Source organism: Shimia abyssi (genome assembly GCF_003014475.1).
GTDB classification, from domain to species: Bacteria; Pseudomonadota; Alphaproteobacteria; order Rhodobacterales; family Rhodobacteraceae; genus Shimia; species Shimia abyssi.
The window spans coordinates 1-56213 of the sequence record NZ_PYGJ01000017.1 but is presented as its reverse complement, the minus strand read 5'-3'; the positions used below and the strand labels follow the sequence as shown (position 1 = coordinate 56213).

56 protein-coding genes, 2 tRNA genes and 1 pseudogene (1 of these 59 running past the window's edge) are annotated in these 56213 nt (G+C 53.6%); 27 read left to right on the top strand and 32 right to left on the bottom strand.

Annotation, left to right across the window (positions count from 1 at the left end):
• The 3 genes from CLV88_RS19065 to CLV88_RS19055 all read left to right on the top strand — a co-directional run.
• Positions 1-334: the 3' end of a glutamine synthetase family protein gene (locus CLV88_RS19065; protein ID WP_106610001.1), read on the top strand. 1028 nt of this gene lie to the left of the window's left edge; the window shows 334 of its 1362 coding nt (coding positions 1029-1362); its start codon lies off the left edge, out of view; its stop codon occupies positions 332-334.
• A 106-nt stretch (positions 335-440) separates the two neighbouring features.
• A complete protein-coding gene (locus CLV88_RS19060) occupies positions 441-1823 on the top strand; it encodes an aldehyde dehydrogenase family protein (protein ID WP_106610043.1) in 1383 nt (460 codons plus the stop codon).
• On the top strand, positions 1823-2968 hold the full coding sequence (locus tag CLV88_RS19055; RefSeq protein ID WP_106610000.1) for an iron-containing alcohol dehydrogenase: 1146 nt from the start codon (positions 1823-1825) through the stop codon (positions 2966-2968). Before CLV88_RS19060 ends, CLV88_RS19055 begins: the two co-directional genes overlap by 1 nt.
• 19 nt (positions 2969-2987) lie before the next feature.
• On the opposite strand, the gene CLV88_RS19050 is transcribed toward CLV88_RS19055, so the two are convergent.
• The 6 genes from CLV88_RS19050 to CLV88_RS19025 are packed head-to-tail and all read right to left on the bottom strand — an operon-like array spanning position 2988 to position 8006.
• On the bottom strand, positions 2988-3860 hold the full coding sequence (locus CLV88_RS19050) for a dioxygenase family protein (protein ID WP_106609999.1): 873 nt from the start codon (positions 3858-3860) through the stop codon (positions 2988-2990).
• Between the two features lie 9 nt (positions 3861-3869).
• A complete protein-coding gene (locus CLV88_RS19045; RefSeq protein ID WP_106609998.1) occupies positions 3870-5177 on the bottom strand; it encodes a TRAP transporter large permease in 1308 nt (435 codons plus the stop codon).
• Positions 5174-5719 (bottom strand): TRAP transporter small permease subunit, encoded by a 546-nt coding sequence (locus CLV88_RS19040; protein WP_106609997.1) that lies wholly within the window; start codon positions 5717-5719, stop codon positions 5174-5176. Before CLV88_RS19040 ends, CLV88_RS19045 begins: the two co-directional genes overlap by 4 nt.
• Positions 5720-5756: 37 nt before the next feature.
• Positions 5757-6839, bottom strand: a complete 1083-nt coding sequence (locus tag CLV88_RS19035) for a C4-dicarboxylate TRAP transporter substrate-binding protein (RefSeq protein WP_106609996.1) — start codon at positions 6837-6839, stop codon at positions 5757-5759.
• Between the two features lie 38 nt (positions 6840-6877).
• Positions 6878-7321, bottom strand: a complete 444-nt coding sequence (locus CLV88_RS19030) for an OsmC family protein (RefSeq protein WP_243403734.1) — start codon at positions 7319-7321, stop codon at positions 6878-6880.
• Between the two features lie 19 nt (positions 7322-7340).
• Positions 7341-8006, bottom strand: a complete 666-nt coding sequence (locus CLV88_RS19025; RefSeq protein ID WP_106609994.1) for a malonic semialdehyde reductase — start codon at positions 8004-8006, stop codon at positions 7341-7343.
• Between the two features lie 208 nt (positions 8007-8214).
• Between CLV88_RS19025 and CLV88_RS19020 the strand changes: the two genes are divergently transcribed.
• Positions 8215-8601, top strand: coding sequence for a YciI family protein (locus tag CLV88_RS19020; RefSeq protein WP_106609993.1), 387 nt, complete (start codon positions 8215-8217; stop codon positions 8599-8601).
• A 12-nt stretch (positions 8602-8613) separates the two neighbouring features.
• Positions 8614-9867 carry a malonyl-CoA decarboxylase gene (locus CLV88_RS19015; protein WP_106609992.1) on the top strand — a complete coding sequence of 418 codons (1254 nt, stop codon included), beginning with the start codon at positions 8614-8616 and terminating at the stop codon, positions 9865-9867.
• On the opposite strand, the gene CLV88_RS19010 is transcribed toward CLV88_RS19015, so the two are convergent.
• Both CLV88_RS19010 and CLV88_RS19005 read right to left on the bottom strand, forming a co-directional pair.
• Positions 9856-10674, bottom strand: a complete 819-nt coding sequence (locus CLV88_RS19010; RefSeq protein ID WP_106609991.1) for a glutathione S-transferase family protein — start codon at positions 10672-10674, stop codon at positions 9856-9858. The genes CLV88_RS19015 and CLV88_RS19010 overlap by 12 nt on opposite strands.
• Before the next feature lie 18 nt (positions 10675-10692).
• Complete coding sequence (locus CLV88_RS19005; protein ID WP_106609990.1) at positions 10693-11355, bottom strand: GntR family transcriptional regulator; 663 nt, start codon at positions 11353-11355, stop codon at positions 10693-10695.
• Positions 11356-11712: 357 nt separating this feature from the next.
• On the opposite strand from CLV88_RS19005, the gene CLV88_RS19000 reads away from it, so the two are divergent.
• Complete coding sequence (locus tag CLV88_RS19000) at positions 11713-12927, top strand: LeuA family protein (protein WP_106609989.1); 1215 nt, start codon at positions 11713-11715, stop codon at positions 12925-12927.
• A gap of 60 nt (positions 12928-12987) precedes the next feature.
• Here the strand turns inward: CLV88_RS19000 and CLV88_RS18995 are convergent, their stop codons facing one another.
• From CLV88_RS18995 to CLV88_RS18985, 3 genes are read right to left on the bottom strand one after another with little or no spacing between them, the layout of a single operon-like run.
• Complete coding sequence (locus tag CLV88_RS18995) at positions 12988-13803, bottom strand: hypothetical protein (RefSeq protein WP_133170011.1); 816 nt, start codon at positions 13801-13803, stop codon at positions 12988-12990.
• A gap of 14 nt (positions 13804-13817) precedes the next feature.
• Entirely contained in the window at positions 13818-15482 is a 1665-nt protein-coding gene (locus CLV88_RS18990) for a sulfatase-like hydrolase/transferase (protein ID WP_106609987.1), read from the bottom strand.
• Between the two features lie 47 nt (positions 15483-15529).
• Positions 15530-16780 (bottom strand): DUF3179 domain-containing (seleno)protein, encoded by a 1251-nt coding sequence (locus CLV88_RS18985; protein WP_106610042.1) that lies wholly within the window; start codon positions 16778-16780, stop codon positions 15530-15532.
• Between the two features lie 347 nt (positions 16781-17127).
• Here CLV88_RS18985 and CLV88_RS18980 point away from each other — a divergent pair, with 347 nt between their 5' ends.
• The gene (locus CLV88_RS18980; protein WP_106609986.1) at positions 17128-19920 is read left to right on the top strand and encodes a bifunctional aconitate hydratase 2/2-methylisocitrate dehydratase; all 2793 of its coding nucleotides are present in this window, start codon (positions 17128-17130) and stop codon (positions 19918-19920) included.
• A 76-nt stretch (positions 19921-19996) separates the two neighbouring features.
• Here the strand turns inward: CLV88_RS18980 and CLV88_RS18975 are convergent, their stop codons facing one another.
• The 6 genes from CLV88_RS18975 to CLV88_RS18950 form a co-directional block, all read right to left on the bottom strand.
• Positions 19997-21130 carry a Gfo/Idh/MocA family protein gene (locus tag CLV88_RS18975; RefSeq protein ID WP_106609985.1) on the bottom strand — a complete coding sequence of 378 codons (1134 nt, stop codon included), beginning with the start codon at positions 21128-21130 and terminating at the stop codon, positions 19997-19999.
• Positions 21131-21142: 12 nt separating this feature from the next.
• Positions 21143-21883 (bottom strand): sugar phosphate isomerase/epimerase family protein, encoded by a 741-nt coding sequence (locus tag CLV88_RS18970; protein WP_106609984.1) that lies wholly within the window; start codon positions 21881-21883, stop codon positions 21143-21145.
• 68 nt (positions 21884-21951) lie between these two features.
• Positions 21952-23031 carry an ABC transporter ATP-binding protein gene (locus CLV88_RS18965; protein ID WP_106609983.1) on the bottom strand — a complete coding sequence of 360 codons (1080 nt, stop codon included), beginning with the start codon at positions 23029-23031 and terminating at the stop codon, positions 21952-21954.
• Between the two features lie 6 nt (positions 23032-23037).
• Positions 23038-23943 carry a carbohydrate ABC transporter permease gene (locus CLV88_RS18960; RefSeq protein ID WP_106609982.1) on the bottom strand — a complete coding sequence of 302 codons (906 nt, stop codon included), beginning with the start codon at positions 23941-23943 and terminating at the stop codon, positions 23038-23040.
• Positions 23936-24829: a carbohydrate ABC transporter permease gene (locus CLV88_RS18955; protein WP_106609981.1), complete on the bottom strand. Its 894-nt coding sequence runs from the start codon at positions 24827-24829 to the stop codon at positions 23936-23938. Before CLV88_RS18955 ends, CLV88_RS18960 begins: the two co-directional genes overlap by 8 nt.
• 72 nt (positions 24830-24901) lie before the next feature.
• On the bottom strand, positions 24902-26128 hold the full coding sequence (locus CLV88_RS18950; protein ID WP_207797106.1) for an ABC transporter substrate-binding protein: 1227 nt from the start codon (positions 26126-26128) through the stop codon (positions 24902-24904).
• A gap of 184 nt (positions 26129-26312) precedes the next feature.
• Between CLV88_RS18950 and CLV88_RS18945 the strand changes: the two genes are divergently transcribed.
• Positions 26313-27371: a LacI family transcriptional regulator gene (locus tag CLV88_RS18945; protein ID WP_106609979.1), complete on the top strand. Its 1059-nt coding sequence runs from the start codon at positions 26313-26315 to the stop codon at positions 27369-27371.
• Positions 27372-27502: 131 nt separating this feature from the next.
• On the opposite strand, the gene tcuB is transcribed toward CLV88_RS18945, so the two are convergent.
• A complete protein-coding gene (tcuB, locus tag CLV88_RS18940; protein ID WP_106609978.1) occupies positions 27503-28570 on the bottom strand; it encodes a tricarballylate utilization 4Fe-4S protein TcuB in 1068 nt (355 codons plus the stop codon).
• Positions 28560-29942: an FAD-dependent tricarballylate dehydrogenase TcuA gene (tcuA, locus tag CLV88_RS18935; protein WP_106609977.1), complete on the bottom strand. Its 1383-nt coding sequence runs from the start codon at positions 29940-29942 to the stop codon at positions 28560-28562. The genes tcuB and tcuA overlap by 11 nt, the downstream gene beginning before the upstream one ends.
• A gap of 81 nt (positions 29943-30023) precedes the next feature.
• On the opposite strand from tcuA, the gene CLV88_RS18930 reads away from it, so the two are divergent.
• On the top strand, positions 30024-30917 hold the full coding sequence (locus CLV88_RS18930) for a LysR family transcriptional regulator (protein ID WP_106609976.1): 894 nt from the start codon (positions 30024-30026) through the stop codon (positions 30915-30917).
• A 267-nt stretch (positions 30918-31184) separates the two neighbouring features.
• On the opposite strand, the gene CLV88_RS23460 is transcribed toward CLV88_RS18930, so the two are convergent.
• The 3 genes from CLV88_RS23460 to CLV88_RS23625 form a co-directional block, all read right to left on the bottom strand.
• On the bottom strand, positions 31185-31385 hold the full coding sequence (locus CLV88_RS23460; protein WP_243403733.1) for a hypothetical protein: 201 nt from the start codon (positions 31383-31385) through the stop codon (positions 31185-31187).
• 36 nt (positions 31386-31421) lie between these two features.
• Positions 31422-32357: a sulfatase-like hydrolase/transferase gene (locus CLV88_RS18925; RefSeq protein ID WP_279338365.1), complete on the bottom strand. Its 936-nt coding sequence runs from the start codon at positions 32355-32357 to the stop codon at positions 31422-31424.
• A gap of 89 nt (positions 32358-32446) precedes the next feature.
• Positions 32447-32776, bottom strand: a complete 330-nt coding sequence (locus CLV88_RS23625) for a sulfatase-like hydrolase/transferase (RefSeq protein ID WP_279338364.1) — start codon at positions 32774-32776, stop codon at positions 32447-32449.
• A 409-nt stretch (positions 32777-33185) separates the two neighbouring features.
• Here CLV88_RS23625 and CLV88_RS23080 point away from each other — a divergent pair, with 409 nt between their 5' ends.
• Complete coding sequence (locus CLV88_RS23080) at positions 33186-33578, top strand: hypothetical protein (protein WP_165798947.1); 393 nt, start codon at positions 33186-33188, stop codon at positions 33576-33578.
• A complete protein-coding gene (locus CLV88_RS23810) occupies positions 33473-33889 on the top strand; it encodes a helix-turn-helix domain-containing protein (RefSeq protein ID WP_106609974.1) in 417 nt (138 codons plus the stop codon). The genes CLV88_RS23080 and CLV88_RS23810 overlap by 106 nt, the downstream gene beginning before the upstream one ends.
• A gap of 250 nt (positions 33890-34139) precedes the next feature.
• Here CLV88_RS23810 and CLV88_RS23455 read toward each other — a convergent pair whose 3' ends face one another.
• A complete protein-coding gene (locus CLV88_RS23455; protein ID WP_243403732.1) occupies positions 34140-34355 on the bottom strand; it encodes a transposase in 216 nt (71 codons plus the stop codon).
• A complete protein-coding gene (locus CLV88_RS18910; RefSeq protein WP_243403731.1) occupies positions 34352-34990 on the bottom strand; it encodes a transposase in 639 nt (212 codons plus the stop codon). Before CLV88_RS18910 ends, CLV88_RS23455 begins: the two co-directional genes overlap by 4 nt.
• Before the next feature lie 144 nt (positions 34991-35134).
• Here CLV88_RS18910 and CLV88_RS18905 point away from each other — a divergent pair, with 144 nt between their 5' ends.
• The 5 genes and pseudogenes from CLV88_RS18905 (at position 35135) to CLV88_RS23445 (ending at position 37227) form a co-directional block, all read left to right on the top strand.
• Positions 35135-35425: a hypothetical protein gene (locus tag CLV88_RS18905; protein ID WP_133170010.1), complete on the top strand. Its 291-nt coding sequence runs from the start codon at positions 35135-35137 to the stop codon at positions 35423-35425.
• Positions 35426-35463: 38 nt separating this feature from the next.
• Positions 35464-35718, top strand: a complete 255-nt coding sequence (locus tag CLV88_RS18900; protein ID WP_106609972.1) for a hypothetical protein — start codon at positions 35464-35466, stop codon at positions 35716-35718.
• Positions 35719-36040: 322 nt separating this feature from the next.
• A pseudogene (locus tag CLV88_RS23805) lies at positions 36041-36187 on the top strand (excisionase family DNA-binding protein); the annotation flags it as partial.
• Positions 36188-36201: 14 nt separating this feature from the next.
• Positions 36202-36501, top strand: a complete 300-nt coding sequence (locus tag CLV88_RS23450) for a hypothetical protein (RefSeq protein ID WP_243403730.1) — start codon at positions 36202-36204, stop codon at positions 36499-36501.
• Positions 36502-36633: 132 nt separating this feature from the next.
• Positions 36634-37227, top strand: coding sequence for a site-specific integrase (locus tag CLV88_RS23445; protein ID WP_243403729.1), 594 nt, complete (start codon positions 36634-36636; stop codon positions 37225-37227).
• 311 nt (positions 37228-37538) lie between these two features.
• Here CLV88_RS23445 and CLV88_RS18885 read toward each other — a convergent pair whose 3' ends face one another.
• Complete coding sequence (locus CLV88_RS18885) at positions 37539-38450, bottom strand: LysR family transcriptional regulator (protein WP_106609970.1); 912 nt, start codon at positions 38448-38450, stop codon at positions 37539-37541.
• Positions 38451-38539: 89 nt separating this feature from the next.
• Here CLV88_RS18885 and CLV88_RS18880 point away from each other — a divergent pair, with 89 nt between their 5' ends.
• The 3 genes from CLV88_RS18880 (at position 38540) to CLV88_RS18870 (ending at position 43101) form a co-directional block, all read left to right on the top strand.
• Positions 38540-39547, top strand: coding sequence for a TAXI family TRAP transporter solute-binding subunit (locus CLV88_RS18880; RefSeq protein ID WP_106609969.1), 1008 nt, complete (start codon positions 38540-38542; stop codon positions 39545-39547).
• Positions 39548-39616: 69 nt separating this feature from the next.
• Positions 39617-41533 (top strand): TRAP transporter permease, encoded by a 1917-nt coding sequence (locus tag CLV88_RS18875; RefSeq protein ID WP_106609968.1) that lies wholly within the window; start codon positions 39617-39619, stop codon positions 41531-41533.
• Entirely contained in the window at positions 41530-43101 is a 1572-nt protein-coding gene (locus CLV88_RS18870) for a sulfatase family protein (RefSeq protein WP_106609967.1), read from the top strand. Before CLV88_RS18875 ends, CLV88_RS18870 begins: the two co-directional genes overlap by 4 nt.
• A gap of 204 nt (positions 43102-43305) precedes the next feature.
• On the opposite strand, the gene CLV88_RS18865 is transcribed toward CLV88_RS18870, so the two are convergent.
• Together CLV88_RS18865 and CLV88_RS18860 are read right to left on the bottom strand one after the other, a co-directional pair.
• Complete coding sequence (locus tag CLV88_RS18865; RefSeq protein WP_106609966.1) at positions 43306-43794, bottom strand: hypothetical protein; 489 nt, start codon at positions 43792-43794, stop codon at positions 43306-43308.
• A 196-nt stretch (positions 43795-43990) separates the two neighbouring features.
• A tRNA-Arg gene (locus CLV88_RS18860) sits at positions 43991-44067 on the bottom strand.
• Positions 44068-44386: 319 nt separating this feature from the next.
• On the opposite strand from CLV88_RS18860, the gene CLV88_RS18855 reads away from it, so the two are divergent.
• The gene (locus CLV88_RS18855) at positions 44387-44989 is read left to right on the top strand and encodes a LysE family translocator (RefSeq protein ID WP_106609965.1); all 603 of its coding nucleotides are present in this window, start codon (positions 44387-44389) and stop codon (positions 44987-44989) included.
• Here the strand turns inward: CLV88_RS18855 and CLV88_RS18850 are convergent.
• Complete coding sequence (locus CLV88_RS18850; RefSeq protein WP_106610041.1) at positions 44959-45813, bottom strand: AraC family transcriptional regulator; 855 nt, start codon at positions 45811-45813, stop codon at positions 44959-44961. The genes CLV88_RS18855 and CLV88_RS18850 overlap by 31 nt on opposite strands.
• A 171-nt stretch (positions 45814-45984) precedes the next feature.
• Here CLV88_RS18850 and CLV88_RS18845 point away from each other — a divergent pair, with 171 nt between their 5' ends.
• Positions 45985-46947 (top strand): acetyl-CoA carboxylase carboxyltransferase subunit alpha, encoded by a 963-nt coding sequence (locus CLV88_RS18845; RefSeq protein ID WP_106609964.1) that lies wholly within the window; start codon positions 45985-45987, stop codon positions 46945-46947.
• A 40-nt stretch (positions 46948-46987) separates the two neighbouring features.
• Positions 46988-48310, top strand: coding sequence for an MFS transporter (locus CLV88_RS18840; protein WP_106609963.1), 1323 nt, complete (start codon positions 46988-46990; stop codon positions 48308-48310).
• 14 nt (positions 48311-48324) lie between these two features.
• Here the strand turns inward: CLV88_RS18840 and CLV88_RS18835 are convergent, their stop codons facing one another.
• Together CLV88_RS18835 and CLV88_RS18830 are read right to left on the bottom strand one after the other, a co-directional pair.
• Positions 48325-48978, bottom strand: a complete 654-nt coding sequence (locus CLV88_RS18835) for a GntR family transcriptional regulator (RefSeq protein WP_106609962.1) — start codon at positions 48976-48978, stop codon at positions 48325-48327.
• A 49-nt stretch (positions 48979-49027) separates the two neighbouring features.
• A complete protein-coding gene (locus CLV88_RS18830; protein ID WP_106609961.1) occupies positions 49028-49720 on the bottom strand; it encodes a M48 family metallopeptidase in 693 nt (230 codons plus the stop codon).
• 108 nt (positions 49721-49828) lie between these two features.
• Between CLV88_RS18830 and CLV88_RS18825 the strand changes: the two genes are divergently transcribed.
• The 5 genes from CLV88_RS18825 (at position 49829) to CLV88_RS18800 (ending at position 53057) form a co-directional block, all read left to right on the top strand.
• On the top strand, positions 49829-50155 hold the full coding sequence (locus CLV88_RS18825; protein WP_106609960.1) for a TIGR02300 family protein: 327 nt from the start codon (positions 49829-49831) through the stop codon (positions 50153-50155).
• A gap of 96 nt (positions 50156-50251) precedes the next feature.
• Positions 50252-50327 (top strand) — tRNA-Ala (locus CLV88_RS18820).
• Positions 50328-50812: 485 nt separating this feature from the next.
• Entirely contained in the window at positions 50813-51277 is a 465-nt protein-coding gene (locus tag CLV88_RS18815) for a hypothetical protein (protein WP_106609959.1), read from the top strand.
• Positions 51278-51969: 692 nt separating this feature from the next.
• Positions 51970-52563 (top strand): ankyrin repeat domain-containing protein, encoded by a 594-nt coding sequence (locus CLV88_RS18805; protein ID WP_106609957.1) that lies wholly within the window; start codon positions 51970-51972, stop codon positions 52561-52563.
• A 14-nt stretch (positions 52564-52577) separates the two neighbouring features.
• Positions 52578-53057, top strand: a complete 480-nt coding sequence (locus CLV88_RS18800) for a YHS domain-containing (seleno)protein (RefSeq protein WP_133170009.1) — start codon at positions 52578-52580, stop codon at positions 53055-53057.
• Between the two features lie 19 nt (positions 53058-53076).
• Here CLV88_RS18800 and CLV88_RS18795 read toward each other — a convergent pair whose 3' ends face one another.
• Positions 53077-55281, bottom strand: coding sequence for an adenylate/guanylate cyclase domain-containing protein (locus CLV88_RS18795; RefSeq protein WP_106609955.1), 2205 nt, complete (start codon positions 55279-55281; stop codon positions 53077-53079).
• Between the two features lie 573 nt (positions 55282-55854).
• Positions 55855-56213: integrase core domain-containing protein (locus tag CLV88_RS18790; protein WP_133170008.1), on the bottom strand; the 359-nt coding region annotated here is incomplete at its 5' end.

Genomic DNA, 56213 nt, shown 5'->3' with positions numbered 1-56213 from the left:
GTCCAAAGCCGTGCGTGTTGAATGCCGCATTCCCGGCAGTGATATGAACCCCTATCTGGCCATGGCTGCTATGTTGGCTGCTGGGATCGCGGGTATTGAAGAAGGTTTGGAGTTGCAAGCTCCCGCAACAGGCGATGTCTACCAGGGCGACTCCGGAATGATCCCAAATCGACTTGCTGACGCGCGTCATACCTTGCATGGATCTGCTATGTTGCGAGCCGCCATGGGCGATGATGTGGTCGATCACTATGTACGCGCAGCAGAAGTTGAGATTGAAGAATTCGAACGTGTTGTAACGGATTGGGAAGTAGCACGCGGTTTTGAACGGGCTTGAAGCCTAAACCTAAGCACCCGTTGATCCTGCGGGATTTGGGTATTTTTTGAACATTGAAAATCATAAGGGCATGCCCCTTTGGCTTGGTCGATTCGGAGTGGAAAAGATGGGACGAAAACTGACATGTGTATCACCGATTGACGGATCGGTTTTTGCTGAACGGGACACACAGGACAAGGACACCACATTGGTCAGAATTGCCGCCATGCGCGCGGCACAAAAGGCATGGGCCGACCGTCCTCTGCAAGAGCGTGTAGATCTTGTCATGGCGGGGGTCGCTGTGGTCGGTGCTATGAATGACCAAATCGTGCCAGAACTTGCCCAAATGATGGGCCGCCCCGTGCGCTATGGTGGTGAATTTGGCGGGTTCGAGGAACGCGCAGGGCATATGGCGCACATTGCACAAAACTCGCTTGCGGACATCCAAGTTGGTGAAGATGAAAAATTTAGACGCTATATCAAACGCGTACCGCATGGTGTTGTCTTTGTAGTGGCGCCTTGGAACTACCCCTACATGACCGCGATCAACACAGTTGCCCCAGCGTTGATCGCAGGAAACGCCGTTATGTTGAAACATGCAACACAGACCTTGCTGGTTGGCGAACGCATGACAGCTGCATTTCACAGCGCTGGAGTACCAGAGGAGGTGTTCCAAAACGCCTTTCTGGATCACGGCACAACAAGTGCGTTAATTTCCGAAAACGCGTTTGATTTCATCAATTTCACGGGCTCGGTCGGAGGCGGCGCTACCATGGAGCGTGCAGCGGCAGGCACATTTACCGGCGTGAGCACAGAGCTTGGCGGCAAGGATCCCGGATATGTCATGGAAGACGCCGATCTGGAAGCTGCCGTAGATACTCTCATTGATGGCGCCATGTTTAATTCCGGCCAGTGTTGCTGCGGAATTGAGCGTATTTACGTTCACGAGAGTCTGTACGACCAATTTGTCGCGAAAGCAGTTGAGATCGTGAAAGGTTACAAGTTGGGCAATCCACTTGACCCCGAAACCACCCTCGGCCCAATGGCCAATGTGCGCTTTGCTCAAGAAGTTCGCGCCCAAATCAGCGAAGCGGTTGAAGTCGGGGCAGTAGCCCATATCGAAGCATTTGCCAAAGACGACGGGGGCGCATACCTCACACCGCAGATTTTGACAAATGTCACACATGAAATGCGCGTGATGCGGGACGAGAGTTTTGGCCCCGTTGTCGGCATCATGAAAGTGTCTAGCGATGCAGAGGCCATTGCACTGATGAATGACAGCGAATTTGGTCTCACGGCAAGTCTATGGACCGCAGACATTGATCGCGCAGCCGCTGTAGGTGACCAGATCGAAACAGGCACCGTGTTCATGAACCGGGCGGATTATCTTGATCCCGGCCTCTGCTGGACCGGCTGTAAAAACACCGGTCGAGGTGGCGGGCTTTCTGTCATCGGCTATCACAACCTCACACGTCCCAAATCCTACCATCTCAAGAAGGTCACCAACTGATGTCACTTGTCGGAAACTGGTCTTATCCCACAACAATCAAATTCGGCGCAGGTCGAATTTCTGAATTGCCCGACGCTTGCGCGAACGCGGGTATCAAGCGCCCACTCTTGGTGACAGATCGCGGCCTTGCCGAACTGCCTGTCACTCAATCCACACTGAATGTTCTGGACGCCGCCGGACTGGGCCGCGCGCTTTTTTCTGAAGTTGACCCAAACCCCAACGAAGTGAATTTGGCCGCTGGTGTGGCCGCCTACAATGCAGGTGGTCATGATGGTGTGATTGCGTTCGGCGGCGGATCCGGTCTCGACTTGGGTAAGATGGTCGCGTTTATGGCCGGTCAAACTCGGGCCGTCTGGGATTTCGAGGATATTGGCGATTGGTGGACTCGTGCGGATGCAGATGCCATCGCGCCGATCATCGCCGTGCCAACAACAGCTGGGACGGGCTCTGAGGTGGGGCGCGCGAGTGTCATCACGAACTCGCAAACCCATGTTAAGAAGATCATCTTTCACCCCAAGGTGCTGCCAACCGTCGTGATTTGCGACCCTGAGCTGACTGTTGGTATGCCCAAGTTCATCACTTCCGGCACCGGGCTTGACGCCTTTGCGCATTGCGTTGAGGCCTATTCCAGCCCGCATTATCACCCAATGTCACAGGGTATCGCGCTCGAAGGGATGCGTTTGGTCAAGGATTACCTGCCCCGCGCCTATGCCGATGGCACCGACATTGAGGCACGCGCCCAGATGATGAGCGCAGCGGCCATGGGTGCCACCGCCTTTCAAAAAGGGCTTGGCGCGATCCACGCGATGAGCCACCCAGTTGGCGCGATGTTTAACACGCATCACGGCACAACAAACGCGGTGTGCATGCCTTCAGTGCTTGAATTCAATGCGTCTGAAATTGCGGATCGCTTTGGGCCGGTCGCGGCCTATTTGGGAATAGATGGTGGTTTTGACGGTTTCCGCGCCTTTGTGGATGACCTCAACGACAGCCTTGGCATTCCCAAACGACTTTCTGATCTAGGCGTGACCGCTGATGCCATTCCCGAACTGGTCGAAGGCGCGATAATTGACCCGTCCTGTGGTGGAAACCCAATCGAATTGACCCGCGAAAACCTCACGGGCCTTTTTAAAGCATGCATCTAAAACAACTGGCCGCTGTATCTCAGCCGGGGTCGGCGGCCAGTACCAAATCAAAGTCGACACGCAAATATGCGCCGTCCACTTTACCCGAAAGAGCAAACCCGTCTGGAAAGCTTCCGGCAGGTTGGCGCGTGTATGTCATCACCAAATCATCACGCACGCCGAAAACGGTGTCTTGGTCCAGATATGGGTCGTCATCGGGGAATACCTCGGTCACCAGATTTCGAAATCCTGGCGCAGAGACAATGTAGTGCAGATGCGAGGGGCGCCACGGGTGTCGCCCGGCAGCCCTAAGAATATCGCCCACAGGGCCATCATCTGGCACCGTGTATTCCACTGGCCTGACTGTAGTAAACGCGTAGCGTCCGTTTTCGTCTGCGGTCATTAACCCGTGGAACGAGTGTATGTCCTGATCAGGGTCCTGACTGGAATACATGCCGTTTGGCGCGGTTTGCCAAATGTCGATTTGCGCGCCGGGTATCGGGTTTCCTTCCAGATCCCTGACTGTGCCTTCTACAAGTAAAACATCACCGCCAAAGTCCCGTTTCATGTCACCGCCCACATCTAACGGGGGCGGATTGGACACATGGAACGGCCCAAGCACGGACGAGCTTGTGGCTTCAGGCACCGAGTGCAGCATATCAACCAGCGATGACATCCCCATGACATCAGACAGCAGAACAAACTCCTGCCGCTCGTCAGTGGTGATGTTTCCGGCCCGCGTCAGGAAATCAATGCCCACGCGCCATTCGTCATGCGTCAGGTTCACTTCTCTAGCAAAGTCATGCATGTGACGTGCTAATGCGCTCAGCACTTCCTTGACACGCGGGTCGGTGTCTTCCCCAAAATAAGCCGCGAACACATCGGTGATGTTATCTTTTGTGACTGTGCGCATCTGCGCCTCCTAGTTCAGAATTGCCAAGCTGAGCGCCGGATAGCGGATCAGCAGGATCAAGACGATCAGCATCACACCTGCAAAGGGCAACGCGCCCAGAAACACATCCTTGAGCGAGATGCGCGGATCATTCAGGGTGGCCTTGATCACAAAACAGCTGATACCAAGCGGCGGTGTCAGCAAACCGATTTCAGCCCCGACCACCGTAATGATGCCAAACCACACAAGGCTTAGCCCCATAGGCTCGACTAGTGGCAGGAACAAAGGCACAACGATCAGAATTATCGAAGCCGTGTCCAAAAGAGTGCCAAGGAAAAGCATTAACAGCACGTATAAGAACATGACTGTAAAGAAGCTCGCATTGCTGCCTGCCAGTAAATCCCCCAGTTCATTGGGCAGACCGGCCAAGCCGAGCATCCTGCTATAGATCGACGCCGCCGTAATCAGGAAAAGGATGGACGCGGTGATGTGTCCGGTCTCCAGCAACGCCTCCCAAAATCCCTTCAGAGTCATTCGCCGCCGTATCAATGCGATCAACAGCGCGACGAGCGAACCAGTTGCCCCGGCCTCAACCGGCGTTAGCCAGCCCGTATATATGCCGCCAAGCACAACGAGTATCAGGCTGACGGTGGGAAGTGTTTTGGACGCGATTTCACCCCATGGCATCAACTCGTAGTCTTCGGCTGGGCGCCCACCAACAAAGTTGGGAAAGAACCGCCCCATGAACCAAATCGCGCCAATATACGCCCCAGCCAGCATCAAACCCGGCACGACCCCAGCAAGGAACATTTCGCCCACCGATTGCTCGGCTACAAAGCTGTAAATGATCAACATCGCCGATGGCGGAATGATCATGCCCAATACGGATGAGCCTGCGACGACACCCACGGCAAAACGCGGATTATAGTCATAGCGCAGCATTTGCGGCACTGAAACTTTTGAAAAGACCGATGCGGACGCGATGGACGATCCGGTAACAGCAGCAAAAACAGCGTTCGCCCCAACCGTCGCCATACCGATACCACCTTTAACTCGACGGAATCCGGTACTCATAACGTCATAGACGTCACTGCCAAGGCCAGCCTTGGACACAACTAATCCCATGAAAGTAAATAATGGGACAGTCGCAAACGTGTATTCCATGACGCTGTCGCCAACTGCGATTTTCAGCAGGTTCATAGACAAGTCGAAATTGTCGCGCATCATCCAGATGGTGACAAAAGACACCACACCCAGCGCGATCGGAATGTACACCCCGAGATAAATCAGAATGACTATGGCACCGACCGAAATCATGCCAAGTTCGATAGGACTCATGTTTCGTCCTCATGTTCAGGAACGCGTATCAGTTCAGGTTTCTCTGCGGGGGCAAGCACTTTGAGTGCGAAAATGATCGTGCACAAGAGGGCGCTCAGAAAGATGGTCAGTTTGATTGGCCACCAAGGGGCTGTGAATACGCCTGGCACGCCAAAGTAATCTTTGGTTTCGAGCATATCGACAAACTCCGGCCAGATCGTAACTGCAATTAGTGCCATGAATACGGCTGACACGGTGTCGATCACATGGCGCAATCCAGCTGCAAAGCGCGGGTATTTACCGCCGATAACGACCAGAAACCCATCCGAACGCGTTAGCCGGTTGACCCGGACAACATCGGGCAATTGCAGAAAGACGATTAGTACCATCGAGAACTGCACAACCTCGACCGCACCAAGAAAAGGTGAATTGAACACCCCTCGGGCGACGACATCAAAGTTTACGATGGCCACCAATCCAAGCACAACGAGAGTGCCAACGGCATTCGCGCCGATGGCAATCCCGTTGCCGGTTTTGGAAAGGCCTGAAAGCAGTTTTTTCATGTCTCAAGAGTCCTGTCTTCGGGCCTTAACTGTGTTCTTATGATCCGGAACCAGCGGTCCAGTCGCGCGGCCCGCTAAAGCCAGCGGCGTTCAACTTGCCAAGGTAGCTTTCCAGCATTTCCGTGCCAGGCTCACCCTTGCCATTCAATGTGTCCGCCCATTCCGCAGCGATGTTGGGCATTGCTTCTGCCCAGGCTTGACGATCTGCCGCACTAGCCTCTGTGATTGTGCCGCCTGCTGCAGTGTACGCGTCACGGCTTGCTGCGGCGCGATCCATTGCAATGCCCGCGACATGGTCTCGATACAGAACTGCGACCTCAAGCAGAACATTCTGCACCTCTTCGGGAAGGCCCTCCCAATAGTCTTTGTTCACGGTGATGGTTTTAGAATTCACCGCACCAAGGTCGACCTTGAGCATATGAGGGGCAACTTCTGCGATCTTGAATGTCTTAGCTGCTTCTGGCCACAGCATGGCTTTATCAACCAGCCCAGTATCCAACATATTATAGAAATCCGTCAAACCGCCACGGACACCCGCAGCACCATTGATACCTTCCAGGTACCGCAAGTTCATACCCGCACCAGCAACCTTGCTACCTTCGATGTCACTGATTGTCGTGATCGGGTCCTTGGAAAACACCTGATAGGTGTCCAGCACAACACCCGTCGCAAGGTAGACTTGATTTTGCGCGGCAAACTCGTTTTGCATTGTGGGATATTCTTTAGCGATCTCGTCTACCGCCTTAGCGACTGCGCGTGCATCCGCCGCTACAAAAGGTGTCACGGCCGAAATTGCTTGGCTGGGCAGTTTCGAACTGTGGAAAATAGTTGTCACGATTCCGATGTCACCAAGACCCAGCTTGACGCCTTCTAGTACGCCCTTGGGCTTAACGATGGATCCACCATAGCTTTCTTGCCAGTCCATTTCGTAATTTCCGGATTCCGCTAAACGCTTGTCAACTTCCGGAATAAAGAAGTTCGTGAACTCTTTCACCCACAGCGCTCGGGCCGGGTATCCGTCGATCACAACCGCTTTTATTTTTTCTGCGGCAAAACCAGGTGCAGCAGCCAGCCCCACCATTAGCGCGCCTAGCGCCAGTCCCTTTGAAAATGCAGCCATCGTTTCCTCCCTTGATGGATTGCGTGGATGTGACGGGCCTAAAGCGGCCTCCAATGCACCTCCACATGAGTGCCCGCAGCCTTGAACAGCTTTGATAAAGGGCAATATTTTTCGGTCTCTTCGGCGACCCGATCTAGCGCCGCTTGATCGGCGGAACCGCCGGCAAGAACGGTCAATTTGACGGACGTGAACGGCACTTCGATTTCTTGCTCGAGCGTCACACCCCGACGGTCGAATTCGCAGGAAGCATCAATCTTAAGATTGCCAATATCGACACCAATCGCGCTAGCACATTTGTGGCCAATCACATTGGTGCATCCGATCAATGCGGCCAACGCTGTATCAGTTGGTGTCGGGCCCGCATTGGTTCCGCCCCTTGCGGTCGGTTCATCTATTGCAAAACTCAGATCGCGCACCTTAATGTCGGCACGCGAATGCGACACACATTCAGCCTGCGCCTTAAGGGTCACGGAGGTTTTCATTCGTATTGCCATAACACCCTCACTCGAACCAACACGCTTTTTCGAAAGGAAAGCGCGGTAATTTCTGAAACAGAGCGCTTTCGTCGGCATAGCCCAAGTTACACAAAAAATTGGACTTCAGCGTTGTTCCCTCAAAAAACTCCTCGTCGACGATTTCATTGGAAAAGCCACTCATCGCACCGACATCCAAACCCAGCGCGCGCGCCGCGATCATGAAATATGCACCTTGCAATGTACCATTGCGAAAGGCCGTGGACTCGGAATGTGCCAGTTTTCCTTCGAAGTGTGGGCGACGATCTTCATGTGGGAACAGGAACGGAAGATCTCGCCAAAACTCCAGATCATGGGCAATAATCGCCGTGACCGGTGCTGCCATCATCTTGTCAATATTCTTTTCCTTTAAAGACTTGGCCAGCCTTTGCTTCCCTTCCGCTGACGTTACAAAGATAAACCTCGCCGGACATGTATTCATACTTGTCGGGCCTGCTGCAGTCATTTCATACAGCCGATGTAAAAGCTCATCTGAAACCGGTTTGTCCTGCCAAGCATAGTGAGAGCGCGCATCAGTTAGAATGATGTCGACGGACACTTGATCCAATGTTGTTCGCTGCTGACGCAGATCTCGCACGGCCTTCTGCGCTTCGGCGCGCGCTCGCTCCAGAGTCTCCCCGGTCAATGCCGCCATACTTTTTCCCTCTGAGCCAAACGGCCTTTAAAACTACTCTTTTCATGATCCGCGAGCGACTCCGCGATGCGGAGTTAGAAGGCCAACTGCGGAATCACCGTCCGCCTTCCAGACACGCCTCTCTTGTTATCGACATTTTGACGATGATATTTTATCTTGTCAAATAAAATCGATTTTTTATTATAGAACGTGAAAATGGAGATATCTCATGGTTGCATGGAACGAGTACAAGGATATGGCGCGCGGGCGCGGCGCGCTCGCATTGGAATTATATGTTGTTGAATCTACTCCAGCAGGAGCTCCCGAAGACGTAAAAGCCAACTTGCCAAGCCATCTGGATTATCAGCGGCAACTGGAGGAGAAGGGAACGCTTGTCCTTGCTGGCCCCTTGTCAGACCCGACAGGCGAAACCATGGTTGGCGCAGGGTTGATCTTGTATCGAGCGGATTCAATGAAAGCGGCTAAAGAGCTAGCTGAAAATGACCCAATGCATGCATCAGGTGCCCGAGGTTTCACATTAAGGAAGTGGCTGGTCAACGAAGGGAACCTGACGATTAATGTCGGCCTGTCGACTGGCGCGGCAAAGCTAAAATAAGTTGAGTGACGTATGTCTAACCCAAACGCTCTTGGCGATCTTCTGTCTACATTGCTGGATCGACACCCTTTTCAAAAAAACAATGGAAAAGGGGGATCCGTGAATGAACTATGTATGCAATTGCTGGCTGAAAAATCAGAAGCCTCGGGCCAACATCTTGCGACATCGATACTCAATAGATTGAGGGATCAATCGCAAGAAAACCGAGCTGAATTCTTCGCATTTTTGAACACTCAATTGGACATAGACGCTGCCTTGGTCGCCAAGCTGGCAAGGCAATACGAGAAATTTCCCACCCTTGAAAACTTTAGCGCTTTGTCCCGGGCATCCGAACCACAAAGACAAGAATTGTTTCGGCGCCTCAATCAGGCACCCGGTGCAACGGCTGAGCTGGTTCAGTTAAGATCCACCTTGCTCAGCGAAATCAAAGAAGAACCTGATTTGGGCCGCACCGATCATGATCTGGTGCATTTGCTTCGCAGTTGGTTTAACCGCGGTTTTCTCGTTCTGCGGCAGATCACTTGGGACACGCCAGCTTCGATATTGGAGCGCATCATTGCGTATGAAGCCGTCCATGAGATCACAAACTGGGAAGACCTGCGACGAAGACTGCACCCACCTGACAGAAGATGTTATGCTTTCTTTCACCCTTCAATGCCCGACGACCCGCTCATCTTTGTTGAAGTTGCCTTGACGAAGGGCATACCAAACTCGATCCAGGGAGTTCTGAGCGAAAACCGTGCAGGAATCGATGCCGGTGCAGCAAATACAGCGGTTTTCTATTCGATCTCAAATTGCCAGTCTGGATTGGCTGGCATTTCGTTCGGAAACTCTCTCATCAAGCAGGTCGTTCGTGACCTGTCGCGAGACATGCCAAATCTGAAAAAGTTTGTGACACTCTCACCCATTCCGGGTCTGACACGCTGGCTAGAATCTGAGGGTCGAACAGCTATTTTGCCCGAACCGCAAACCTTGCGCCAATATGCAGCACACTATTTGCTCGATGCAAAAAAACCTGATGGAAAACCGATCGACCCAGTGGCGCGATTTCATTTGGCTAACGGCGCATTAATTCACCAAGTTCATTCCCTAGCAGATCTTTCGGAAAAGGGATTGCTTCAATCTGGTGGAGCGATGGTGAACTATTTGTATGACGTATCGAAACTTACAAGTAACGTCGAAGCGTTCGACCAAAAAAACGAAGTCGCAGCGGCGGCGGCGGTCAAGACACTCGCTAGGTACGCGTCAAAATCATCACTTGCCTGATCCGTTGTGGCCGAGCTGGTAGTCTTGCCACAAATCTTCAATCATGTCCCAATTGCCGTCCGCTCTAGCCGCACGCGCGTCATCATCAGCTGGCCCAGCATAAGCTTCAATTGCAGTTTTATAGCTTTCACGCGCGCGACAGTCCGCCAACCAGCGCGAAATATCTGGCACTTCCGCCCACAAGCTCGAAAGGCCTAAACGGTCCAGTCGATCCACATAAGCAATCAGCGCGATATCGGCCAAACCAAACGTTTCGCCCTGCATCCATTGGCCCGCCGACAAAGCGTGTCTCATTTGCTGAAACAGCGAGGTGAGCACAAAAAAAGCAATGGTCACATGAGAAGACGCTGTCCCATTGTCGATAATGTCGCGCCGTTTCAGCGCATTTGCAGGGCTGGCCATACGCTCGATACTTGCCGAAATCTGTTCAGCTGTCTTTTTCTGCAATATCTGCTGTCGTTTGGATGTCGCAAAGGTCAACGTATTGATCGCGGCATGAATATCGATGCAATCGGACAGGTACATTCTCGTGATAGCCCGGCTGGCAGGGTCTTTTGGCATCAACGCTCCGGATCCTTCGATATCCGACAAGTACTCCAATATGACACTGGATTCAGCCACACGGACATCGCCATTCACCACCGTCGGAACGACACCCTTGTGGTTTAACTTCAGATACCAGACTTCATTTTGTTCGCCCGCTCCCAAGTCCAGAATAGTTCCATCCCAAGGAAGATTTAGTTCCGCAAGCCCCACTCGAACCTTGGCCGAACAAACACTCGTCTTACCATGATAAAGCTTCAGCATTTCTGATTTCCCCCTTGCTCAATCAATGAGCTCTGCAAGAAATGCGCCGGTGCTGCTGTAGTGATCCATCAAAAGCTTTGACGCAAGATCAACGTCCTTGCTGACCGCCGCGTCGAGAATAGCTAGGTGCTCTCCCTCCACATTCCTACTGGAATATGTCTTCGATCTAACAGCCAAAAACCGATACCGCACGTTCAAGTCATACAGCTGCCCACAAAAACGCATGAGAACCGGCGACTCACATGCAGATAGCAATGCCATGTGAAAACTCTTGTGCCTGTCTTCAAAAAGTTCCGCGTCTGCCCGATCTGTTCGGCTTAAATAGTGATGCACCAAAACAAGGTTCTCTTCCCAATCGCGCCCACCTTTTTCAACACTTTGGCGCAGCGCGATATCTTCCAAAGTACAGCGCAAGTTCAATATTTCCTGAAACTGGTGACGACTGGTGTCAGCCACTCTGAAACCTCGCTGATCAATGCGTTCCACGAGTTGATCAGACGTCAGCAAACTTAGAGCTTCTCGAATAGGGGATGCGCCTGCACCATAGTTTTCTTTTAAAGTCTCAACTTTCAGTCGCTCTCCGGGGGCAAGCCGCCCGGTTATGATCTCGTTTCGGAGCGTCAGGTACGTTCTTTGAGTTGACGATTGGTTGGTTTGGTTTTGAAAGCCTGCTGTGTTCATGCGCGTTAGATAAACAAAAATACTTCGCTTAATCAAATTATATCGATATTTCTAAAGAATTTTTATGGCGCGGGCACTCAGCTTTCACGTTGGAAGGCAATCTCGACATCGCGCCTTCAAGTTGGCTTCAGGCAAGATGAGAAACTAAATGGCTAATTTTGAACTATTTTCTCGAGCTCAAACAGGCATTTGTATCCCGAGCGCAACTCAATCAAGCAAAATGCACTAGGTCGGTCAGGTACACGTAAAATCAAGATATTGTCAGATTTCCAAAAATATCGTTTTTTGTTGTGAAATGTCCAAATATAATATAAATTCCGCAATCAACATGACACTTAGACATTCAGGGGTATCCACATGCGCGAGACATACTTTGAAGACGGAAAGTGGTGGGTTAGCCCGTATAATTTCCACCAGGATGTACGAAGGGACCTGCTTCTTCCGCCCAAGGTGCAAATTCACGATGCGACTTTGCGCGACGGTGAACAGACACCGGGCGTTGTATTCTCCATTGATGACAAACTGCGCATCGCCACAAAAATGGACGAAATTGGCGTGGAACGTATCGAGGCTGGAATGCCCGCTGTATCACCGCAGGATGCCGAAGCCATTCGCGAAATCTCCAAACTTGGGCTGAAATCCAAGATTTTCACATTTGCCCGCGCAATGAAGCAAGACATTGATATGGCTTTGGAATGTGGTGCTGACGGTGTCGTTATTGAGGTTCCCATTGGATACCCAAAGCTTGTCACCCAGTTCGGCTGGACTTGGGAAGACGTCTTCAAGAAGAGCCGGGACGTGATCAATTACGCGCGCGAACAGGGGCTGTACGCCGTATTCTTCCCCTATGACACAACACGCGCTCGGCCCGATGATCTTGAAAACCTGTGCAAGGGCATCATGAACGAGTCGCCGCCCGACTCGATCGGCATCGTTGACACGATGGGGTGCGCGACACCAGAGGCGGTGAAATACATGGTGGGATGGGTCAAGGGGATGACTGGCCTGCCGATCGAGATACACACCCATAACGACTTTGGAATGGGTGTTGCCACCGAGCTCGCAGCGGTCGCGGCAGGCGCCGAAGTCGTGCACAGCTGCGCCAATGGGCTCGGCGAACGCACAGGTAATGCCGCGCTAGAAGAGCTTATGTTGGGCCTGCACCTATTGTACGGTTACGACACGCAATATCAAATGGACAAGCTTCCAGAACTGGGGGCGCTCATCTCCGAAATTTCCAACATTCCGATTGCACGCAACAAGCCGGTGCTTGGCCACGGCAACTTTATTCGAGAGTCCGGCATTGGCATTCAATACGTCATGCACGACCCGCTGGTCATGTTTGGAACCCACCCCTCGCTTACGGGGCGGGCCGGAGAAGTGGTGCTAGGGAAGAAGAGTGGTAAGGCGTCGATAGTCTACAAAATGCAGGAACTGGGACTAGGCGAACTCGATGACGCGCAGGCGGTCGAGCTTCTGACACGCGTCAAACAGAAGGGGATCGAGAAGCGGGACTTTCTGAGTGACGAAGAATTTGTGTCGCTTTTAAATGAAGTGCGCGCAGTCGCTTAAGAAAAAACGATTGACGCAAGAGTGGACGCCGGCGAGAAGTTTCTCGCCGGCGTTGTTACTTTAAAAGCGGAACGTATACCCGACAAAAGGCCCAACCTGATCCACGTCATAAGCGAAAAGCCCGTCGGAACGTACGTTCGAATAGTCGATGCTATAGTACCTCACGCCCAACTTCAGTGATCCGCCGTTGTCGTAACCATAATCGAAGCCAAGCGTCGTGCTAAACTGCAAGTCGCTGCCATTAACGCCAAAGCCGCCGGCATCTGCCAGAACCGCACCGGTCCACCGGTCATTGATCTGCCATGTATACCGCGCACCGATTACTGGCTCCCACCAAGTTTCAGTCCCACCAAAGGACATACCCGGCCCTGGGCCATTCAAATCAAGCTGTTGCTTGAGGCTGTTGTATCGTGCGCCTGCATGGATATCGAAAGAATAAGGCCGATCGCCTGCTCCGTTTGAGCCCGCAACGCGATAAGCGCCCATAAACGCGAGCCAGTATTGCTCAACATCCACTTGGGCGCTACCACCACCGCCGCCAACAAAATCTTGCCCAAGAGACAAGTAGTTGGCGTCAAATATAAGGCCGAAATCCCCCTTCCAGCTCTCGGATCGTATCGACGCCGCAAAGTCCAACAGTTCCAGCGCGTCACGCAGGCTAAGGTCAATCGACCCCGATGAACCGGCAACAGTAGACGTGCCCGTCGTCGACACCGGCAGGAAAATATATCCCGTCAGGTCAGTGCTCCATTCTTGCGAAAAGGACAACACAGCCGGGTCAGCTGCCGCAGGTGACACAAATGCCGTCGCAACAGCCGCGACAGCCATCATTTTGCTTAGCATTCCCTCAGGTGTACTATTTTCTTGTTCACTCATGGCTCAGCCACCCCTCACTGTTGCACCGCAGCGCGTTTCACCTGAAACTGCCGAACCGCTTCGGCGGTTTCGGGACGAATATTATCGATCCCCTCATATGGCACACCCTTGGCGGCTGGGCCGTCCGGGTACAGCTCCTTACGGGCTTTGTGACGACCAAAAATGCGCACAAACTCTTGTCCGCCCCACGCGCCGACTTCCGTCGAAACAGGGTATTCTTCACGCGTATCACGGAACAGGTCAAAGAACTTGGCACCAATCGGATTTTCGCCGGCTTTGGGCATGTTCATCTTCAACTGGTCCTTGATAATCGCAGCAGGCGTATGCACAGAATATACTATCACATGGTCGCGCCGCGCCTTTGTTTCATCCGAAAACAGCAACGCAGCGGACTGATCGACACCATCCACCAAACGGTCACGTGGAATATGCTGATCCGCGCCGGCAAAACGGGCAAGTGTAGTGTACAGATCAGAAACGTGGATAATGCTGTTCAGCAGACCGTCGGCCTCAATCATGCCGGGCCAGCGAATAAACGCATCCACACGAATACCGCCCTCGGTCGTATCGGCCTTGCCGCCACGATAAATCATCGGGGTAAACCCGGACTGCGGCGAGTATTTGGTGAAATGCCCGTTGTCCCCCATCAGGACAACAATCGTGTTGTCCGCGACGCCCAACTCTTCCATCCGCTCAAAGATATCACCCAACCAACTGTCCAGTTGCTGCATTTTGTCAACATAAAGACCTGCATTCGGGCTCTCCGGACCATCCCGTCCTGTGCGAGTATTGTGCAGTGGGATCATCGGCCAGTATTGCAAAAAGAATGGCTCCTCGCCCCCAGCCAAACGCTCCAGTTCAGATAGAGTTTTGTCCTGAAACGCCTGATTCATCTCGTCATATTTGGCCGTGTTCCAACGTTCGCCATTTTCCATGCGAATTTCGCGCACGCTGCCTCCTGCTTCGCCTTCGATCACAGTCATCATGGCCGACGCATCCGGTCGGAAGAAATCATCCACCGTGTAGGTGTCTTCATAGTCGAAAATCCCGACCGACACCTGCTCTCGGATTGCATCGTCATGGTAGATCGTTAGCTGACCCTGCTGGTGCACCGCCATCTGTGCATAGTCAAATCCTTGGTTCATCGCCCAGCTTTCCGCGATGTCCCCCATGTGCCACTTGCCGACATGAGACGTCGCATAGCCAACTTCTTTGAGAAGCTCCGGCAGCAAGACTTCGTCGCCCGGCAAACCCTCGCCAACGATATCCACCTGCGTATTTCCCATGCTTGTGCGCACAGGCAATCGACCGGTCATTTGGGCCACGCGCGTCGGGGTGCAGGACGGTTCCGTGTACATACGCACCATTCGCAAAGCTTCGTCTGAAAAGTCGTTAACATTCGGCGTCTCATAGCCGCGCACCGCGTTCAGCTCGGGGATACCCATATCTCCAAAACCAAGATCATCGATGAGAATGCTGATGATATTGGGTGCGGTGCCGCCGTTTCGCTCGCGAAAACCCGCCAATTCCGCGTCTACGGCGGCATCATCTTCGGCCCACGCCTCGGCGTGCTGATCAAGAAGAATATAATACTCCGCATCATGCTTGATCGCGTCAGCTTGAGCAAAGCACGGCAAGACCGCTATACTCAAAACAGTGCCTTTTAGTGTCGCCTTCATCTCTTGCTCCCTAGAATTTTCAGTTCCGCCATCGCCAAGGGGTCAAATTATGCCTGCCTAGAACTGGCAGCAGTATCGGCCTCAGCATCGTCCAATCTGTTCAGATCCGTGTGCGGAAAGAATTCAACCCAAACATGCCAGAAAAGCCCCGGTCTCAGTCCTTCAACCCGCTCCAAACGGCCAGCTGGTGAATCGCCGAAAAAGTCGATTTCCTGAACCGATTCACCGGTGTCATTGTACCAAACGCCAAGGCTCTCAAACCTGGGATCCCAGGCGGCAACCACCGGCCGCCCCCCAACAGTGGCATTCACGAGGCCGCCCTGATCAATTACAAAGTCGTCAGTCCAACAAACTGCATCTCCGTCGATGTCGATACCCCAAACATACGTCTTATTGGGTAGTCGTTCGTCATAGTGAGTCATATTGTCCATAACCGGCTTGGCTTCCCGGTGTTGTCGTTCGATGGACGCGGCAAAGAGCATTTCTAAGGCCATATCGAACAAAAACAGGATCGGGTTTGACGAAGGCTTGTTAATAAAAACAGTGCCGTCAGGATACGCCTTTTCAAACGCACGGAATGTCATGCGAAATGTGGGCCACGGGCGCATCGCTAACGTGGGACGCATCGGGCAAACAGGCCCGGACTGATCAGATGCTATGTCACGTTCGCGAAACCCATAGATCTGTTGCACCGGCTCTCCGGTCTTGTTGTCGCGCAAAACTAGGTTATTGCCATGTTGAGCAAGCACATCCAGATCCACCGTCTCCCCTTCAATTTCGGGAGTATAGCCGATACCCAAATTCGCCATGGCACAGTACGTCATGATGACGTTCTCGCCGTTCAAGCCTTCATCATTTCCAGCCAAATGAGGTCTCAGCAGCTGCGCTTGAGGGTGAGCTCTCGCCACGCCATTGTTCTCCATCACGAGAACTTGGTTAGACGGAGCAACATAGGCCCGCGCTTCGGCAATCGATACGAACTCTGCTACCTTGGACTGATTGCGCAATCCCACATGCACCCAGATATACGGAAACCCATATAATAGAACGACAAGAGCCGTGGCAAATAGCCAAATCCAAAGTGGCCCCACACTAAAAAGAAACTGCACAACCGTAAATACAGCAAACGCCACGCCGCCGATTATCAGGAATGTGTACTCATGACGAATGAAGCGAAGCATGTTGCTCCGCTTAACCTTCAAAACCATTTGTGACACGTCGCCGAGATCGCGAAAGTAGACAAAACCAATTGCCAATGTCACGATCAAGCTCAACCAGTAAACCAATGTCACAATCATTTCGATCACCTGCCTTAGACCTTCAATTCAGATCGGTCACTGCATAGAAATTTCCGTCCCCCGGCCGCTATACCTTCACGCTAAAAGGCGAACTTAACGGCATACGGAACAACACCTTCATTTTGTTACCATATTCATTGCATTCGCAAGAAATAAATGTATTGAGCTTCAATCCCCTTAAACAGAGCATCCACTCACCATCCCGACACTGAGACACTTTGCTACAGAGCGGACACTTGCGCTTCCGGCAATTTTGGTATACCGCCGCATACAAAGCACGCTCGGCAGACAATGACACTCGTTTCCGATGTGTGAACGCAATTTGACACTTAGTAGCTGGGACCGCCATGAGCTTGTACATCACATACCTCGAAGAGATCGAAACCCGCAAAGATCAAGGGTTGAGCCCTAAGCCGATTGACGACGCGGCACTGACTGAAGAAATTATTGCTCAAATCAAGGAAACCGAAAACAAGCATCGCGCACAATCCCTGAATTTCTTGATCTACAATACATTGCCCGGAACAACGAGCGCGGCAGGCGCGAAGGCAAGATTTCTCAAAGAAATCGTATTGGGTGAAACCGTCGTTGAAGAAATCTCAGTTGACTACGCCTTTGAGCTTTTGTCGCATATGAAAGGTGGCCCATCCATTGACGTTCTTCTGGATGTTGCTTTGAGCGAAAAAGCCGAATTGGCCACCAAGGCCGCTGACGTGCTTAAAACGCAAGTCTTCCTCTATGAGGCCGACACGGACCGCATCGAGGCCGCCTATAAAGCGGGCAACGCCATCGCAAAATCGCTCCTGGAGAGCTACGCAGCTGGGGAATTCTTCACCACTCTTCCTGACATCGACGAAGAAATCGAAGTTGTCACATACATTGCAGCCGAAGGTGACATCTCGACCGACCTTTTGTCCCCCGGCAATCAGGCTCACTCCCGCTCTGACCGGGAACTGCATGGTAAGTGCTTTATTTCCGAGACGGCGCAAGAAGAGATCCAAGCCCTCAAACTGCAACACCCCGGCAAGCGAGTTATGCTTATCGCCGAAAAAGGTACGATGGGTGTCGGATCATCACGGATGTCGGGCGTCAACAACGTGGCCCTTTGGACAGGCAAACAAGCCAGCCCCTATGTGCCTTTTGTTAATTTTGCGCCAATCGTTGCTGGCACCAACGGCATCTCGCCGATTTTCCTGACCACTGTTGGCGTGACCGGCGGCATAGGTGTCGACTTGAAGAATTGGGTCAAGAAGGTGGATGCTGACGGCAAGGCGATCCTAAACAACGATGGCAACCCAATCCTTGAGCAGAAGTACTCTGTCGAGACCGGCACGGTTCTCAAAATCAACACTAAAGATAAGAAACTCTATAGCGCCGAAGGCGGTGAAGAGCTGGTGGACATGTCCTCTTCCTTCACGCCACAAAAGATGGAATTCATGAAGGCGGGCGGTTCTTACGCCATTGTCTTTGGCAAGAAGCTGCAGACGCTTGCCTGCGAGACTTTGGGCGTCGAGCTCAAGTCGGTCTTTGCCCCATCCAAGGAAATCAGCCATGAAGGTCAGGGCATGACCGCCGTTGAGAAAATCTTCAACGCCAATGCACGTGGCAACACTCCGGGCAAGGTATTGCACGCCGGTTCCGACGTCCGCGTCGCCGTGAACATCGTGGGCAGTCAGGACACCACGGGTCTGATGACCATGCAGGAACTAGAGGCGATGGCGGCTACCGTCGTATCGCCCACTGTTGATGGCGCGTACCAGTCCGGTTGTCACACGGCGTCCGTTTGGGACCTCAAGGCTCAGGCCAACACACCGCGTCTGATGAAGTTCATGAACGATTTCGGCCTCGTCACCGGGCGTGACCCCAAGGGCGAATATCATGCGATGACCGATGTTATCCACAAGGTGCTGAACGACATCACTGTAAGCGACTGGGACGTTACCATTGGCGGAGACAGCCACACGCGCATGTCAAAAGGCGTGGCCTTTGGCGCGGACTCCGGTACCGTCGCGCTTGCGCTGGCTACTGGTGAGGCGTCGATGCCTGTTCCGGAATCGGTTAAGGTGACCTTCACAGGACAAATGGCCGACCACATGGATTTCCGCGATGTTGTGCACGCCACTCAGGCGCAAATGCTCGCGCAGCATGGCGACAACGTCTTCCAGGGCCGTGTGATCGAGGTGCATATCGGAACGCTGCTTGCGGATCAGGCCTTTACCTTCACCGACTGGACAGCCGAAATGAAGGCCAAAGCATCGGTTTGTATCTCGAATGACGAAACACTGATCGGGTCGCTGGAACTCGCCAAGTCGCGTATTCAGATCATGATGGACAAAGGCATGGAGCATGATAACGGAATGCTCGCCAGCTTGATCGCCAAGGCTGACGCCCGCATTGCCGAAATCAAATCGGGCGCAAAGCCTGCCCTGACCCCGGATGCCAATGCCAAGTATTCCGCCGAAGTGGTCGTCGACCTAGATCAGATCAACGAACCAATGATCGCGGACCCCGATGTCAATAACGTGGATGTGTCCAAGCGCTACACTCACGACACGATCCGCCCAATTTCTTTCTACAAAGCGGAAAAGAAGGTGGATCTGGGCTTTGTCGGCTCCTGCATGGTTCACAAAGGTGACATCAAGATCGTCGCCCAGATGCTTCGCAATCTTGAAGAGTCGCAAGGTTCGGTCGAATTCAACGCGCCGCTCGTGGTCACCGCACCAACCTACAACATTATCGACGAGTTGAAGGCAGAAGGTGACTGGGAAGTGCTGCAAAAGTACTCCGGCTTTGAATTCGATGACAACGCCCCCAAGACAACGGCCCGGACCGAGTATGAGAATATTCTCTACCTCGAACGCCCCGGCTGTAACCTTTGCATGGGTAACCAGGAAAAAGCCGCCAAGGGCGACACCGTTCTGGCTACGTCCACACGTCTGTTCCAAGGCCGTGTGGTTGCAGACAGCGCGACCAAGAAAGGTGAATCGCTGCTTGGTTCAACCCCGGTTGTGGTACTCTCTGCCATCCTTGGTCGTACTCCGACGATTGAAGAGTACAAAACCGCCGTCAAGGGCATTGATCTGACCAAGTTTGCGCCGCCGAAGCAAACTCCGCTGGGTGCGCGTTCCGTACATTTCTGATCGAAGTTTTCGGTCGTAAGAAAAGCCCAGCCAGTTTTCTGGCTGGGCTTTTTGCTGGCTAACCTTTTGCTAATCTTCAGCGCAACAATTGGCTTGCCTGCTCGGGAGTCAATGGCGCAGGGCGCTCACAGGTCGTCGACATTTCAATCCACTGTCGGTCTTTCGCCGATTTAAGGACCGCCGTCATCACTTCAACAACATGTGTCGCCAACTCCAGACTGCAGCGGTGTGGCCGACCTTCCGCAATGGCCGCCGCCATGTCGGCAAGTCCTGCGCAGCGGTAATTCGCGCGTCCAATCCCTGCATTATCCGTATCATTGGGCACTCCAAACGGATGGTCACGGCTCGGAACTTCCTCGATGGAGCCATTTTCTCCTGCAAATTGGACGGCCTCCCCAAAGAAGTTAGGATCGGGTACAAAGAGCGATCCCTTCTCTCCATAGAGTTCCATGTTTTTGTGGCGATGCGCCCAAACATCCCAACTTGCACCCAGCGTGATCAAGGCTCCGTTCCGAAACTCCAGAATGGCATGAATGTTTGTTGGCGTTTCAACAGGTACCGTCTCTCCCAGTCGCGGACCTTTGCCGATGGTTCGCGTGGAGAAACTGGCCGACGCCATCGCCGTCACTGCCTTCACCGGGCCGATCAACTGAACCAAATTCGTGATATAATATGGTCCAAGGTCGAGTACCGGCCCCCCACCCGTTTGAAAGAAAAAGTCAGGATTTGGGTGCCACGCCTCCATGCCATGCGACATTACATGGCACGTCCCTCCAACAATTTCGCCCGCTAACCCTTCGTCCAGCACAGCACGCGCCAACTGGTGTGCACCGCCTAGAAATGTATCCGGTGCCGAGCCCACACGAAGGCCCCTTTCGCTCGCGACTTCGCGCAGCGCCTCTCCTTCTTCCAACGACAGCACATACGGCTTTTCCGAGTAGGCGTGTTTACCGCTCTCCAAAATCCGCTTTGTAACTTCAAAATGGGCCGCAGGCACGGTGAGATTAACAACAATCTCGATGTCCTCCGCCGCCAGCAGACCTTCGATTGTCTCCGCGCGCACATTAAACTCACTTGCTCGTGCGCGGGCGGCATCCATGTTCAAATCTGCAACCGCCCGGACATCCAGAAAATTAAACAACGGCGCAAGCTTGAGGTAAGACGCCGAGATATTGCCACATCCGACGATACCAACACCAGAAATAGTCATATTAGTTTCGCCTCAAAACGCTTGAACACTTGCCAGCGAGCGTGACGCCATCCGCTTGTGATCACTCGGGTTGTCATGTTCGATGATGTAACGCTGAACATCTGCTGCATCCATTGCCGCCTTGATTTCAGGCCAGTTCATGGTTCCATGCCCAACATCTGCCCAACCATCTTCGTCGGCGTTTTCGCCGGTGGGTGCAATGTCCTTAACATGCGCAGCCGCCACACGGCCGGCATACTTCTTCAGCCACTCTACCGGATCTTGTCCGCTCACTTTAACCCACGCCAAATCCAACTCGATCATGATGTCATCCGATGCTTCGGCAATAACATCCAGCGGCATGATGCCATCCACCGGGATCAGCTCAAATTCGTGATTGTGCCACCCAAATTTCAGCCCGGCCTCCACGATCGGAACTCCCGCACTGGCTAATCGCGCTGCAAATGCTCTCCAACCTTCCGCCGTTGTTGGCCGGTCATCAGGCGCCAAAAACGGTACAAAAATTGTATTTATTCCAATCGTCTTGGCTATTGCGATGGCCTCTTCCGGGTTTTTCTCCACCAGATCGAGCGCAAAGTGCGCGGTCGGCATCGCCATCCCATGCTCATCAAGCAAGGTCCTAGTTCTCTCTGGATCGTCCAGATATGGCCCAAAACCTTCAACTTCTTTCACATTCAACTCAGCCAACATTTTGAACGTTTCTTCAACATCCCAATTGCGAGAAGAATAGAGCTGGTAAGAAATAGCAGGCATTTTTAGTCCTCCAAACAAAGCGCGGCCAATAGGCCGGCCGTTAACATTTCGAATTCTGTTTTCTTAGTTCACAGCCGCAACTCTGACGTCTTGTCAAAAAGAGAGGCTTTGGACAGGTCAAGACCGAGGCGCAATCGCTCCCCAACCTTAATCTTTGCTTGACCATCCATGCGCACGCGGAATGGATGTCCCGCAACTTCACAGTCAACCAAGGTATCTGACCCCGTCGGCTCAATCAGGCTGACATCAATGTCGATCTGAAACGGCGCATTGCCAACCAACTCGCCGGTCACCACGTGTTCAGGCCGAATTCCCAAAGACGCCTCGCCGCTCACGGCATTACCGCTGGCAAATTCGTAACCAGCGAGCGGTATGGCGAGATCACCCACCAAGAACACGTCACCCTCAATTCGTCCTTCCAGAAAGTTCATCGAAGGCGAACCAATGAAACCGGCAACATATTTGTTCACCGGGCGACCATAGATCTCCTCCGGAGAATCCAACTGCATGATTTGACCACCTCGCATAATCGCAATCCGATCAGCCAGCGTCATCGCCTCGATCTGGTCATGTGTCACATAAACCATTGTATTGCCGAGATTCTGGTGCAAGCGTTTGATCTCGACCCGCAGGTCCGCTCTCAGTTTTGCGTCCAAGTTCGAAAGCGGCTCGTCAAACAGAAATACATCGACATCCCTAACCAAAGCGCGACCAATGGCGACCCGTTGTCGTTGCCCTCCGGACAGAGCCGCCGGTTTGCGTTTCAAAAGAGGTTCGATCTGCAAAATTTCCGACGCACGCTTGATCCGTTTTGCAATTTCATCCTTCGGCAATTTTGCGTTCTTCAAACCAAAAGACAAATTTCCCTCAACGTTCATTTGCGGGTAAAGCGCATAAGACTGGAAAACCATGCCGATACCACGCTCTGACGGTTCAGCCCATGTCACATTTTTGTCGTTGATGTGAATTTGCCCGGCCGTGACATCAAGCAGTCCCGCAATGCAATTTAGCAATGTGGATTTGCCACATCCCGACGATCCAAGAAGGACCAGGAATTCACCCTTTCCGATATCCAGATTAAGGTTCTGAAGCACCTTAACAGCGCCAAACTCCAGATCGAGGTTTTTGATTTCAACTGACTTATTCATAAGGCATCACCCCTTGACTGCGCCGGCGGCGATACCGCGGACGAAGAGTTTTCCTGAAACGAAATAGATCGTGAGTGGAACAAGGCCTGTAATGATGGTTGCGGCCATGTTGACGTTGTACTCTTTCACGCCCTGCGTCGAATTTACGATATTGTTGAGCGAAACAGTCATCGGGTAGGATTCCGGTCTCGTATAGACGACCCCAAACAAGAAATCGTTCCAAATCCCAGTCACCTGCAAGATCATTGCAACCGTGAAAATAGGCAGCGACATCGGAACCATGATGCGGAAATAGATCCCCCAAAACCCGGCTCCATCCACGCGCGCCGCCTTAAAAAGTTCCTCTGGCAGTGACGTGAAGTAGTTTCTAAATAGCAAAGTCAGGATTGGCATGCCAAAAATTGTGTGAACAATCACAAGACCCGTAAGCGACCCATAAAGGCCGATTTCGCGCAGCATAATCACAATTGGGTAGAGCATCACTTGATAGGGGATAAAGGCGCCAAAAATCAGGATAGTAAAAAAGGCGTCAGCGCCTTTGAACTTCCAGTTGGCCAGCGCATACCCGTTCACCGAAGCAATCACGATCGACAATATGACCGACGGGATCGTGATCCTGACCGAATTCCAAAAGCCGGTGCTTAACCCATCGCAAGTCAGGCCTGTACAGGCCTGCGCCCAGGCTTTGACCCATGGTTCAAAGGTCACCTCGACAGGTGGGGAAAAGATATTGCCAAGCCTGATCTCTGGCATACCCTTCAGCGATGTCACGATCATAACATAGAGCGGTAGTGCATAATAAACCGTGACGACAAACAAGGTGCCGTAGAGCAGAATATTGCGGCGCGAAAGTGCCTTGCGCGGCTTCGGACCTTGCGGACCTGACAGCTGGGAAGAGGTGATATCAACCACGTTTTTTCGAGCCTCCGAATTCGAGGAATGCCCAAGGGATCACAACCAGTGCAACGGTCAGCAGCATCATTGTAGAAGCCGCAAATCCTTGGCCCAGATTGTTTGCCTGAAACATCATGTCATAGACGTATTTTGCTGGGACCTCAGTCGATATGCCTGGGCCACCACCAGTCTGCGCCACGATCAAATCGTAAATTTTTACGATACCCGTCACGACCAGCACAAGGGTCGTGATAAAGACTGGTCGCATCATTGGAATGACGATGAATATGTAAGTCTTCCAAGCCGGAATGCCGTCGACACGCGCCGCCTTCCAGACCTCCTGATCGATCCCACGCAACCCGGCAAGCATCAGAACCATAACAAGCCCGCTACCCTGCCAAAGCCCGGCAATCAGAACGCCAAAAATCGCTATGTCAGCATTATAAAGCGGGTCGAAGGCAAATGACTCCCACCCCCAGCTTCGCACAATGCTCTCAATCCCAAATTCCGGGTTCAAAATCCATTGCCACACCAGACCGGTCACCACAAAGCTCAACGCGTAAGGGTACAAAATCACGGTTCTGATCGTGTTCTCAAATCGAATTTTCTGATCGATCAATGCCGCCAAAATGAAGCCGATCACAAAGACCAACACCAACATGCTCAGCCCGTAAATCATTAGGTTTTCGATGGACACGATCCAACGCTTCGTTGACCACAGGCGTTCATATTGATCTAGGCCGACCCACTTAAGCCGGGGCAAGAGGCCAGATTTGGTAAAACTGTAAACTATTGTCCAGGCTGTCCCGCCGACAAAAACAAACAACGCCGTCACGATCATTGGGATCGCTGCGATCTTTGCAGACTTGTTGCGGAAGAGTTGGCTCGGGCGCGCATCGGCCATGAGCTCGTCTCCAGATAAGGTTATTACACCAATCAGTCAGCCCAAAATAAGCTTGGGCTGACTGATTTTTGATTATTCGGCGTTTTCGATAATCTTCACAAACTGTGCTTGTGCGTCTTCAGCCGTGATCGTCGGATCGGAAAAGAACTCAACAAACAATGTGCTGATCTGGTCAGCCGTATCTGGAGTGTTCAGCATCGCTGTATCCGGCAACAACGCGCCGCTTGACAACAACTCAAGACCCTTCTGCATGCAATCATTTGCCGTCGAAAGATCGATGTCGCCGCGAACGGGCAAAGACCCCTTCTTGAGATTGAATGCCACCTGCGTTGCTGGTTTCAACATCAGCGCGGCGAGCTCCGCTTGCGCAGCTTTTTCGGCATCATCATTCAGTACCGGGAAATAGAATGCGTCGCCACCCGTGCTCAACAATTCGGTCATGCCCAATCCAGGCAAACAGCTATAGTCTTCACCAGCAACCTGTTCTGCCACGGCGAATTCGCCCTGCGCCCAGTCGCCCATGACCTGGCCTCCGGCCTGACCAGTAATGACCAGATTGGTCGCGTCGTTCCAATTCTGAACCGTAGAGCCCGCCGCCATAGCACGAGCATCGCTAGCGGCGCCAAAGATTGCAGCGACTTCGGCTCCAGCGGCAACTTCGGCATCCTTATCCCGATAGACGGAGAGGAAAACGTCATTCGAAACAAGAGCCGCGAAAAGAACGTTGAACAAGCCGCGCTGCTGCCAACCTTGCTGACCCAAAGCCAACGGTAGCTTACCTGCTTCGGTCAATGCCGGCGCGGCCGCCACAAATTCTGTCCAGTTGGATGGCACGGGTATTCCCGCATCATCATAGGCTTTATGAGAAAGCCAAATCCACTGCCAAGAGTGAATATTAACCGGGGCGCAATAGATGCGTCCGTCAACCGTACACGCATCCAGCAAAGAAGGCGGGTTCACGATATCTTTCCAACCCTCAGCTTCGGCAATATCTGTAATGTCGCGCAGCAATCCAGCTTCTATCAACTCTTCGGCCTGTCGTCCGTGATTGAACTGAAAGGCTCCCATCGGATCTCCACCGGTCAAACGGCTCACCATGACCGCCCGCGCCGCTTCACCACCCGCGATTGCGGCATCAACCCAAGTGTTGCCTGTACCATTGAAAGCGTCGGCGAATTCTTTCACTGCGGCCGCTTCACCGCCTGAAGTCCACCAGTGCATCACCTCCAACTCGGTAGCAGACGCGCTGGACGCCGCAACAATCGCTGTTACTGATAGCAATTTCGAAATCCGATTCATGACCATCCTCCCTGATCTATAACGTTATAGTAAATTTCTATATCGTTATAGATTTTTGTTGCAAGTGTTTTTTTGCACCCACTATAGATGATAGGGTGTTCCGGGACTGGTAAGCAGTGAGAAAACTGAGTAGGCCAAACAGATAGCGAGCAGGCTGCAAACTTGAGTGCGTGGAGTGGATGCGATGAAACGGAATTCGGCAAAAATCGAAAACCTGAGCGCTGAAGAACTAAGGCAATTGGTTCTGCCAGGAGAGCGCCCGACGCAGAAAACTATATCCCGGATCAGTGGTTTAGCGGTGGCTACTGTATCTCGCGCATTGGGCGATGCACCCGATATCGGCCAAAGCACCAAGGAGATGGTACGCAGCATAGCAGACGCCATTGGGTATGTTCCGAACCGCGCGGGCGTCCGCCTGCGAACGGGTCGAACAAATGTGATCACACTTGTTGTCCCAGCAGAAGGCGAGGTCATCAACAACTCAGCCAAATTGACAAACTCGATTGCCCTCGAGCTGCGCGGCACACCGTTTCATCTGAATGCATTGCCTTGGTTTCCGGACGAAGATTCGCTGCGCCCCATCAAGTATATCGTCGAGACCCATTCAGCAGACGCCGTCATTTTCAACATGACCGAGCCGCGCGACCAACGTGTTGAGTATCTCTTAAAACACGGGTTTCCGTTTGCAACACATGGTCGGACAGAGTGGTGTGATAAACACGCCTATTATGACTACGACAACCAAGCGTTTGTCTGTGCTGCCCTAAAAAATCTCGCCGCGCGCGGCCGCAAAAACATCCATGCGATATTGCCACCGGCCAATCAGAACTATGCGCAAGATATGATCCGAGGGTTAGAGGAAACCGCGCCCAAACTTGGCCTTGCATACCGTATAGCTCAGAACGTAGATAGCGATCGTTCCTCAGATGCAATTCGCCACTGGATAACGCATCGCCTTACACACTCACCAGACATAGACGCCATCCTATGTTCATCTTCCAAAGTGGCGATTGCCGCAATTGTCGCGATTGAACAACAAGGGCTGTCACTCGGAGAAAGCATTGATGTTTACACCAAGGAAGTTATCCCTCTTCTAAAGATGTTTCGCGAGGACATTATCGTCGAATTCGAAGATGTTAGCCATGCTGGCAGTTTTCTGGCCAAAGCGGTCATGCGTCAACTGCTACACCCCGACCAACCGCTCATGCAGCATCTAGAAATTCCTGTGGCCACTCCGCGGTGACCTACCCAGGATCTAATATCAATGCGTCAGATCACGCTCAAATTCTTGTCGGTTGGGACGACAGCAGTGTGTCTACACTGGATTGAAACACCAATCGCCAACCTCGTTTGGCGTCACACTCTCTGGTCGCTCTAGGAAAGCCGCTTGCGCTGTGCATCCCGTATCAATGCCGCGAGCCGGTAGAACCCATGCGCCATCTTGGTAAAAGGCGTCAAAACAAACAACGTCAAGACGGCGCCCAAATGTATCGCAAGCAGCGCAGGCATAAACACGCTCCCGCCCAGCACATACAAAACCAGCCCACTGAAGCCGACAAAGCCCAACAACAAAATAAAGCCTATATCACCGCCCCACGCCGCGCTGTCCCCAAGTGAGCGATCTGACTTCAGCTTAAGCATGACCATACCGACACAGCCAATCGTGAGCAAAATACCGCCCGAAACACCAAATAGTTTTGGAAGCGACCAGAACCCATAGGGCGCATGCAAGCCCAAACCATAGTGCATGACTGTCGCGACTGACGTCGATGCAAAACACAGCAAGAAACCGTACATAACCGCCTGATGGACGTGGCGCCGCCCTTGGCTAAATCGGTCTTCGTCTTCAAAATTGCACCCCTCGCCATGCCCGGCAGCCAGATCCTGCATCTTGCCTGCACGTTTAAAGGCTGTTTTGATGTCGGCCAACGCCATGGCTTGCCCACCAACTTCTTGCCAAAAACGCTTCAAGCTAACCGCCACGCTGACCAACGGCAAAAGAAAGGTCGGCGCAAATATCGCGACCATCGCGTTGTGCGATAATACCGCATAAAAACCCTCCCCTCCTTCCGAGCCTATGGCACGAATAGCCATAAACAGCGCCGCAAAACCGATCACAAGCGCCAAAGCAATGGCGCCACCGTGGCTGTGGAACCGCCGCGCAAGTGGTTGCGGCCATGCAAAACTTTCCCAGCTGTCCCGGCGTACTTCCGCCAATGCAGCTGGCAAGTTCAAGTCAAACTCATGCGGCGCGGTGTATTGACAGGCATAATAGCACCCGCGACAGTTATGACACAGGTTTGCTAACTGTGTCAGATCCCCGTCCGCAAAGGCACGTTCAGCGTGCAACGCAGGAAAAACGGAACAATAACCCTCGCAGTATCGACAGGCATTGCAGATCTCCGCCTGACGGCGCGCTTCTTGTAACAATTCAGTTTGCATAGGCTGCGGCCTCACGTCCTGCGATGCGTCCAAAGACGGTTCCAATGGTCATGCCGAACCCGGCCAGATACCCTTGCCCTAAAATGGACCCGGCCATGGTTTCCCCTGCCGCCCAAAGGTTTTGGATCGGGCCGTCTGCTGTGCTGCACTGCGCAGTATCGTCAACCTTTAGGCCAAGATAAGTAAAAGTGACCCCGGTGCGTAAGCTGTAGCCGTAGAATGGCGGCTCAACGATGGGCCGCGCCCAGTTGGTTTTGGGCGGCGTAATTCCTGATGTGGCCACCCCGTCCAACTCGGTTGGATGAAATCCAGTGGCGTCACCACAAGCCGCATTAAAGGTCTCAACCGTTTGGCGCAATTTGTCAGCAGGCAGGTCCATCATCCCGGCAAGTTCTTCCAATGTATCCGCCTTAAGCGGTGGAAAGACCGACGGCATAAACAGGTTCAGGGACTTGGCATCAATAATCACAAAGCCAACCTGATCCGGCTGCGCTGCCACCAAACGCCCCCAGATCGCATAGCGCTTCGGCCAGACATCCTCGCCTTCGTCGTAAAACCGTTCAGCATCTTTGTTGACGACAATCGAAAACGGTACGCAGTCCAGCCGCGTGACAATACCACCATCAAACTTCGGCGCGCGACCGTCTATGGCCACCGCGTGGCACTGAGTAGGGTCGCCAACGCTTGAGACATCCTGATCCAGCAGGTCCGCGAGCACCACGCCTCGGTTGTACGGCGTACCGCGTATCAAAAAGTTCTTCGCCGGATCGCCCCACGCGCGCGTCAGCCATTCGGTATCAGCCTGAAACCCGCCTGACGCGACGATGACCGCCCTTGGCTCAATCCGATGCGTGGCCCCTTGATGCGTGTAATCGACCCGGGCGATCTTGTCCCCGTCAAGCTCAAGATGGATCACAGCGGCCTCATAAAGCACATCAACCCCAAGCTTTTCGACAGTGCGGTAGTACGCGTTCACAAGACCTTTGCCACCTCCCATGAAAAACGCGTTGGTACGCGCCAGCGACAACGTACCAGACAAAGACGGCTGAAACCGAACGCCACGTTCTTCCATCCAAGGCAGACATTCTTGCGACGTTCGAATGGCCAATCGCGCAAGATGCTCATCTGTCTTGCCATCCGTAACTTTGATCAAATCGGCTAGGTATTCTTCTTCACTGTAGTCGTCCACCAAGGGTCCCAATGGGCCGGAATGCATACAACGGAAATTGCGTGTGTGGCGCGAATTGCCGCCCCGATAGGGTTTTGGCGCCGTCTCAAGAATAACAACCCGTGCACCAGCCTCAGCCGCAGTCATGGCGGCACACAACGCGGCATTCCCTCCGCCTATGATTGCAATATCGTACTGGGTCATGGCTACTTTCCTTGGTTCCGCCTCGCATACTACGCCCCACGTTGATTTGACAAATGATGTATTATGCTCAATTAATGCGCTATGAGCATTAATTATGACTTCGGCGATCTCGAAGCCTTTCTGGCGGTCAAGGAAACCGGTTCTTTTCATGCGGCAGGCGCGCGTTTAAACCTGTCGCAATCGGCCATCACGCGCCGCATCCGAAAGTTGGAACAAGCACTGGGAAGCCCATTGTTCGAGCGCACCACGCGCACCGTAAAACCCACTCTGGCGGCAAAGCGGCTGCAGCCACGAGCCGAAGCAATGGTAAACGATGCTCGGGAAACGAGCCGCGCGATGCAAGATGCCAGCGTATCATTTGCACATCAACGGGAAGCCATCGTTACAATTGCCACCGTGCCAACAGTCACGACGCGCTTCATAACACCAGCAATTCGTTTTGTTCAGGCGAGCGGGGGAAACCTGCGTGTGCGTCTTCTTGACGGGTCCGCAAACGAAGTAGCCGAGGCCGTAGTTCAAGGGGACGCAGACTTTGGTCTATGCTCGATACCAATGCTGGAGCCCACCACCGAATTCGAACCTCTTCTAGACGACGCCATCGTTCTCGCTGTTCACCTAGAAAGCGCTCTGGATGGAACGCGCGACTTACCACTCAGCGCGCTGGTCGATATGCCGTTGATATTGCCGGCGCGCGGCACTGGAAACCGCCTCCTCATCGACGAGTCCCTGGCGCGCGAACGACTCAGCATTGCATGGAGTTTTGAGGCCGGGCGCAGCACAACCGCGCTGGATCTCGTGACCAGCGGCATGGGCGCCGCGCTATTACCGATGTCTGCCATCGATCCCGCACGCGTTGGATACTGCATTCTTCAAGAACCCGGCATTGTACGTACAGTAGGATTGCTGTCACGCGCCGGTCAGGCGGACACTCCAATGGTCCTAAAACTGAAACAAGCTATCCGCGCTCAAGTCTGAACAGGGCCTTATATGCTAATCAAAACGCTCTGATTGATCATGTCGAAGGCCCCGATAGCATATGGCATCCGGACGATTTGGCTAAGTCCCACCTACTGCATCTCACCCCGCTACGGGTGGATCAAAGCCGCCGTTTGATCGTGTCCATAGGCCACCACCCACAAGAAAGATACTGCCAGAATGGAGATTGTGCGTTTGGAAAACCTTGATTGTCGGAAGGCAAAAACTGGCGGCGGAAACACACTCCGCCGCCCGATACTTACGGCGCTATCGCGAATGGCCTTCGAGCTGGTCCAACCGATCAACAACGGAATTCAACTGCTGAAGCGCGTCGGCACGGCGGAACAAATCTAAACTTATGCCTGCCACCGACAAGGACGACCCAGGCTGATGCGGAAACTCTGGGATGGTACGCAGGAAGTTGGCCACCACCTGCCGAAGCGGCACAAACAGCCAAAGCTGATCCATCGCAAAAATTTCCCAAGCCCCCGAGTTTTCCCACGCTCACTCAAAAGGACCCGCGCGCAGGTTGAACACCAGAGGTGAAATCGGCGTGGTGTAGTAAGATCCACCTAGTGCATTGGCCGAACCGGTTTGACAGCGGAAGTGCGCTTTGAAATCGCCATACCGCACAGCGTTCAGGTTTGAGTCCATACCAAAGTAAAGGTAACTATCGCGTGGTCCTTTGTCTTCGTCACCAGAGAAGTACGGCATGAAATTGTGCCCATCCAAATACACTTTCCAGCCCTTACCGTTCATGGTCGTGCCAGCCTTCATATCCTCGGCGAGGGTCGGAGCACCGGCCGCGGCGGCAAGCGTCGGCATCCAGTCCATGTGGATAATGATGTCATTATGGACGGTGCCCGGCGCGATGGTTCCAGGCCAGCGAACAATAAGAGGCACGCGGTGGCCGCCTTCCCAGTTTGTGCCCTTGGCGCCCTTGAAGCGTGTCTGACCGCCATCTGGCCATGTCCAGGGTTCAGCACCGTTGTCGCTGGAGTAAATCACAATGGTGTTGTCATCGATTCCGTGCTCTCCGAGCTTGGCAAGCAACATGCCGACGTGGTCGTCATGTTCGACCATGCCATCCGGATAAATGCCAATGTCCGTGCGGCCTAGAGCTCCGGGCTTTAAATGGGTCCAGATGTGCATGCGGGTGGCGTTGAACCAGACAAAGAATGGCTTCTCCTTAGCCACAGCCCGGTCAATGAAATCCACCGCGCCTGCCATGATTTCCTCATCCATGGTTTCCATGCGTTTTAAGGTAAGCGGACCGGCGTCCTGCACTTCGCCATCTGCGGAGGATTTGATCACACCACGAGGGCCGTATTTCTCGCGAAAGGCTGGATCTTTGGGATAGTAATCGCCTTCAGGCTCTTCCTCCGCATTCAGGTGGTAGAGGTTGCCAAAGAACTCGTCAAAACCATGTTCAGTTGGCAAATGCTCATCACGGTCGCCAAGTGGTTTTTGCCGAACTGCCCTGTGGCATAAACTTTTGATTTCAAATATTCGGCCATCGTGGGATCCTCTTAGCGCATACCGAGATGTGCGCCGGGCAAACCGATTTTTGTCAGGCCTGTACATACAGGCAACTGGCCGGTTAAGAACGCCGCACGGCCGGCGGTACAACTCTGCTCACCATAGGTATCGGAGAAAAACATGCCTTCTTTGGCGATCCGGTCAATGTTGGGCGTCTCATAGCCCATCATGCCTTGGTTGTAGGTCGAGATGTTAAAATAGCCGATGTCATCGCCCATGATGACCAATATGTTTGGCTGTTCTTGTGCCGACGCCAATGTCGAAATGGAAAGCCCAAAACAAACAGCACCGGCCAATCGCATGTTGTGTGAGACACGCATTGATCACTCCAGCGTAACAAATTCTTTGCCTGACGCCTCCAAGGATGCAGCAACGAAGCGAATTTCCCAAAACCATAATGTGTCCGAAAACTGCAGAACCAAAGATTCATTGGAATTGTGTTTTTTGGTTTTGGTGATCGCTTTTGACCGATGTTTGATCCGACCGAGTTCTTTGTTGCGAACCTTCACACCCGTGATTTCGAGGAAATTCGCGAGTTAGAATTGGGTTGGGACCAACGATATGATTTGATTGATGGCGGTGGGTTTGAAGGCCGAACTTCGGTGCTCCAATGCGGTGAGAGGCAATTGAGACGTCTACTGGGGCAACCGCGTCGGTTATCAAGGCATAACGCCGCCTGGGAGTGCCGCCCTTGGACTTCCAGCTCAGCAATCATCACCCGGGAAATGGTTGGGTTACGAAGCCAATGATGACGCTCTTATAGTTCAAAGAGCTGATGGGGAAGTGGAGTTCCTTGGGCCTGAAAGATGGCGAACCATTGTGTTTACGACACCCAAGAAAAAGTTTTGGGATTTGATTTCCGCTGTTTCCGGAGTTGGTGAGATTGATCCGAACAAGCTTTCAAAGCCAATAAACCGCACCAAGAAGACCGCGTATGGGCTACGCTCTCAAGCGCTGAGGTTGTTGAATGTAGCGGCGGGCTATGACCAACATGAGACCGAGACCCCGCGCCTGTTTTGCAGTTATCTCGACGCGTTGGAGGTCAATTTTATCTTGCGGTTGTTGAAGTCGCTGATACCGCAACTGCATCGAGCACCAGCATTGATGCTGATAAAACTGTAAAGCGAGTTGAGGACTACTCAAGGGCCTTTGGCCATCGCTCGGTAGGTATTCTTGAACTCTGCAGCAAATCGGATACCGCAGAAAGAACTATCCACGCAGCCTTCAATCTAAGTGTGGGTACCTCACCTTCGGCTTGTTTGAGAAGCAAACGACTCAATCAAGCCTACAAGTCACTCCGACATCGTGAACCACAACGTGGAATGGTCAAATCTGTAGCGCTTCAGAACGGCTTTAATCATTATGGGCGGTTTGCTCAGCAATACCGAGAATTGTTTGATGAGCGACCGTCAGAAACTCTAGAGCGTCGGTGACCGGTTAGAGGTTTTCTATTCTGCCTAAAGATGCCTTTTGCTAAATTTGCAGCGAAGGTCTGCTTTTCATCCATCCTGTCGAAAAGCAACGTGCCGCGGTCACAGAAAGCGGCGATCTAAAAAGGCCCGAGCGCCTTTCTTGTCAAGCTTTGCCCGCTTGCCGCGGTACAGGAAAGATTTTGGCTAGTTTGCGGAGCTTTTGGGCGGTTGCGGCGAGGAGGAATTCGTCATTTGCGCCGCATGGGCCACGTTATCGCAACCGCCCTAGCCCAAGGATGCGCTTGAGGTGGGCGAGAAGCATTTCGACTTTCTTTCGCAGTTTGGATGAGACCTTGTACTGCTGTGTTTTTCTGATGGCGCGGGCAACATCTCTGGCGTCTTCGTGCTCTTCGCCGGTGACCTTGCGTGCGTCTGCCTTCGGGCAACAATTGTTCTTCGAGGGACAAGCCTGACAAGTTCCCTTCAACGCGCGATATCGCGCGACACCTTTGCCCGTCGGATCTCGATTTGGGTCAGAGCAATTCCGGCGGAACTACTTAAGCGGTTCTCCCTCGGGGCAGATAAGTTGGTTATTTTGCGCATCCCATTCGAAGCCTGCACAGGACCATGTTCCGTCGGTGCGCCCGCTTTATCGATCACTGGGATATGTGGCGCGATGTCGCGATCAACCAACCAGCCTAGCATTGGCCCTGAACCGTAGGCTGTATCTGCGATCAACCATTCTGGTTCGAGATCGAACCTGTCCTTGACCCGATCCAACATGGTCTTCGTTGAACCGACTTCAGCTTGCCGTATTGAACGGGTGCCTTCAACATCAACGATGACACCATAATCGGTATCGATGAGATAGTTGTCAGAATATGCAAAGAATGCTGGTCCTTTGCGGGCCGCTGTCCACAGGTTCGCTGGATCAGAAAAGGGTGTGAACGTTGGCTGGACCTCGCTTGCAGCACCAAACGCCGCCTCATCCAAGGTGTCTTGATACTCGCGAACAGCACGTGGGGCCGCATCCAGATCGATGCATTTCGTATCCCATTCTTCCTTTGGTGCCGAGAACTGCCGGTTTGCATCCGCTTCGATCAGGCTGGCATCAATCGCCATCCGCTGGCTGCACACAGGGCCTCGGCCGAACTGGACCGGGTGAATGCAGAGCTTGCCGACCAACAGGCGCAAGGCGTGGTGGTGAAGCCGCTTGTATGGCTAGTCGGTGGCGAACGCTACCATGCTTCGGGCTAAGACTGCGTGGTGTTGTGGTCGGACGACGCAACGCGTTGGGTCGCGAATTGCTGGTTCACGAACGATATCGGAGGCTGGGAGACGCCAGAAGATGCATTGGTCGCGGTTAGTAAGCGACGCGCTAAGCACCTTGCCGGACTGATCCAACCCGCCCGCCCAGAGAACGAGATATGGGACGAAGCGGCGCAGTGGCATGACGAGCAGATCAAAATTTTGGTCAATGAGGAAGGCTCATACGATCTCACCACAGGCCAATCCGAGTTTCCTGAATGGGTGAAAGATCGACTTAAGGTCCACTAGGGCAGCGCCGCCGCACTGAGAGCCAGGGGGAAGGTTTGATGCATATCAGATTGCAGAACATCAAAAAGCAAGAACGCCCTCTAGCCCTCAAATTGGCGGATAATGTTCTTGCCGATAAAGAAAAGCCGCACGGCCAACATTATGGTTACGGCCACTGGTCTTCTGATCGACCAGAGCGCAGCCTGTGGGTCCGGAAAACCAAGACCGGAGTGACCGTTCGAGCAACGTACACGGCCCCCGCCACACAACAAGAGAACGAGTGGTGCGCCGACTGTTCCGATGGCTACTTCTAAAAGAACCAGAGTGTGACCACGATTAGACCAAGTGGGAGGCGTGTGGTTACCGTTCCAGCGGCGTCGCTGCAAAATATGTGGGGTGTACCAAGATGCCGATACTTAACACTCCCCCAGAGCAGGAGGGCGGATAGATGACGCGGAAGAAATCCGCGCCGCCCTCAACCACACCGAGACAGAAGAGAAGTGAGATGACCCGCGCCAAACAACCCCGACCCCTCTGCCCTGCTTGCAACTAGCCTCTGTCGCCAAGTCTACGCAGCATGACACCGTTGTATGAGCGGCAAGGGCTGAGGCCGAACGAAAAGCCGGAAAGGGAGGAATGATGCTCGACACCAGACCATATACACCCGACGAACTCGCGGAGCGCTGGGTTTGCTCTGGCGAAACAATTCGCGCCATGATCCGCAGTGGTGAACCGCGAGCCTTCCGAGTCGGCGGGCGCTTGTTCAGAACCGCAAGGCAAACTGTGGAGGACCACGAATGCGGGATTACAGGATCGGACGCCTCAAAGGACGATTTGTTGTCATGTGGAACGAAACGAGCGGACGCCGCCGCTATCGTCTTGCGGCAGACACGCCAAATGAAGCCGAGCGCGAAGCCCGCGACCTGATCTTGCGCATCTCCGCCCCAGAGGTGAGAATGACAGTTGCCCAAATATGGGATGCCTATCAAATCGAAATGGGCGAAAGACGCCTAGCCGCAAAGCTGGAGCAAGTGGGCCGCAATGTGCTCCAAGAACTCGGCCACCTTTCCGCCACGCAGACCACCAAAGATGATTGACGCGCCTATACCGACCTGCCGCGCTCACACGACGTTAAGGACTCGACGATCAGAACAGAACTCGGCTGTCTCCGCTCGTCCCAGCTTTGGGCGCATAAATCCGACCCGATCCACAAAGCGTCTAGCACTACCATGCCCCCGGCCCCACCGCCGCGCGACCGCTACCTTACAACCTCCGAAGCCGAGAAGCTTATAGCATCAGCCATTGACCCGCATATTCGACTGGCAATACTGTTGATGCTCACCACCACAGGCCGCTCAGGGGCTATTCTCGAATTGACTTGGGACCGGGTGGACTTCGAGCGCCGCATTATCAAACCGGCTACAAACGACATAGGCCCTAAGAAAGGCCGCGCAACCGTTCCGATCAATGACACTCTGATGGCCGCGCTCCACGACGCCCGAGAGGCGGCGCTAAGCAGATATGTCGTCGAGTGGGATGGCCGCCAGGTGAAGTCAATCAAGAAGGGCTTTAGTGCGGCGGTGATCCGAGCCGGGAAAGAACGCTGCAGCCCGCATGATCTGCGGCGAAACGCCGGCCGGTTCATGGCCGAAGCCGGAGAGCCGATTGAGGAAATCGCGCAGCACTTGGGCCATTCAAACCCGAGCATGACCCGGTCCACATACAGCCAGTATTCGCCAGATTATTTGCGTCATGCGGCAGGTTCGCTTGAGAAAAAAGGCGTCGCTTGGTCCAACGAACCAGAGGGAAACCCCCTTGATTAAAGCCAAGTATTTGTTTTTATGTTGTTAATTTGGCGACCCCGGCAGGGTTCGAACCTGCAACCTGCCCCTTAGGAGTTAGTTGTGAGATAAAAAATTGATTTTTGCCAATAATAGCTAACAGTTGTTGTGCTAAAATATGTGCAAATTAGATTCATCTTGAATTCAATTGAACTCGAAGGCAGCGTTGGCCCAAAATAGAATTTAGACTTTCACCAGTGACCGTTGCGCAGACCTAACGGATCAAGGTCATAGCCGCATATTCTGACCTCCAAAAAATTTGCCGCCTGCTTGAAGACAGTTTCCCATTCACATCACGTCGAAGAAGGGCCACCAATTCTCTGCTTCAACAGCCACAGGAATCGGTCTTCTGTCCTGCTGGAAGACGAGGCTCTTCGTCGAATGGCTCCCAATGGCCTGTGGAATTGGGGATGGTCAAACGTTAGAAACTCCAGCCGGTCGCCAAGATATGGCAAAGTGGTTGCCATCGGCATCGTTGTGATGAGGTCCGTTTCGGCCACGATCTCAAGTACCGATCGAATAGAGTCCGTCTCGCACCCTATCTGCATTGATCGCACGCCAGACGCGATCATCGCAGCCTCTGTTTGCTGTCTCAGCAGACTGCCCCGCGAGTGAGCAAGCCATATCTGTGCCTCGAGATCAGAGGCCATGATCTGTTTGCGTGAAGTCAACGGATGGCCGGTTCGACACATGACTCCAACGCCGTCATCAATCAGCTCTTCGAACTCCAGCCCTGCTATGGGTTCAGCCAAGCTTTTTGGACCGAAGACAATATCAACCTGCCCTCGTTCCAGCATCGTGCGAAGTTCGTGGACCAGTCCGGTGCGTATCTCGATACTGCAATTGGGATTCGCCTTTATGAATTCAGTCAGGGGATCGCTTAGAAACCTACCCGATACAATGGGCGGGGCGCCGATGCGCAATTCGCCAACCGATCCTTTCGCTGTCTGGTCCGCAACGATCCCGGCCTGTTCTTCGGCCAATCGGATCGCCAGCCCGTTTCGAGCCAGACGTATGCCCAGACTGTTCGGGATTGAGCGGCGGCCCTCCCGTTGGAATAGGGGTGTCCCCAGCCGCGCCTCGAGTGTTTTCATGTTTCGGCTGAGCGCGGGTTGCGTTGTGCCCAGCCGGTTTGCCGCGGACTGAAACGAGCCTGCCTCGACGATAACCGAGAGCTGGGCCAGATATTTTGGATCCAGTTTCATATCTATCTGGTATGTATAGGGGTAAAAGTTTGATTATTCCATATCAATTGAAAATGCTAGCGTGACAGGAACGTCAATGGGAGGACACCATGTTTCATTTCAAATCACTGGGCCGAACGGTTCTGGCCGCAACACTTGCTCTGACACTGCCCAGCGCAGGGTCCGCGGAAATCTTCAAAGGCGAAACCGCAGGTGTGGGTGATCCGGTTCACACCATGTTTGTCGCCTTCGCCAATCAGGCCGGTAAGGCAGATGTCGAAATTCAGGTGAACGCCGGACAGACTTTGACAAAATCGATGCTCAAGGGTGCCAAGGGCGATATCGACTTTTTCTCGACCGTGCCTTCGTTGGTGAACCTGATGGCAGGTCAAAAGAGGATGTATGTGAACGTCGAAGGTGCGGGCGAGCTTTCGAAGAACATTCGTGCCATTCTCGGTTTCAAGGCCGGCGCTTACCACCCGGTGACGCTGGCCGGGTCTGGTATTGAGAGTTGGAAAGATCTCAAAGGCAAAACCGTGTTCACTGGCCCGCCTGCTGGCTCAGCCTCGGCCACCTCCGAGGCGCTCATTAAGATCATCACGGGTTATGTGGCAGGCGAAGATTACAAGGCAGTACGCCTGAGCTGGGGAGAAGGTTACGCGGCTCTGGCAGATGGCAAGATCGATATGATGGTCCGCCCTGCCGAGATTGGATCGGCCAATATCGAACGGTTCGGCCTTTCAGGTGAATTCCGTGTTCTCTCGATCCCGCAGGACAAAACTTCCAGTGACGAAATGAAAGCTCTGTTCGGGCGCCCGGGTCGCGGCATGCTGCAATTTGACGGTGACGTCTACAAGGGTCAGCTGACAGCAGGCGAAATCACGGCGCTTGGCTTTACCCAGTTCGTTGGCACCCATGCCGGTGTCTCCGATGACGTGGTCTACAGCGCGACCAAAGCCTTTTGGGAGAACCTGGATGAGGTTCATGCAACCGCCTTCTTCTTGAAAGAGGTCACCAAAGAGAGCGCCTTCACCTCGGTGAACGTTCCACTGCACCCCGGCGCCTTGCGTTACTATGACGAAGCGGGCTTCTCGGTTCCGGATGAACTGCGCCCCTGAGCGCTGGTAAATGGCCGGGCGGCATCCGCTGCTCGGCAATGTCCCAACATATTTTGAAAGCGACACGCCATGACGGACGCGGCCCCTACAGCCAACGTCACGACCCGCCTGTTTGCAATGGCCGCCGCTGTTGCCTGCCTCGCACTGGGTCTGATTACGCTCTACAGTTCAGGCGTCGGCCTTATCGACCCTAAATTGCATCGGGCAGCTGGATTTGCATTGGCTTTGATTGTCGCCGTGTCGGCCTCGCAGCGACGGCGGAGTGATCATGGCAGTGCGAGGCCTTTGACGCTCGCTGTTGATTTCGCGCTGATTTTGGTCGGCTTATGGTCGATCTGGTCTTTTCACTTTGTTCAGACCGAAATGGAAACAGCGCTTTATGATGTTGCCACCAAAGATGCATGGCCCGCGCTGGCTGGTCTGGTGGTCTTTCTCGAACTGTGCCGCCGTTTGTGGGGGTGGGGCTTGTTTTTGGTCGGGACATTTGGTGTTGTCTACCTGCTTTTCGGACAAGACCTGCCGGGCATTCTGGCTCACTCTGGGTTCTCACTGAAGGAAGTTGCCGAAGCACTTTGGTACAACACAAACAAGGGCGTGTTCGGCTCGATTACCAATATCGTGCTGAGTACCGTGTTCATCTTCATCATTTTCGGCGTCCTGCTGGAAGGCACCGGAGCAGGCGACACTCTGTTGAAATTTGCCTTCCTCGCGACACGCCGTACCCGGGGCGGACCGGCCCATGCCGCCATTCTGGCATCCTCGATGTTCGGAACCATGTCGGGCTCGACCGTGGCCAATATCGTTGGTACCGGCACATTTACCATCCCGATGATCAAGAAGCGCGGCTTCTCTCCGACATTCGCCGCTGGGATCGAGGCGACAGCTTCATCCGGTGGTCAGATCATGCCTCCCATCATGGGCGCAGCAGCGCTGGTGATGGCCGATTTAACCGGTGTCGGTTATCTCAACATTATCATTGCGGCTTTGTTCCCTGCGCTTTTCTACTATTTCAGCCTGTTCTCGGCTGTAACGGTTGAGGCCCGCCGTCAGGGTATCGAAGTTCAGGAAATGACGGTTGATGACCAAATCGCCCGGACAGACCTAATCAATTCGGTACTGTTTGCCGGGCCCATCATTGTGGTGATCGGCTCCTTGCTCCTCGGCCTATCCACTTCTGCTGCCGGGTTCTATGCAGTTGTCGTTCTTGTGGCGCTTTCCGTGATCAACCCCGAGGTGCGCAACGATCCGGGCCGCGTGTGGAAGTCTTTCCTAAAAGGCGCGGAATCCGGTGCGACCCTGCTGATCGCCATTGCTGCCATCGGCATCCTCGTCGGATCTCTGGACTCAACCGGATTGGGTCTGAAACTGGCCAATGTCATTGCGTCGATCCGAGGTGAGAGCCTGTTCTCGGCACTGGCAGTTGCCATGGCTGGCGCTCTGATACTCGGCATGGGTATGCCAACCTTGCCAGCCTACCTCATCATCATCCTCGTGATGGGACCAGCGATCCAAGCCTTGGGTGTCTCGATGCTGACCGCACATATGTTTGTGTTCTACTACGGCGTTGCCTCGTCGCTGACCCCACCGGTGGCTATCGCGGCTTACGCGGCCGCACCCATCGCCCGAGCGAACCCTTTGATGACGGCCTTCATGTCATTCCGGCTGGGCATGGCAAAATTCATCATCCCGTTTGTCTTTGCCTTCTATCCGACGATCCTGATTGTGGAAGAGTTCAGCTTGATACCCTTCCTTTGGATCGTGGCCAGAACCTGTTTCTGTATCTGGTTGTTCTCATCGGCCTTGTCAGGGTTCGATCGGCGCAAGCTGACTGTGCCCGAGATCGTGATCCGCTTTGTGACCGCGTTCACCTGTCTGGCCACCGATCCTATGTTTCACCTGCCTGCCGTAGGGCTTGGCCTTGCGCTCATCGCATACGATGTCCGCGCAGGCCGAGCTTTGGCGCCAACTTCCAAGGCGACACAATGACCAAAAGACCAAACTTCCTGTTTATCATCACCGATCAACACCGGGCAGATCACCTTGGCTGTTACGGCAACAGGGTTGTACAGACACCCAACATTGACGGGATCGCAGCAGGCGGCACCCGGTGGGACAAGTTCTATGTAGCCAACCCGATTTGTATGCCCAACCGGGCGTCGATCATGACCGGACGAATGAGTTCGGCGCACGGTGCGCGACACAACGGCATCCCGTTGTCGAAGGATCACACCACCTTTGTCGAATTGTTGCGCGACGCCGGTTACAACACCGGACTAGTCGGAAAATCGCACCTCCAGAGCTTTACCGGCCTGCCTGCAACAAACCAGTTCGAGGCTAAGGAAGGCCTGACTGCCCCTTCGGCCCACCTGCGCGACGCCTACAAAAACAACCGCCATTCATCGGATTATGATCTGGAGGTTGCCCCAAATTGGGACACGCCTCTGGCCGAACGGACATACGGTGAGTTCTATGGTTTCAACCATGTCGAGGTCTGTGCGGACCACGGTGATCAGGCATCGGGTGACTATCTTTTGTGGGCCCGTTACCAGCATCCTGATTTCAACACCTTGGTCGGGCCTGAAAATGCGCTACCGGACGGCAATATTAACGCACCGCAGGCATGGAAGACCGCTGTTCCGGAAGAGCTTTATTCCACCTCCTGGATAGCTGATCGGTCAGAGGCGTGGCTTGCTGAACAGGCAGACCAGGACGAACCATTCTTCCTGCAAATGTCGTTCCCGGATCCGCACCACCCGTTCACACCGCCGGGCCGCTATTGGGATATGTATGATCCCGCCGACATGACGCTGCCTGCATCCTTCAGCCAAGGTGACTTGCCGCCGATCAAGGCCATGAAGGAGGCCATGGAGAAAGGCACCGATCCACGCGACAATCAGAACCCCTTTGCCGTGACCCAGGACGAAGCTCGCGCTATCATCGCACTTACCTATGGCATGATCACAATGATCGACGACGCCATCGGGCGGGTTCTGAAGCGGTTGGAAAGCTTGGGACTCACGGACAACACAGTGGTTATCTTCACCTCAGATCACGGAGACTACATGGGGGATCACGGCCTTATGCTGAAGCTGTTGTTGCACTATCAGGGGATCATCCGCGTGCCGTTTATCTGGAATGACCCAATAGCTCCGGAAGATCGAGCGCTCGATCATGGTTTGGGCTCGTCCATCGACATTGCTGCAACTATACTCGCTCGGGCTGGAATACAGCCCTTTAACGGTATCCAGGGCCGCGATCTGTTTTCCACGGAGCCGCCGGAAGCCATTATCGTGGAGGAAGACAGCCAGCGCACCATGACCGGCTTTGATCGCCCGCAAAGGGTACGTACGGTCGTGACAGACAGGTATCGGATGTCGTTGCGTCAGGGCGAGGATTGGCACGAGCTCTATGATTTGGAAAGCGATCCAGAAGAGACCGTTAACCTATACGGCAACACAAAATTCGCAGATCTCTCGGCCACCATGTCGGAGACAATGTTGCGCAGATTGATTGATCTGCAAGACCGGGCACCACTCCCCGCATACCGTGCTTGAATCACGGTGCTGGTTCCTTTTGATTGCTCACTTTGCTGCACAAAACAACTCGTGCTCGAATCGGCCCTTAGCTAAAACTTGAATGAATGGCTGCTTGGAGTAGCCACTGCCGCACGCACACAAATTTTGGAATGGTCCTAATAAAATCAGTTCGGTACAAAAACCTAATTCTCGCCTCGTTCCAACAGCTTTCGCCGATGCTCATCATGCACCTGCAGAAACAACCGAGATACCTGCGCGTTGATAGTATATCCATTTCTCACCAACACCCGGACCTTCGGTCCAATAGGTCGAACGCCAGTCCAAGTATTCCATCAGCTGTTTGTGCTGGATTACCGTCACGGGTGCGCGACCAAAGAAGCGCACGAGATATCGTTCCACAACGCCTTTGGAATACCGATACCCCTTAAGCCTGCTCGGGTCGTTTTCAGCCTTCGTTGCCATGACCTGCAAGAAGGCACCGGCCAGAACATCAAAGCTGGCGACACCCGGAAGCAGCTCGTTCTTGGCGAGGATTTTGGTTTCCAGAAACTTCTCATCAGCCAAGGCCTTAGCCTCAGTTTCATCAAATGTGCCGAGCCCAAACCGAAACTGCAAATGACCCGGCAGTGAGATCCGCATGGCAAAGCTGCCATTGTCGGAACGCCGATACAGTGTGTAGCCGTCTTTCCGTTTGCGTCCGCGTTTCACCATTTGTGCTCACCATCCAACCAAGCACGAGCAGGGCCGTGCTTTTTCTGTGTTAAGCGCAGGAGTCTCTGTTGGCTAAGTTATTGATTCTATTTAGGTTAAAAACCTGTGCTAATACTGAGCCGCAACAACTTGGCACCACGGCACAATCAATACGGCTGAAAACAGCAATAAAACACCAACAATATCAGTTATTTAGTGGCGACCCCGGCAGGATTCGAACCTGCAACCTGCCCCTTAGGAGGGGGCTGCTCTATCCAGTTGAGCCACGGGGCCGGTCTATAGTGGTTAAAGTCGTAAATCACATATTTTGATTGAGCAAGGTTGCTCTTTCGGGCGCGCGACAAACCGTGTTTCTTCAGCTTCCTGCATCGTTGTTTTGCTTTTAGTATTCTGCGCGGTCAAGAAGTCATCGATACTTCATCTAGCACTCAATTCCGCGGCCGCGTGAGTTCGCGGTCGTCTGGTCTCGGGCAGTTTGTACACATGAGTTTCGCGGCAGGCATGGTCATAATTCGCGGCCATCAGTTTTCGCGATGGCAACTGTCACGAATTTTCATTTTCAATTCCGAGAAAGTCAGACCAATTTTAGAAAATGAACATAGACACGATAGCGGCGCTTGCGATGTATGCCTTTGTAACGTCGATCACGCCGGGCCCAAACAATCTTATGCTAATGTCCTCCGGCGCCAACTTCGGTTTCGTCCGCAGCATCCCGCACATGATGGGGATCGGCACGGGATTTGTTTTTATGATTCTGTTGGTTGGCATCGGATTGATGCAAGCTTTCGATATGGCTCCCATATCGTATGAAATCTTAAAAGTCGCTTCGATCATTTACTTGTTATGGCTCTCTTGGAAGATCGCCAACGCCGGCGCACCCAGTGATGAATCGTCTGGCGCGAATCCGCTAACTTTCTTGCAAGCAGCACTGTTTCAATGGGTAAATCCAAAGGCTTGGTCAATGGCGCTGGCTGCAATCACACTTTATGCAAACGATCGTAACTGGGGTGGGATCGTGCTTGTTGCAGTCGTATTTGGCGCCATCAACTTGCCATGTGTGAGCAGTTGGACCGTGCTTGGCCAGCAAATGCGCAAGCTGCTGACCTCTCAGGCACGATTGACCGCTTTCAACTGGACTATGGCCGCGCTCTTGGTCGCGTCGCTTTATCCGGTCATCTTATCTGATCTTGGCTGAAGCGGCAGGCAAATCTCAGTCAACAACTCCGCCGGTGCAACATCCATGGGGTCATTTAGATAAACTTCAAAACAGGGCGTTTCGTCCGGCAGTTCGCCACTCTGAGGAAGCCACGTACCAAACATCGCATCATAGGCCTTGTGCAAGTCGACATAGGGCCCCTTAAACGTGAGCACGGCCGTGCGGCCACCATTAAGCTGCCTCTCTACCAACCCATCGGGACAGGAGTCCCCTTTCCACTCACCACCAGCAAAACTGCGCAGGTCGGCTTCGGGCGTTACGTTCGGGTCATGATCAAAAACGCCAATCATCGCGCCAATTTGAGGCCACAGATTTCGTGATTGCACCACTGCTGAAAACGCCCCGAAACTGCCGCCAATTTCTGTGTATGCGCCTTGATGCGCCACGCCGACCAAATGCCGCGCGGGTTCTTGCCGTATCGTTACAGTCTGCATGTCCGTCTCTCCTATGCTTCGAACTAGCAGGGTGGCGGGTCTTCCACCTTGCTCGCGAAACGCTTTTGGGCTGAGGTCGTATTGCGCACGAAATGCTCGAGAAAAGCTGTTGAGGCTCTCGTAGCCAACCGCTGTCGCAACGTCCGACACTGAAACCGTTGGATCGTGCAGCATCGCCGCGGCTTTGTGCATCCTCACCCGACGCACTAACTGAGCACATGTTTCGCCTGTCATCGCCAAAAAAACCCGGTGCCAGTGAAATCGAGAAAGCGCTGCCACATCGGCTAATGTGTCCAGCGACATATCTCCAGCAGGGTTGTCGTGAATATATCGAAGCACACGTGTCAGCCTGTCTTCATAGCTTTGCATTTTTGCCTCTTTCGACTCGCCAAATGGCGTTTGCAGCTTTTGCGTGACACAACCTGACGACACAAATCTTGCTAACCTGCATTTTCCTGTCTGTGTCCGGTTTACGCACCGTTGCATTTATGCGCGACGAACGTCATATAGCGAAGGCCCCAAGGCAGTGCGGAGACCCACATGACCAACTATCTCGATTTTGAAAAACCGCTGGCAGAAATAGAAGGCAAGGCGGAAGAACTCCGCGCCCTCGCTCGGCAAAATGAAGAGATGGATGTCACAGACGAAGCATCGGCCCTTGATCGCAAGGCCGCAGAACTGCTGGATGAGCTTTATAAGGAACTGACGCCTTGGCGGAAATGTCAGGTCGCACGTCACCCCGAGCGACCTCATTGTCAGGATTACATCAAGGCGCTGTTCACTGAATACACCCCCTTGGCAGGCGATCGCAACTTTGCTGACGATCACGCCGTTATGGGCGGATTGGCGCGTTTCAACGATACGCCCGTCGTGGTCATCGGCCATGAAAAGGGCAACGACACCAAAAGCCGGATCGAACGTAATTTCGGCATGGCCCGCCCCGAAGGCTATCGCAAGGCCATCCGCCTGATGGAAATGGCCGACAAGTTTGGCCTGCCTGTGGTCACACTCGTCGACACGCCTGGCGCGTATCCCGGCAAGGGTGCCGAGGAACGTGGCCAGTCTGAAGCGATTGCCCGCTCCACGGAAAAGTGCCTGCAAATTGGCGTACCGCTGGCTTCGGTTGTCATCGGTGAGGGTGGTTCCGGTGGGGCTGTCGCTTTCGCTACGGCAAACCGTGTCGCAATGCTCGAACATTCGGTCTACTCGGTGATTTCTCCGGAAGGCTGCGCGTCGATCCTCTGGAAAGACTCTGACAAGATGCGCGAAGCAGCCGAAGCCTTGCGCCTCACCGCCCAAGACCTCAAGAAACTTGGCGTTGCAGATCGGATCATTGACGAACCCAAAGGCGGCGCGCATCGTGACAGCGCGAAGACGATCCAATCCGTTGGCAAGGCGATTGCAGCAATGCTTAAGGATCTGGAAAAACTGAGCCCAGAAGAGGTTGTTGCGGCACGGCGCAAAAAATTCCTTGGCCTCGGCTCCACCGGCCTTGCCGCGTAACACCACTTGCCCGCAAAACCCTGAGAGCTAGGGTGACCATATGTGGGCGATTCTGAAACATCGCGATTTCGCACGTCTATTCAGCGCACAGGTCGTTGCCCTAATCGGCACTGGCTTAATGACGGTTGCGCTTGGGCTATTGGCGTATGACCTTGCAGGACCACAGGCCGGTGCGGTGCTGGGTACCGCGTATGCGATCAAAATGGTCGCTTATGTTGGCCTAGCCCCCATAATGGGTGCCGTCGTCGCACGATTCCGGCGAAAAACTGTATTGATCTTCGTCGATATAGTCCGCGTCGGCATCGCAGCTTGCCTGCCTTTTGTCGAAACCGTTGGCCAAGTTTACTTACTGATCTTTGTTCTGCAAACAGCCTCGGCTACATTTACCCCTACATTCCAATCAGCCATCCCTGACATCCTCCAAGACGAAGCCGAATACACCCGCGCACTGTCATTGTCTCGTTTGGCCTATGACCTCGAAAACCTGCTGTCCCCCGCTCTGGCCGGTATCCTCTTGTTGGTGATGAGTTTCAGCGGATTGTTTGTTGGCACAGCATTGGGTTTTGTTGCGTCCGCCTGTTTAATTTGGAAGTCGACCATCCCGCAAAACACAGGGTCGCAAGGCCGGACTTTCAAGGAGCGGGCCACACGCGGCATATGGATATACCTGAACACCCCCCGCCTGCGCGGACTGCTCGGCTTCAACCTTGCAGCCGCATCTGTCAGCGCGTTTGTGCTGGTCAACACAGTGATCATTGTGCGCGGCGTCTACACATTGGACGAAACTGCATTGGCACTGGCCATGGGCACTTACGGCGCTGGTAGCATGGTCGCAGCATTTGCTTTGCCGTGGATGTTGGATCGCGTTCCAGATCGCACAGTCATGACATGTGCTGCCATATTGCTATCGATGATGACATTGCTTCAAGCAGTCTGGCTCGCCATTTCCGGGCCGTTGGAATGGACAAACTTCCTAGGTGCGTGGTTCTTGTCTGGAATGCTCTACTCAGCCATTCTCACCCCATCAGGTCGCCTTCTGCGCCGCTCCGCGCAACCAGAAGATCGCCCCGCCGTCTTCACGGCACAGTTCGCGCTCAGTCACGCGTGCTGGTTGGTTACGTACCCCACCGCTGGCTACCTGGCCGTATGGGGCGGCTTGTGGCTGTCCCTGGGCGCGATGGGATTGCTTGCAACGCTAGGAACCGCACTCGCTCTGTGGCTATGGAAACCGGGATTGCGCATTCTAAGCCACAGCCACCCGGATCTGCCGGACAATCACCCTCATCTTCTGCAATATGGAATCCGCGAGCACAGCCACACTTATGTGATCGATGACAACCACCGCGTTTGGCCCGCACAGTAACATGCGCCTGCGCATCACCGCGCCAACAACCGCAACCCTTGCGTCACGTCAGAGCGCACTGCCAACCGCAGCCCCGGCTCATCCCCCGCCCGCAGTGCCGCGATGATCAGACGGTGATAGTGCGGCGGCTCTGTCTTGCGCAGCCGCCCATAGAGCGCCCGCATCGTCGGCCCAAGCTGCAACCAAACGGTTTCTGCCATCGCCAGCATCGCCGGGGCCTGAGCGCGCAAGTAAAGCGTTCTGTGGAACTCAAGGTTCGACTGTATGTACCCAACCGCATCACGACGTGATACCGCGTCCGCGACATTCCCATTGATGGCCGTCAAACGGTCTATCAGCGCCATATGCGCCCGTGGCAAAGCACGGCTCGCTAATTCCACCTCAAGCAGCGCACGCAGTGCTGCAAGCTCTTCCAGGCGCTCGCTGGTTAATTCAGGCGTCGATACACGCCCGGAGTTGGACAAAAACAATGCGCCTTCAGCCACCAATCGACGAACAGCTTCTCTCGCAGGAGTCATAGAGACATCAAACTCTTTGCCGATCCCACGGAGCGTCAAAGCTTCGCCGGGGGCAATTCGCCCGTACATGATCCGCGCTCGCAAAGTGCGGTAAACGCGATCATGTGCGGAACTGGCTTGATCTTGAGCGGGTCGGTTTATCGTAGACATTGATCAAATGTGATCACATTTCCGCAATAGGTCAATCCATGCCTGCGCCTTAAGCTTCGAAACTATAGCGATGTAGCTCCTGCCCCTGCTCTCGCAACCACTTCCTTTGTCCATCATAGGGTCCATGAATACGCTCAACAGTGTTCCAGAACCGATCAGAGTGGTTCATCTCGGCAAGATGCGCCACCTCGTGCGCCGCGACATAGTCCAATACGCCAGCCGGTGCCATCACCAACCTCCAAGAAAACATTAACGCTCCAGCGGATGAACAAGACCCCCATCTCGATCGCGTATCTCGTAATGTCAGCCGTGTATGCGAACGCCCTAATCGGGCGCCATAAAACTCCACAGCTTCTGAAAGCCGATTTCGCGCTAATTCCTTCAAGAAAGCCTTCAGTCGCGCATTCACTTGCTCAGGTTGGCCCGGAACCGCAATTGTATCGACCCCCAGAACCGTTTTTCGACCCTCCGACGGAACAATTGCCCGCACACGCCCAGCAATCGGTAGCTGCTGCCCGAAACCAATCGGAACAACCGCTTGGATCTTGGACTGCTGTGCCAACAGCCAAGCCTGCTTTTCACGCGCAAAGGCCATCGCTTCGCGTTCCGAAACACCCTTAGGCACCGTTAATGTGACTCGCCCATCCAATCGCGACACGCGCAAACTGATTCTTCTCGCCCGGGCCGAACGGCGTAGCGAAATGGCCAAAGGCGGCTCTGTGGACAGGAAGTGTTGCGTCATCCGCGCTCCTTGGTTCAATGACGTATGATACCCTTTGACACCGGGTCATTGATATGGCAGGTGGCGCGGACCGTCGAGAAGACTCACACCGATTAAAGGGGATTACCCATGCCCAAAGAAGAATGGGGCGTCAAGCGCGTGTGCCCAACCACCGGCAAGCGCTTTTATGACCTGAACAAGAACCCTATCGTCAGCCCTTACACTGGCGAAGTTGTTGAATTTGAAGCTGGCAAGAGCCGGATGATCTCAGCTGACGCGGAAGACGCGGAAACACTGAAAGCAAAAGCAATGGATCAGGACGATTCTGATGCCGTTCTGGACGATGACGATTCAGTCGATCTGGAACTGGAAGACGATGTTCTGGACGACGATGAAGACGACAATGTTCCGCTAGAAGAGATTGCCGACGTACCGGCAAATGACGACGACAGCTGATCAAATATAAATAATTGGTTAGGGCGGATTTTTTGCTTGATCCCGCCCTGACCAGCGCCTAAAGAAGCGCGCACGGGCAGACTTGCTTGAAAAATTGGGGCCTTAGCTCAGCTGGGAGAGCGCTACAATGGCATTGTAGAGGTCAGGGGTTCGATCCCCCTAGGCTCCACCAAATCCTTCTTGAAAACACTGCGCATTTTGCGTGTCAGGGGCTCTCAACCCCACACAGACCCCCAAATATTACTGAATTCTCCTGATTTCAACTGTTGTCAATTGGGCTAAAGAAACCAATTTGGCAGTCCAAAACCTTGCTGTCGCGCGGTGCTATCAACTTCATCCAGACAACTTGGCCAACGTGCAATTAACATTGAGGAATTGAAATTGAGAATTGAGTGGGAGCATCCTTAGTGTGTTGCATGTCTTGCAACTAAGGAATTGAGCGTTGAGCATGTGATGCCAGATGGCCTTGGAGGTATCCTCACGTCTTGATTTCTTTGTGGGAATGCAACAGCCGATTTGGTTTTTCACTCAAAGGAGCGGAAAACCTCGCTCTCGAACTCCGTAACCCACGGGTCAATCCCAAGACAGTGACAAGAACGCAAAGTTAAACTATTATGTCAGTATTATTGACGTATAAATGACGAGATTGACGGTTCTATGCCCCATTACGAGCAACAAGCTAAACGCGGCCCGGATGGCAAATTCCTGCCCGGGCTCAAACCGCCAAAGTCAACCGGTCGACCGCGTGGCGCAATTGGCATTAAAACACGTGCAGCACGGCTTGCGGGCGAACGGCTTGAAGAGATGCTCAGGCGCGCCACTGACGTAATTTCCGACGAGCTTGATAACGGCAATCCAACCGTAGCCCAATGGCTCGTTGATCGGGTTCGGCCTCCTGCACGCTCTGACTTCGTTCAATTAGCTGACAAGAATAAATTGAGCTCTATTGAAGATATCCTCGTCGCATCAGAGCGGACCACAACTGCAGCATCGCAGGGCGAAATCAGCTTGCAACAGGCAAGGCTTCTTCAGGATGTCCTGGGTCGTCACGCCCAGCTCAAAGGGCTTGAAGAACTGTCCTCACTTCGTGCGGAGGTCGAGGAAATGCGACGTACGGATTGAACGACCGCCGCAATAGATAAGTCACTGCTACCAAAATGGGGCCGCCTGAGCGAGGAACAAGAATGAAGAGAGGGTCATGGACAGACAGCGGAGGAATGGCAGGAACTCGCCTGCCCATATCCGATAGGACCGCCATCAAGGCTGCACTAAAAGCCGCAATCGAAGCGGCTGATAGGTTAGATATATCAATCCAGCATTCTGAAAAGATAGGTGCTCTGCCTCCAAACCTGATGTCTGGTCAGCGTGAACTCTACGAGGCGAGACGACTACTGGCTTCGGGTATAGCGCACCTAGGAGAAAAGCATTCTTAGCAACACTTGTACGGGCTGAAGCAAGAAGACGCATTTCCCGCTTTAGTAAAAATTTTCCGCAAAGCAGTCGTTCAAGCAAGTTGCCGCGAATGACTGCACTGAGCCCAAGGCGGACCTTCTCGACCAGTAGACCACGCCGCTGCAACATTACTTCTCGTTAACCGGAGCGTCGCGGCGCAGATTAAAGACCGGACATTCATGCTGGCTGCGGCGAAACTTGGGGGCACTACGTCTCCATCGCGGACTCAACACTTGTTGTCTCTGGGGCCGCTGCATGGACTAAACCCATTCGATCGAAACCGTCTTCAACACGGTAGCAAATAAGCCGTCGTTGCGCGCAACAGCGGCTCATTGTAGACTTCAAACAGGGGAGGTAGATCCATGCGTTGGATTAGTGCCATCTTTACAACGGCATTCCTTATACTTGGGCCCGCTCAAGCAGGTCAGTTATTCGATGCTGCGAAGCAGGGTGATACAGCGACCGTTAAGGCTCTGTTGCAAAGCGGTGCCTCGATTGATGAGCGGGGGCCGAACAAGGCTACGCCCTTGATTGCCGCTGCGTTGGCTGGAAACACCGAAACCGCTGCGGCTTTGATCGAAGCAGGGGCCGACGTGATGGCGCGCAACCACAGCGGTTTCACACCGCTTCACGCTGCGGCCTTCAGCGGTAATATTGAGACAGCGCAGCTGCTTCTCGCCAGAGGCGCAGATGTGAATGGGCGTATAAACAGGGCCGAAAAATCACCCATCTTCATGGCGGCCGATGAGGGCCATGTTGAGATGATCGAACTACTGCTCGACAACGGTGCAGATATCGTAACTCTCGACAACGATGGCTTTTCTGTTCTGGTTCGAACGATGTTCCGAAAGCACTATGATATCGTCGCGCTCCTCAAAGCGAACGGGGCCGCATGCCCTCCGCCAGACGCCTTCGGCCCGGAATTTCATCGCCTGTGCTTGGAGGCAGGCACATAATGGAAGGTCAAAAAATGAACTTTCGACTTCTGATGAGTGGTCTGTTTCTGGCAGCGACGGCCAGTGGTGCGCAAGCCGATGAGCCAATTAATACCGGACCTTTCGGCGACGTAGCGATCAAGGGCTATGACACCGTTGCCTATTTCACCGAAAGCCGTGCGGTCAAAGGATCAAGTGAGTTCGCATATGATTGGCTTGGCACACCATGGCACTTCAACAGCGCCGAGAACCGCGACCTGTTTATGTCTGAACCAACCAAATACGCACCGCAATACGGTGGGTATTGCACGCTGGGTGTCGGCCTTGGGGCCAACGCGTCCGAAAACATCGACCCTGTGAATTCTTGGCGGATCATCGATGGAAAGCTTTACTTCATATCGGACCCAGTCGGTGCAGAAATGCTCGACCACCCAGAAGGGGAAGCGGTGATCGCCAAGGCGGATTCGAATTGGGAGAAAACCAAGCCGCTGGCTGCTAAGGATTACTCCAATTGACGCGCACCACGGTTGAGGGTCATCCACCCGGGCCAAAGTGAAACACAATATGCGCGTTGACGTAGCTATACGGCAAACCTGCCGCGGTTCCATCTTCGTCACTTGTGTAGATCGGGCCACACGCCGGGCGACCGAGCGCGAGACCGGGAGGTTGTATGCACAAAACGTCATCTTGCACATACGCCGATCCGGTGATGAACATCGTGGATGCGCGCAACGCGACGCTTCCGTTCTCTGAAATTTGCATCAAACCGGGTCCGCGGCCTTCGAAGTTTCCGCGCCACACGTTCCCGTCGATCATCGCGGTAATCGCGTCGGCAGATAACCTTTCCCGCGCGCCAGGTTGAAAGTCGAAAGGCCATTCCTGCACGCCTGCATTCAACATTGCATCAATTATCCGATCGAGTTCTTCCTGCTTTCGAAAATGCGCAAACATGACCCTGTAGAGTTGCGCCGAGGTATGCGGGGCGAACCGGGCCACATCATCTGCAGTTGTTTTCGCTTTTTGTGTCTGGCCAGCTTCCCCATAGGCGGCGGCGAGGACGTTGAAGAAGTCCTCAATACCCTGAGAGCTGCTCTTTATCTCCTCAAGGATTTCGACGGCGCGTTGGGGACGCTCTGTCAAAATATAGGACAAGCTTACGATCTGCCGCGCATAGCCCGGCAATAGTGGATTGAGACGTAGCGCTGTCTCGAAATTCTCGATCGCCTCTTCATGTCGGCCGTAGAATGTTTGCGCAAAGCTCAGCGCAAGATAGGCAGATGCTTCACCGGGAGCCTTCTCGACAGAAAGCTGCGCCGAGCGCATCGCTTCCTCATACCTTCGATCCACAGTTTGCAACTCGCTTAATACGGCAAAAGGCATCGCCGCATCGGGATCAATTTCTAAGGCACGACCGGCATGTTCGTAGGCGCGTTTCCGGGCGACCGGAAAGGGCAGCACATCGTCATAGTTACGGCGCATGATCAATGCCTCAGTGCGGGCCTGTGCCGCGAAAGCCCTGGCAAAAGTCGGGTCGATTGCGGTTGCGTCCGAATAGAGGCTCAACGCTTCGCGCAGCCCGGGCCGAAAGCCGCTACGAGCAGCTTCTTCGGCTCTAAGCAAGAAGTCATATGCTTCCAGATCCGTTGTAGGTAGGCGATCGATCCGCTCCTTTTCGGACACACTCACATTCACACCAAGTTGATCAATGATCTCGTTTATAAGGCCAGTTTCCAAGGAGAAAATCTCGGCTTCGTCTCGCTCCATCCGCTCGGCCCATACTGTCTGCCCGCTGCTCACATCTGTCAGCCGCGCGTTGACCAAAAGCCGAGTTCCCGCTTTTCGCACACTGCCATCGAGAACATAGCCCACTCCCAATTCGCGACCGACGGCCCTGTTGTCGATTGTCCGGTCCCGATAGGAAAACGCGGTGTTGCTGCCGATCACCATCAGCCCGGCGACTTTCGAGAAATCTGTAATCAGATCGTCCGTGAGCCCATCTGCGATGTAGCGTTCCGCATCTGGCAGCCCGAGGTTTTCAAAGGGCAAAACAATGAGAGAAGGCAGCCCGTCCTCTGCCGCGATGATTTCACTTTCAGCGCCGCCGAAAAGGGCAACTATGTCATCACGCAATATAAAAGCGGCACCTGCAAGAATCGCTATTACGGCCACCGCTGTGACAGCGCCTCGAACTTTGAAGCGAGACAGTGAAGTGTATTTCGAGCCATTCGGGTCCGCCATCCGAAATACCGTGAGAGGCTCAGGTATGTTTTTGACCCGGTGGATACCCCCAGATTCAAATGGCTTACTAACCTTGCCGCGCGTGTGTTCGTAAACCTCCCGCGAGATGCAGATGCCTCCGGGCGTAGCTAGGGGTTCCAGGCGCGCCGCAATGTTAACACCGTCTCCGTAAATGTCGTCGCCATCGATGATCAGATCTCCCAGGTTGATACCGATCCGCAATTCGATACGCTGGCGGGGATCAATGGTGTCGTTTCTGTCCTTAACCGCCTCCTGTATCTGGATCGCAGCCTCCACGGCATCAACAACGCTTGCAAATTCGGCCAGCAGACCGTCGCCGATAAGCTTGACGATCCGCCCGTTCTTTTCATCTATCAAACGGGTGAGAATGTCTTCGCGCACCGTGGTCAAACGTTCGAAGGTGCCCACCTCATCCTCGGCCATCATACGGCTGAAACCGACTACGTCTGCGGCGAATATGGCGGCAAGCCTGCGTTCCAAGGTTTGCCCCTCTCCTCCAAAATGCGGGCCGTACTGCGAAGGTAACACTGAAAAAACGTGACGGAAACTGCGCTCGCTCAAAATATTTGGCTAGGCGGGTGCTTGTCGTTCAAAGGTACGGTGGCGCAACATGCCAATTGTCTCCGCAGCATCATAAGGCAGCTTGCTCCGCATTTGAGACATTATATCCAAGCGAAGCGAACAGCCGGATTAAGTTTTGACCTATATGCATGATTTGAACGTCCGGTATCGAGAAATCGTGCTGCGCCGTCGCGGGCTATACCGTGACACTGTCGAGCAATCGATTTGATTTTCGCTGCGCCAGCATCGGGCGGCTCCGTCCCGCATAGCAGTCCTTGGTAGACAGCGCAGCGAACGGCGGCAATGCGGAGATTATGAGGAAAAACAATGTGTTGCGAAAGCAGAAAGCATCGCAGTGAATTCAGCGCGAACGCCTTTCTCATCAGGCTTTGCGCGTTTGCTGCGGTGCAGGAAAGATTGTCCGTCGTCAGAGTTTTTGGAACCAAGAGCGGCGTAAACAAAGAGAGTGTTCGGCTCATCTTGTTGGTTTGATTATGCGGCACGTTGACTGTGTTGCAAGCGTCGCGTTTCGACTGTCTTTCGTTTGATCCTTTCCCTTTGTTTTAGAATGGCTTTGTCGCGCCCGAAGTAGACGTCTGATGGCGTGACGTTATTCAGGCTATCGTGGTAGCGCTGATGGTTGTAGTGATATGCGAAGGCTTCGATTTGGGCTTCGAGGTTCCCTGGCAGGAAATAGTTTTCCAGCAGGATGCGGTTCTTCAAGGTTTGGTGCCAGCGTTCAATTTTGCCTTGGGTTTGGGGATGATATGGTGCGCCGCGAGAATGCTTCATGCCCTTGTCTTGTAGCCATTCTGCCAAGTCGCCTGAGACGTAACTGGACCCATTATCAC

Excerpts from the sequence above, each read along its gene's own strand:
- CLV88_RS19060 (WP_106610043.1), top strand. The coding sequence starts at position 441 with ATGGGACGAAAACTGACATGTGTATCACCGATTGACGGATCGGTTTTT.
- CLV88_RS19055 (WP_106610000.1), top strand. The coding sequence starts at position 1,823 with ATGTCACTTGTCGGAAACTGGTCTTATCCCACAACAATCAAATTCGGC.
- CLV88_RS19050 (WP_106609999.1), bottom strand. The coding sequence starts at position 3,860 with ATGCGCACAGTCACAAAAGATAACATCACCGATGTGTTCGCGGCTTAT.
- CLV88_RS19045 (WP_106609998.1), bottom strand. The coding sequence starts at position 5,177 with ATGAGTCCTATCGAACTTGGCATGATTTCGGTCGGTGCCATAGTCATT.
- CLV88_RS19040 (WP_106609997.1), bottom strand. The coding sequence starts at position 5,719 with ATGAAAAAACTGCTTTCAGGCCTTTCCAAAACCGGCAACGGGATTGCC.
- CLV88_RS19035 (WP_106609996.1), bottom strand. The coding sequence starts at position 6,839 with ATGGCTGCATTTTCAAAGGGACTGGCGCTAGGCGCGCTAATGGTGGGG.
- CLV88_RS19030 (WP_243403734.1), bottom strand. The coding sequence starts at position 7,321 with ATGAAAACCTCCGTGACCCTTAAGGCGCAGGCTGAATGTGTGTCGCAT.
- CLV88_RS19025 (WP_106609994.1), bottom strand. The coding sequence starts at position 8,006 with ATGGCGGCATTGACCGGGGAGACTCTGGAGCGAGCGCGCGCCGAAGCG.
- CLV88_RS19020 (WP_106609993.1), top strand. The coding sequence starts at position 8,215 with ATGGTTGCATGGAACGAGTACAAGGATATGGCGCGCGGGCGCGGCGCG.
- CLV88_RS19015 (WP_106609992.1), top strand. The coding sequence starts at position 8,614 with ATGTCTAACCCAAACGCTCTTGGCGATCTTCTGTCTACATTGCTGGAT.
- CLV88_RS19010 (WP_106609991.1), bottom strand. The coding sequence starts at position 10,674 with ATGCTGAAGCTTTATCATGGTAAGACGAGTGTTTGTTCGGCCAAGGTT.
- CLV88_RS19005 (WP_106609990.1), bottom strand. The coding sequence starts at position 11,355 with ATGAACACAGCAGGCTTTCAAAACCAAACCAACCAATCGTCAACTCAA.
- CLV88_RS19000 (WP_106609989.1), top strand. The coding sequence starts at position 11,713 with ATGCGCGAGACATACTTTGAAGACGGAAAGTGGTGGGTTAGCCCGTAT.
- CLV88_RS18995 (WP_133170011.1), bottom strand. The coding sequence starts at position 13,803 with ATGAGTGAACAAGAAAATAGTACACCTGAGGGAATGCTAAGCAAAATG.
- CLV88_RS18990 (WP_106609987.1), bottom strand. The coding sequence starts at position 15,482 with ATGAAGGCGACACTAAAAGGCACTGTTTTGAGTATAGCGGTCTTGCCG.
- CLV88_RS18985 (WP_106610042.1), bottom strand. The coding sequence starts at position 16,780 with ATGATTGTGACATTGGTTTACTGGTTGAGCTTGATCGTGACATTGGCA.
- CLV88_RS18980 (WP_106609986.1), top strand. The coding sequence starts at position 17,128 with ATGAGCTTGTACATCACATACCTCGAAGAGATCGAAACCCGCAAAGAT.
- CLV88_RS18975 (WP_106609985.1), bottom strand. The coding sequence starts at position 21,130 with ATGACTATTTCTGGTGTTGGTATCGTCGGATGTGGCAATATCTCGGCG.
- CLV88_RS18970 (WP_106609984.1), bottom strand. The coding sequence starts at position 21,883 with ATGCCTGCTATTTCTTACCAGCTCTATTCTTCTCGCAATTGGGATGTT.
- CLV88_RS18965 (WP_106609983.1), bottom strand. The coding sequence starts at position 23,031 with ATGAATAAGTCAGTTGAAATCAAAAACCTCGATCTGGAGTTTGGCGCT.
- CLV88_RS18955 (WP_106609981.1), bottom strand. The coding sequence starts at position 24,829 with ATGGCCGATGCGCGCCCGAGCCAACTCTTCCGCAACAAGTCTGCAAAG.
- CLV88_RS18950 (WP_207797106.1), bottom strand. The coding sequence starts at position 26,128 with ATGAATCGGATTTCGAAATTGCTATCAGTAACAGCGATTGTTGCGGCG.
- CLV88_RS18945 (WP_106609979.1), top strand. The coding sequence starts at position 26,313 with ATGAAACGGAATTCGGCAAAAATCGAAAACCTGAGCGCTGAAGAACTA.
- tcuB (WP_106609978.1), bottom strand. The coding sequence starts at position 28,570 with ATGCAAACTGAATTGTTACAAGAAGCGCGCCGTCAGGCGGAGATCTGC.
- tcuA (WP_106609977.1), bottom strand. The coding sequence starts at position 29,942 with ATGACCCAGTACGATATTGCAATCATAGGCGGAGGGAATGCCGCGTTG.
- CLV88_RS18930 (WP_106609976.1), top strand. The coding sequence starts at position 30,024 with ATGAGCATTAATTATGACTTCGGCGATCTCGAAGCCTTTCTGGCGGTC.
- CLV88_RS23460 (WP_243403733.1), bottom strand. The coding sequence starts at position 31,385 with ATGGATCAGCTTTGGCTGTTTGTGCCGCTTCGGCAGGTGGTGGCCAAC.
- CLV88_RS23625 (WP_279338364.1), bottom strand. The coding sequence starts at position 32,776 with ATGCGTGTCTCACACAACATGCGATTGGCCGGTGCTGTTTGTTTTGGG.
- CLV88_RS18910 (WP_243403731.1), bottom strand. The coding sequence starts at position 34,990 with ATGGCGATTGATGCCAGCCTGATCGAAGCGGATGCAAACCGGCAGTTC.
- CLV88_RS18900 (WP_106609972.1), top strand. The coding sequence starts at position 35,464 with ATGCATATCAGATTGCAGAACATCAAAAAGCAAGAACGCCCTCTAGCC.
- CLV88_RS23450 (WP_243403730.1), top strand. The coding sequence starts at position 36,202 with ATGCGGGATTACAGGATCGGACGCCTCAAAGGACGATTTGTTGTCATG.
- CLV88_RS23445 (WP_243403729.1), top strand. The coding sequence starts at position 36,634 with ATGCCCCCGGCCCCACCGCCGCGCGACCGCTACCTTACAACCTCCGAA.
- CLV88_RS18885 (WP_106609970.1), bottom strand. The coding sequence starts at position 38,450 with ATGAAACTGGATCCAAAATATCTGGCCCAGCTCTCGGTTATCGTCGAG.
- CLV88_RS18880 (WP_106609969.1), top strand. The coding sequence starts at position 38,540 with ATGTTTCATTTCAAATCACTGGGCCGAACGGTTCTGGCCGCAACACTT.
- CLV88_RS18875 (WP_106609968.1), top strand. The coding sequence starts at position 39,617 with ATGACGGACGCGGCCCCTACAGCCAACGTCACGACCCGCCTGTTTGCA.
- CLV88_RS18870 (WP_106609967.1), top strand. The coding sequence starts at position 41,530 with ATGACCAAAAGACCAAACTTCCTGTTTATCATCACCGATCAACACCGG.
- CLV88_RS18865 (WP_106609966.1), bottom strand. The coding sequence starts at position 43,794 with ATGGTGAAACGCGGACGCAAACGGAAAGACGGCTACACACTGTATCGG.
- CLV88_RS18855 (WP_106609965.1), top strand. The coding sequence starts at position 44,387 with ATGAACATAGACACGATAGCGGCGCTTGCGATGTATGCCTTTGTAACG.
- CLV88_RS18850 (WP_106610041.1), bottom strand. The coding sequence starts at position 45,813 with ATGCAAAGCTATGAAGACAGGCTGACACGTGTGCTTCGATATATTCAC.
- CLV88_RS18845 (WP_106609964.1), top strand. The coding sequence starts at position 45,985 with ATGACCAACTATCTCGATTTTGAAAAACCGCTGGCAGAAATAGAAGGC.
- CLV88_RS18840 (WP_106609963.1), top strand. The coding sequence starts at position 46,988 with ATGTGGGCGATTCTGAAACATCGCGATTTCGCACGTCTATTCAGCGCA.
- CLV88_RS18835 (WP_106609962.1), bottom strand. The coding sequence starts at position 48,978 with ATGTCTACGATAAACCGACCCGCTCAAGATCAAGCCAGTTCCGCACAT.
- CLV88_RS18830 (WP_106609961.1), bottom strand. The coding sequence starts at position 49,720 with ATGACGCAACACTTCCTGTCCACAGAGCCGCCTTTGGCCATTTCGCTA.
- CLV88_RS18825 (WP_106609960.1), top strand. The coding sequence starts at position 49,829 with ATGCCCAAAGAAGAATGGGGCGTCAAGCGCGTGTGCCCAACCACCGGC.
- CLV88_RS18815 (WP_106609959.1), top strand. The coding sequence starts at position 50,813 with ATGCCCCATTACGAGCAACAAGCTAAACGCGGCCCGGATGGCAAATTC.
- CLV88_RS18805 (WP_106609957.1), top strand. The coding sequence starts at position 51,970 with ATGCGTTGGATTAGTGCCATCTTTACAACGGCATTCCTTATACTTGGG.
- CLV88_RS18800 (WP_133170009.1), top strand. The coding sequence starts at position 52,578 with ATGAACTTTCGACTTCTGATGAGTGGTCTGTTTCTGGCAGCGACGGCC.